Annotated in this window: 58 protein-coding genes, 9 tRNA genes and 1 other RNA gene (2 of these 68 only partly in view); 40 read left to right on the top strand and 28 right to left on the bottom strand. The window is 40.9% G+C overall.

What is annotated here, in order from left to right; all coding sequences use genetic code 11:
• Positions 1–286 carry the 3' end of a LysR family transcriptional regulator gene (locus O1D97_RS11115; protein WP_269125598.1) on the top strand. 686 nt of this gene lie to the left of the window's left edge, so only the last 286 of its 972 coding nucleotides appear in the window; its start codon lies off the left edge, out of view; it ends in the stop codon at positions 284–286.
• A gap of 183 nt (positions 287–469) precedes the next feature.
• Here the strand turns inward: O1D97_RS11115 and ssrA are convergent.
• Together ssrA and smpB are read right to left on the bottom strand one after the other, a co-directional pair.
• Positions 470–830, bottom strand: a transfer-messenger RNA (tmRNA) gene (ssrA, locus tag O1D97_RS11110).
• Between the two features lie 65 nt (positions 831–895).
• Positions 896–1,375: an SsrA-binding protein SmpB gene (gene smpB / locus O1D97_RS11105; RefSeq protein ID WP_269125596.1), complete on the bottom strand. Its 480-nt coding sequence runs from the start codon at positions 1,373–1,375 to the stop codon at positions 896–898.
• A gap of 170 nt (positions 1,376–1,545) precedes the next feature.
• On the opposite strand from smpB, the gene O1D97_RS11100 reads away from it, so the two are divergent.
• Genes O1D97_RS11100 through O1D97_RS11090 form a run of 3 tightly spaced genes read left to right on the top strand, consistent with a single transcriptional unit; the run spans position 1,546 to position 3,619 of the window.
• Positions 1,546–2,904: a sodium-dependent transporter gene (locus O1D97_RS11100; protein WP_269125594.1), complete on the top strand. Its 1,359-nt coding sequence runs from the start codon at positions 1,546–1,548 to the stop codon at positions 2,902–2,904.
• Position 2,905: 1 nt separating this feature from the next.
• Positions 2,906–3,322 (top strand): type II toxin-antitoxin system RatA family toxin, encoded by a 417-nt coding sequence (locus O1D97_RS11095; protein ID WP_330221474.1) that lies wholly within the window; start codon positions 2,906–2,908, stop codon positions 3,320–3,322.
• A gap of 3 nt (positions 3,323–3,325) precedes the next feature.
• On the top strand, positions 3,326–3,619 hold the full coding sequence (locus O1D97_RS11090) for an RnfH family protein (protein WP_269125592.1): 294 nt from the start codon (positions 3,326–3,328) through the stop codon (positions 3,617–3,619).
• Positions 3,620–3,627: 8 nt separating this feature from the next.
• Here the strand turns inward: O1D97_RS11090 and O1D97_RS11085 are convergent, their stop codons facing one another.
• Positions 3,628–3,948 carry an outer membrane protein assembly factor BamE gene (locus O1D97_RS11085; protein ID WP_269125590.1) on the bottom strand — a complete coding sequence of 107 codons (321 nt, stop codon included), beginning with the start codon at positions 3,946–3,948 and terminating at the stop codon, positions 3,628–3,630.
• 69 nt (positions 3,949–4,017) lie between these two features.
• Here O1D97_RS11085 and fur point away from each other — a divergent pair, with 69 nt between their 5' ends.
• Positions 4,018–4,428 (top strand): ferric iron uptake transcriptional regulator, encoded by a 411-nt coding sequence (gene fur, locus O1D97_RS11080; RefSeq protein WP_269125589.1) that lies wholly within the window; start codon positions 4,018–4,020, stop codon positions 4,426–4,428.
• Positions 4,429–4,545: 117 nt separating this feature from the next.
• Here the strand turns inward: fur and recN are convergent, their stop codons facing one another.
• Together recN and O1D97_RS11070 are read right to left on the bottom strand one after the other, a co-directional pair.
• Entirely contained in the window at positions 4,546–6,216 is a 1,671-nt protein-coding gene (gene recN, locus O1D97_RS11075) for a DNA repair protein RecN (RefSeq protein WP_269125587.1), read from the bottom strand.
• 278 nt (positions 6,217–6,494) lie between these two features.
• Positions 6,495–7,442, bottom strand: a complete 948-nt coding sequence (locus O1D97_RS11070; RefSeq protein WP_269125585.1) for a LysR family transcriptional regulator — start codon at positions 7,440–7,442, stop codon at positions 6,495–6,497.
• A gap of 459 nt (positions 7,443–7,901) precedes the next feature.
• Between O1D97_RS11070 and dgcN the strand changes: the two genes are divergently transcribed.
• The 5 genes from dgcN to dnaJ all read left to right on the top strand — a co-directional run bounded on the left by dgcN (position 7,902) and on the right by dnaJ (position 14,224).
• A complete protein-coding gene (gene dgcN, locus O1D97_RS11065) occupies positions 7,902–8,915 on the top strand; it encodes an N-acetyltransferase DgcN (RefSeq protein WP_269125583.1) in 1,014 nt (337 codons plus the stop codon).
• Complete coding sequence (gene dgcA, locus O1D97_RS11060; protein WP_269125581.1) at positions 8,915–9,901, top strand: N-acetyl-D-Glu racemase DgcA; 987 nt, start codon at positions 8,915–8,917, stop codon at positions 9,899–9,901. The genes dgcN and dgcA overlap by 1 nt, the downstream gene beginning before the upstream one ends.
• Positions 9,902–10,334: 433 nt before the next feature.
• A complete protein-coding gene (gene grpE, locus O1D97_RS11055) occupies positions 10,335–10,925 on the top strand; it encodes a nucleotide exchange factor GrpE (protein WP_269125579.1) in 591 nt (196 codons plus the stop codon).
• A gap of 101 nt (positions 10,926–11,026) precedes the next feature.
• Positions 11,027–12,934, top strand: a complete 1,908-nt coding sequence (gene dnaK / locus O1D97_RS11050) for a molecular chaperone DnaK (RefSeq protein WP_269125577.1) — start codon at positions 11,027–11,029, stop codon at positions 12,932–12,934.
• Positions 12,935–13,096: 162 nt separating this feature from the next.
• Entirely contained in the window at positions 13,097–14,224 is a 1,128-nt protein-coding gene (gene dnaJ / locus O1D97_RS11045) for a molecular chaperone DnaJ (RefSeq protein WP_269125574.1), read from the top strand.
• 31 nt (positions 14,225–14,255) lie between these two features.
• Here the strand turns inward: dnaJ and O1D97_RS11040 are convergent, their stop codons facing one another.
• A complete protein-coding gene (locus O1D97_RS11040) occupies positions 14,256–14,867 on the bottom strand; it encodes a uridine kinase family protein (RefSeq protein WP_269125572.1) in 612 nt (203 codons plus the stop codon).
• Between the two features lie 127 nt (positions 14,868–14,994).
• Between O1D97_RS11040 and O1D97_RS11035 the strand changes: the two genes are divergently transcribed.
• The 4 genes from O1D97_RS11035 to O1D97_RS11020 all read left to right on the top strand — a co-directional run bounded on the left by O1D97_RS11035 (position 14,995) and on the right by O1D97_RS11020 (position 18,939).
• A complete protein-coding gene (locus O1D97_RS11035; RefSeq protein ID WP_269125571.1) occupies positions 14,995–15,585 on the top strand; it encodes a uridine kinase in 591 nt (196 codons plus the stop codon).
• Between the two features lie 65 nt (positions 15,586–15,650).
• Positions 15,651–15,983, top strand: a complete 333-nt coding sequence (locus O1D97_RS11030) for a DUF3392 domain-containing protein (protein ID WP_269125570.1) — start codon at positions 15,651–15,653, stop codon at positions 15,981–15,983.
• A gap of 262 nt (positions 15,984–16,245) precedes the next feature.
• A complete protein-coding gene (locus tag O1D97_RS11025; RefSeq protein ID WP_269125568.1) occupies positions 16,246–17,625 on the top strand; it encodes a glyceraldehyde-3-phosphate dehydrogenase in 1,380 nt (459 codons plus the stop codon).
• A 399-nt stretch (positions 17,626–18,024) separates the two neighbouring features.
• On the top strand, positions 18,025–18,939 hold the full coding sequence (locus tag O1D97_RS11020; protein ID WP_269125566.1) for a LysR substrate-binding domain-containing protein: 915 nt from the start codon (positions 18,025–18,027) through the stop codon (positions 18,937–18,939).
• A 10-nt stretch (positions 18,940–18,949) separates the two neighbouring features.
• Here the strand turns inward: O1D97_RS11020 and O1D97_RS11015 are convergent, their stop codons facing one another.
• From O1D97_RS11015 to O1D97_RS11005, 3 genes are all read right to left on the bottom strand, one after another.
• Positions 18,950–19,726: a TSUP family transporter gene (locus O1D97_RS11015; RefSeq protein WP_269125564.1), complete on the bottom strand. Its 777-nt coding sequence runs from the start codon at positions 19,724–19,726 to the stop codon at positions 18,950–18,952.
• A gap of 149 nt (positions 19,727–19,875) precedes the next feature.
• Positions 19,876–21,360 carry a glycerol-3-phosphate dehydrogenase gene (gene glpD, locus O1D97_RS11010; RefSeq protein ID WP_269125562.1) on the bottom strand — a complete coding sequence of 495 codons (1,485 nt, stop codon included), beginning with the start codon at positions 21,358–21,360 and terminating at the stop codon, positions 19,876–19,878.
• A gap of 157 nt (positions 21,361–21,517) precedes the next feature.
• A complete protein-coding gene (locus tag O1D97_RS11005) occupies positions 21,518–22,282 on the bottom strand; it encodes a DeoR/GlpR family transcriptional regulator (RefSeq protein ID WP_269125561.1) in 765 nt (254 codons plus the stop codon).
• Positions 22,283–22,429: 147 nt separating this feature from the next.
• On the opposite strand from O1D97_RS11005, the gene glpK reads away from it, so the two are divergent.
• A complete protein-coding gene (gene glpK / locus O1D97_RS11000; RefSeq protein WP_269125559.1) occupies positions 22,430–23,917 on the top strand; it encodes a glycerol kinase GlpK in 1,488 nt (495 codons plus the stop codon).
• Between the two features lie 124 nt (positions 23,918–24,041).
• Complete coding sequence (locus tag O1D97_RS10995; RefSeq protein ID WP_269125558.1) at positions 24,042–24,326, top strand: hypothetical protein; 285 nt, start codon at positions 24,042–24,044, stop codon at positions 24,324–24,326.
• A 47-nt stretch (positions 24,327–24,373) separates the two neighbouring features.
• Here the strand turns inward: O1D97_RS10995 and O1D97_RS10990 are convergent, their stop codons facing one another.
• The 3 genes from O1D97_RS10990 to O1D97_RS10980 form a co-directional block, all read right to left on the bottom strand.
• Positions 24,374–24,889: a DUF501 domain-containing protein gene (locus O1D97_RS10990; protein ID WP_269125556.1), complete on the bottom strand. Its 516-nt coding sequence runs from the start codon at positions 24,887–24,889 to the stop codon at positions 24,374–24,376.
• A gap of 5 nt (positions 24,890–24,894) precedes the next feature.
• Positions 24,895–25,305, bottom strand: a complete 411-nt coding sequence (locus O1D97_RS10985; protein ID WP_269125554.1) for an energy transducer TonB — start codon at positions 25,303–25,305, stop codon at positions 24,895–24,897.
• A 249-nt stretch (positions 25,306–25,554) separates the two neighbouring features.
• Positions 25,555–26,973, bottom strand: coding sequence for an aminotransferase-like domain-containing protein (locus O1D97_RS10980; RefSeq protein ID WP_269125553.1), 1,419 nt, complete (start codon positions 26,971–26,973; stop codon positions 25,555–25,557).
• A 277-nt stretch (positions 26,974–27,250) separates the two neighbouring features.
• Here O1D97_RS10980 and O1D97_RS10975 point away from each other — a divergent pair, with 277 nt between their 5' ends.
• The 3 genes from O1D97_RS10975 to ppnN all read left to right on the top strand — a co-directional run bounded on the left by O1D97_RS10975 (position 27,251) and on the right by ppnN (position 31,243).
• Positions 27,251–29,224: a methyl-accepting chemotaxis protein gene (locus O1D97_RS10975; RefSeq protein ID WP_269125552.1), complete on the top strand. Its 1,974-nt coding sequence runs from the start codon at positions 27,251–27,253 to the stop codon at positions 29,222–29,224.
• 67 nt (positions 29,225–29,291) lie between these two features.
• Positions 29,292–29,771 carry a peroxiredoxin gene (locus O1D97_RS10970; protein WP_269125550.1) on the top strand — a complete coding sequence of 160 codons (480 nt, stop codon included), beginning with the start codon at positions 29,292–29,294 and terminating at the stop codon, positions 29,769–29,771.
• A gap of 92 nt (positions 29,772–29,863) precedes the next feature.
• Positions 29,864–31,243: a nucleotide 5'-monophosphate nucleosidase PpnN gene (ppnN, locus tag O1D97_RS10965; RefSeq protein ID WP_269125548.1), complete on the top strand. Its 1,380-nt coding sequence runs from the start codon at positions 29,864–29,866 to the stop codon at positions 31,241–31,243.
• Between the two features lie 63 nt (positions 31,244–31,306).
• Here ppnN and nudC read toward each other — a convergent pair whose 3' ends face one another.
• From nudC to O1D97_RS10950, 3 genes are all read right to left on the bottom strand, one after another.
• The gene (gene nudC / locus O1D97_RS10960) at positions 31,307–32,113 is read right to left on the bottom strand and encodes an NAD(+) diphosphatase (protein WP_269125546.1); all 807 of its coding nucleotides are present in this window, start codon (positions 32,111–32,113) and stop codon (positions 31,307–31,309) included.
• Between the two features lie 101 nt (positions 32,114–32,214).
• Positions 32,215–33,240 (bottom strand): L-threonine 3-dehydrogenase, encoded by a 1,026-nt coding sequence (tdh, locus tag O1D97_RS10955; protein WP_269125544.1) that lies wholly within the window; start codon positions 33,238–33,240, stop codon positions 32,215–32,217.
• Positions 33,241–34,446: a glycine C-acetyltransferase gene (locus tag O1D97_RS10950; protein ID WP_269125542.1), complete on the bottom strand. Its 1,206-nt coding sequence runs from the start codon at positions 34,444–34,446 to the stop codon at positions 33,241–33,243.
• A 200-nt stretch (positions 34,447–34,646) separates the two neighbouring features.
• On the opposite strand from O1D97_RS10950, the gene O1D97_RS10945 reads away from it, so the two are divergent.
• The 9 genes from O1D97_RS10945 (at position 34,647) to O1D97_RS10905 (ending at position 36,564) form a co-directional block, all read left to right on the top strand.
• Positions 34,647–35,729: a polysaccharide deacetylase family protein gene (locus tag O1D97_RS10945; protein WP_269125540.1), complete on the top strand. Its 1,083-nt coding sequence runs from the start codon at positions 34,647–34,649 to the stop codon at positions 35,727–35,729.
• A gap of 62 nt (positions 35,730–35,791) precedes the next feature.
• Positions 35,792–35,882, top strand: a tRNA-Ser gene (locus O1D97_RS10940).
• A gap of 38 nt (positions 35,883–35,920) precedes the next feature.
• A tRNA-Asn gene (locus O1D97_RS10935) sits at positions 35,921–35,996 on the top strand.
• A gap of 1 nt (position 35,997) precedes the next feature.
• Positions 35,998–36,074: transfer RNA gene (locus O1D97_RS10930), tRNA-Pro, on the top strand.
• A 25-nt stretch (positions 36,075–36,099) separates the two neighbouring features.
• Positions 36,100–36,175: transfer RNA gene (locus O1D97_RS10925), tRNA-His, on the top strand.
• A 21-nt stretch (positions 36,176–36,196) separates the two neighbouring features.
• A tRNA-Lys gene (locus O1D97_RS10920) sits at positions 36,197–36,272 on the top strand.
• 40 nt (positions 36,273–36,312) lie between these two features.
• A tRNA-Asn gene (locus O1D97_RS10915) sits at positions 36,313–36,388 on the top strand.
• 1 nt (position 36,389) lies between these two features.
• Positions 36,390–36,466 (top strand) — tRNA-Pro (locus O1D97_RS10910).
• A gap of 22 nt (positions 36,467–36,488) precedes the next feature.
• Positions 36,489–36,564 (top strand) — tRNA-Lys (locus tag O1D97_RS10905).
• Positions 36,565–37,064: 500 nt separating this feature from the next.
• Here the strand turns inward: O1D97_RS10905 and O1D97_RS10900 are convergent.
• The 6 genes from O1D97_RS10900 to O1D97_RS10875 form a co-directional block, all read right to left on the bottom strand.
• A tRNA-Tyr gene (locus O1D97_RS10900) sits at positions 37,065–37,148 on the bottom strand.
• A gap of 60 nt (positions 37,149–37,208) precedes the next feature.
• A complete protein-coding gene (locus O1D97_RS10895; protein ID WP_269125538.1) occupies positions 37,209–38,150 on the bottom strand; it encodes a ProQ/FINO family protein in 942 nt (313 codons plus the stop codon).
• Between the two features lie 144 nt (positions 38,151–38,294).
• Entirely contained in the window at positions 38,295–38,759 is a 465-nt protein-coding gene (locus O1D97_RS10890; RefSeq protein WP_269125536.1) for a hypothetical protein, read from the bottom strand.
• The gene (locus tag O1D97_RS10885) at positions 38,756–38,986 is read right to left on the bottom strand and encodes a cell division protein ZapB (RefSeq protein ID WP_191601364.1); all 231 of its coding nucleotides are present in this window, start codon (positions 38,984–38,986) and stop codon (positions 38,756–38,758) included. The genes O1D97_RS10890 and O1D97_RS10885 overlap by 4 nt, the downstream gene beginning before the upstream one ends.
• 43 nt (positions 38,987–39,029) lie before the next feature.
• Complete coding sequence (locus O1D97_RS10880) at positions 39,030–40,193, bottom strand: flagellar assembly protein FlgT (RefSeq protein ID WP_269125533.1); 1,164 nt, start codon at positions 40,191–40,193, stop codon at positions 39,030–39,032.
• 50 nt (positions 40,194–40,243) lie between these two features.
• Positions 40,244–40,912: an LPP20 family lipoprotein gene (locus O1D97_RS10875; protein WP_269125532.1), complete on the bottom strand. Its 669-nt coding sequence runs from the start codon at positions 40,910–40,912 to the stop codon at positions 40,244–40,246.
• A gap of 422 nt (positions 40,913–41,334) precedes the next feature.
• Between O1D97_RS10875 and dinB the strand changes: the two genes are divergently transcribed.
• The 8 genes from dinB (at position 41,335) to O1D97_RS10840 (ending at position 46,401) form a co-directional block, all read left to right on the top strand.
• On the top strand, positions 41,335–42,393 hold the full coding sequence (gene dinB / locus O1D97_RS10870) for a DNA polymerase IV (RefSeq protein WP_269125530.1): 1,059 nt from the start codon (positions 41,335–41,337) through the stop codon (positions 42,391–42,393).
• An 81-nt stretch (positions 42,394–42,474) separates the two neighbouring features.
• The gene (locus O1D97_RS10865) at positions 42,475–43,149 is read left to right on the top strand and encodes an alpha/beta hydrolase (RefSeq protein WP_269125528.1); all 675 of its coding nucleotides are present in this window, start codon (positions 42,475–42,477) and stop codon (positions 43,147–43,149) included.
• A 151-nt stretch (positions 43,150–43,300) separates the two neighbouring features.
• Positions 43,301–43,414, top strand: a complete 114-nt coding sequence (gene ccoM / locus O1D97_RS19630; protein WP_330221473.1) for a cytochrome c oxidase subunit CcoM — start codon at positions 43,301–43,303, stop codon at positions 43,412–43,414.
• Between the two features lie 141 nt (positions 43,415–43,555).
• Positions 43,556–44,014, top strand: coding sequence for a DUF2489 domain-containing protein (locus O1D97_RS10860; protein ID WP_269125526.1), 459 nt, complete (start codon positions 43,556–43,558; stop codon positions 44,012–44,014).
• 4 nt (positions 44,015–44,018) lie between these two features.
• The gene (locus O1D97_RS10855) at positions 44,019–44,384 is read left to right on the top strand and encodes a hypothetical protein (protein ID WP_269125525.1); all 366 of its coding nucleotides are present in this window, start codon (positions 44,019–44,021) and stop codon (positions 44,382–44,384) included.
• Between the two features lie 33 nt (positions 44,385–44,417).
• Entirely contained in the window at positions 44,418–45,239 is an 822-nt protein-coding gene (locus O1D97_RS10850) for a mechanosensitive ion channel family protein (protein ID WP_428981115.1), read from the top strand.
• A 105-nt stretch (positions 45,240–45,344) separates the two neighbouring features.
• Positions 45,345–45,500 carry a hypothetical protein gene (locus tag O1D97_RS10845; RefSeq protein WP_428981114.1) on the top strand — a complete coding sequence of 52 codons (156 nt, stop codon included), beginning with the start codon at positions 45,345–45,347 and terminating at the stop codon, positions 45,498–45,500.
• A gap of 241 nt (positions 45,501–45,741) precedes the next feature.
• A complete protein-coding gene (locus O1D97_RS10840; protein WP_269125523.1) occupies positions 45,742–46,401 on the top strand; it encodes a nitroreductase family protein in 660 nt (219 codons plus the stop codon).
• A gap of 191 nt (positions 46,402–46,592) precedes the next feature.
• Here the strand turns inward: O1D97_RS10840 and O1D97_RS10835 are convergent, their stop codons facing one another.
• A complete protein-coding gene (locus tag O1D97_RS10835) occupies positions 46,593–48,368 on the bottom strand; it encodes a SulP family inorganic anion transporter (RefSeq protein ID WP_269125521.1) in 1,776 nt (591 codons plus the stop codon).
• A 156-nt stretch (positions 48,369–48,524) separates the two neighbouring features.
• On the opposite strand from O1D97_RS10835, the gene O1D97_RS10830 reads away from it, so the two are divergent.
• Entirely contained in the window at positions 48,525–49,358 is an 834-nt protein-coding gene (locus O1D97_RS10830) for a LysR family transcriptional regulator (protein WP_269125520.1), read from the top strand.
• A gap of 311 nt (positions 49,359–49,669) precedes the next feature.
• Here the strand turns inward: O1D97_RS10830 and O1D97_RS10825 are convergent, their stop codons facing one another.
• The 3 genes from O1D97_RS10825 to O1D97_RS10815 form a co-directional block, all read right to left on the bottom strand.
• On the bottom strand, positions 49,670–50,491 hold the full coding sequence (locus O1D97_RS10825) for an endo alpha-1,4 polygalactosaminidase (RefSeq protein WP_269125519.1): 822 nt from the start codon (positions 50,489–50,491) through the stop codon (positions 49,670–49,672).
• 141 nt (positions 50,492–50,632) lie between these two features.
• Positions 50,633–51,340 carry a GDSL-type esterase/lipase family protein gene (locus O1D97_RS10820; RefSeq protein ID WP_269125517.1) on the bottom strand — a complete coding sequence of 236 codons (708 nt, stop codon included), beginning with the start codon at positions 51,338–51,340 and terminating at the stop codon, positions 50,633–50,635.
• 24 nt (positions 51,341–51,364) lie between these two features.
• Positions 51,365–51,928 (bottom strand): hypothetical protein, encoded by a 564-nt coding sequence (locus O1D97_RS10815; protein WP_269125515.1) that lies wholly within the window; start codon positions 51,926–51,928, stop codon positions 51,365–51,367.
• Positions 51,929–52,249: 321 nt separating this feature from the next.
• On the opposite strand from O1D97_RS10815, the gene greB reads away from it, so the two are divergent.
• From greB to O1D97_RS10800, 3 genes are all read left to right on the top strand, one after another.
• On the top strand, positions 52,250–52,759 hold the full coding sequence (greB, locus tag O1D97_RS10810) for a transcription elongation factor GreB (protein ID WP_269125514.1): 510 nt from the start codon (positions 52,250–52,252) through the stop codon (positions 52,757–52,759).
• A gap of 67 nt (positions 52,760–52,826) precedes the next feature.
• Positions 52,827–53,702: a DUF72 domain-containing protein gene (locus O1D97_RS10805; protein WP_269125512.1), complete on the top strand. Its 876-nt coding sequence runs from the start codon at positions 52,827–52,829 to the stop codon at positions 53,700–53,702.
• A 59-nt stretch (positions 53,703–53,761) separates the two neighbouring features.
• Positions 53,762–54,070, top strand: a complete 309-nt coding sequence (locus tag O1D97_RS10800; protein WP_269125511.1) for a YqfO family protein — start codon at positions 53,762–53,764, stop codon at positions 54,068–54,070.
• Here the strand turns inward: O1D97_RS10800 and O1D97_RS10795 are convergent.
• From O1D97_RS10795 to O1D97_RS10785, 3 genes are all read right to left on the bottom strand, one after another.
• Positions 54,060–54,614: an NUDIX hydrolase gene (locus tag O1D97_RS10795; RefSeq protein ID WP_269125510.1), complete on the bottom strand. Its 555-nt coding sequence runs from the start codon at positions 54,612–54,614 to the stop codon at positions 54,060–54,062. The genes O1D97_RS10800 and O1D97_RS10795 overlap by 11 nt on opposite strands.
• A gap of 4 nt (positions 54,615–54,618) precedes the next feature.
• Complete coding sequence (locus tag O1D97_RS10790) at positions 54,619–55,875, bottom strand: HlyC/CorC family transporter (RefSeq protein ID WP_269125508.1); 1,257 nt, start codon at positions 55,873–55,875, stop codon at positions 54,619–54,621.
• Positions 55,876–55,959: 84 nt separating this feature from the next.
• Positions 55,960–56,017, bottom strand: the end of a protein-coding gene (locus O1D97_RS10785; RefSeq protein ID WP_269125506.1) for a cytochrome C assembly family protein. Its footprint extends 710 nt past the window's final position; only the last 58 of its 768 coding nucleotides appear in the window; its start codon lies beyond the right edge, outside the window; it ends in the stop codon at positions 55,960–55,962.

The raw sequence follows: 56,017 nt of genomic DNA, 5'->3' as shown, positions 1-56,017 counted from the left end.
GGAGTTGCTTAATTCACAGGGGCTTTCTCTAAGTAAAAAAAACTTTCCAGTCATTTCAAACAGTCATATTGTTCAGTGGGAGTTAGTGAAAAGAGGAGTGGCAATTAGTGCCACGATAGAAGCAATTGGAGATAACGAGCCGCTCGTTGAACGGATTTCCATATCTGACCTCCCGCTGGTGACTATAGATCTATGGCTAGTTACCCACAATGAATTGCGAACCAATCGTCGAATCAGACGAGTCTTTGATTTTTTAGTCTCGGAATTTTCTGATTATCAGCAATAAATAGAAACAAATACAACACCTATACTTTATGGTTACTTGGTATCTCTTATGCGGTTCAAATACATACGATCCAATACAAGACGTTATTCAAGCTAATAAATAAGGCTTTAAGCCTGAAAACCAGTATTAACAAGGCTTTAGGCAATAAAAAAGGCCACCCCTAAGGGTGGCCTTTCTTGTGTTTGGTGGAGGCGGGGGGATCGAACCCCCGTCCGTCAGTCCTCTGCCATCGGCTCTACATGCATAGTCACTTCTATTATTTGACCACGAACCGCCCGAAGGACAGGGTGTTAATGGCGAGCCTACTTAGTCTTAGAACCTTATCCCTAGGCGGGGCATCAGTTAGCATCTCGTAATTTATGATACTGTCGATTCTCTGGCTACAAGCAACCTGAGGACAGCACTTTAGCAGGGGTTTAGGCTGCTAAAGAGTAGTTTTCGTCGTTTGCGACTATTAAAATGGTATGGGGGATTTACGAGATCACATACCGCTCTCGACATGCACCTTTGGGTTTGTAACCGACGTCGAAACCATGTCGCCCCCAAAAAGTAGGCTGATTCTAGCGCAAAGCATCCGTTTACGCTAGCAGCAAGATTGAAATAGCGCGTTTATGCACTATGTTTCATTAATCTTTCTTTATCTCGTGCCCAATCCCGGTCACGCTCTGTATTACGTTTGTCATGATCTTGCTTACCCGTTACTAGAGCGACTTCACATTTAATGTGGTTGCCCTTCCAATAAAGAGCCATCGCCGCACAGGTTTTACCCTTTTGCTCAGTGACTTGGATAATTTTATCCAGCTCTTTGCGGTTCAACAAGAGCTTACGTTTACGTAGAGGGTCACATACCACATGTGTGGATGCGCTTAAAAGTGGGGTAATGCGAGCACCGATCAGCCACGCTTCATTCTGATGAATGATAACAAAGGCATCAACGAGCTGAGCTTTACCTTCACGTAGGCTTTTTACTTCCCAACCTTCTAGGCATAAACCGGCTTCAAATTTTGTATCAACAAAATAATCGTGGCGTGCACGTTTATTTAAGGCAATGGTGCCTGTACTGGTGGATTTCTTCTTTGCTTTACTCATGGGTCAAAATTATACGATTACATGTTGGAAAAGCCTATGCTTTTCTTGAGCTCAGGCGCTTAATGTTAGAGAATTCACATTTTTTAAGAAAGTCTAATAGCAAACAGTTTAAAGTGGCGGGTTAATTCGTTCAAGCTAGACTGTAATGAAATTAAGCAAGAGCGTAATTTATGCCCGAGAATCGTTGTGTGCAAGGAATTTGGTCTAGTCCCTGGTTATTTATTTTAGCGGCTAGTGGTTCTGCCGTAGGCCTTGGTAATATTTGGAAGTTCCCTTACATGGTCGGTGAAAACGGAGGCGGTGCTTTTCTGTTTGTATATTTACTGTGTTTGCTTTTTGTTGGTTTACCAGTCTTAATCGCCGAAGTGGCCCTTGGTCGTTCGGTTCGAGCGAACCCAATTGATACTATTAATGATTTGCATGAACGTCGTATTATAAAAAAGGCGTGGGTATTTGTTCCTTATTTAGCGGGCCTTGCTGGTTTTTTGATTCTGAGTTTTTACAGTGTGATCGCGGGTTGGGCATTGGCTTTTTTTGAGAGATCATTAAAAGGCGTGTTTGTAGGAACCGATGAATATAAAACGCAATCGATTTTTAAAGGCTTGATTGAATCTCCTGCAGAAATGCTATTGTGGCATTCTGTGTTTGTGGTGTTGGTTATTTTAGCGGTTGGGCAGTCGGTTACCAAGGGTTTAGCGGTGTTGGTTAAAGTTCTTCTACCAGTATTAATCCTAATGTTAATAGGTCTGTCTATCTACTCATCACTAGTGGGCGATGTAGAGCAGACTCTGATATTTTTGTTTTCTTGGAATTGGAATCAAATTACACCAAATGTCGTGCTATCGGCGGTAGGACATGCCTTTTTTAGCTTGAGTATAGGTATGGGAGGCATGTTTGCATATGCTGCCTATATGAGTAAGCACATGTCTATTGCAAGAGCCTGTACTATCGTTGTTGGGATTGATTCTTTGGTAGCGATATTAGCGGGTCTAGTAGTTTTACCTCTCGTATTTTCGTTAAATATTGCCATCGACTCTGGCCCTAGCTTAACCTTTGTGTCTTTACCTGTTGCGTTCGGAAGTTTGCCTGGAGGACAACTTGTTGGTGCCGTGTTTTTCTTACTATTGATTCTGGCCGCGCTAACGTCGGCTATTTCCATGTTGGAGTTGTTTGTTTCTTGGTTACATGAACGTTTCTATGTAGGGCGTTTTAAAGCCGCGTTGCTACTTGGAATTGGTGTTTGGTTTTTAGGGCTGGTGAGTTTATTGTCTTTAAATGACTGGGGTGATTGGACCATTTTTGGTTACGTCTTCTTTGATGCTTTAGATAAATTTACCTCTTTGATTTTATTACCTATCGTTGCCATTTTATTAAGTGTATTGGTGGCGTTAAATCTGCCTCGAAGTATGTTGGAAAATGAGCTAATTACTCGTAATCCTAAGCATTTCAAGTGGTGGTATAATGTTTTGAAGTTTTTCAGTATTCCAATTATGTTGGTAATTACGATCATTGGTTGGATAGGAGTATAGAGTGAGTCAGATAGAAAGGTCTGCCTATGTAAATTACAGTTGTAAACAAATGTTTGATCTTGTGAATGATGTGAATGCTTACCCATTATTTTTGCCTGGTTGCATTAGTTCTCAAGTGAAATCACAGACAGAAGAAGCGATTGTTGCTGCTTTAGAAGTGGGTAAAGGGCCTGTCAGGCAATCTTTTACGACCAAAAATACCCTACAGTCAGTAGACAGAATTGAAATGAATCTGGTTGAAGGCCCATTTAAAAAATTGCACGGTGTTTGGGTATTTACACCTTTATCAGAAACCAGTTGTAAGATCGCGCTCTCTTTGGATTTTGAGTTAAATGGTATGTTGAAATTTGCTTTTGGGGGGTATTTAGTCAAGTGGCTAACTCCATGGTCGATGCGTTTAGTAATAGAGCGAAGGTAGTTTATGGTGGATAAAATACGAGTAGAAGTGGCGTACGCACTTCCTGAAAAACAAAAAATCATCGCTCTTGATGTGGAAGAAGGCAGTACTGTTCGCGATGCTGTTATGATGTCTAATATGAATGCTTTTTTCCCTGAAGTGGAGTTGAGTACGGCAAAGCTTGGTATTTTTGGGAAGTCGATCCGTAATCCAGAGTCACAAGTACTAAAAGCAGGCGAGAGAGTAGAAATTTATCGTGAGTTAAAGATTGACCCGAAACAAGCGCGGGCCAATCGAGCGGCAAAAGCGGCAAAGTAAAAACGAACTCAGAGTTGAGGATCGATCTTTACTAAAATGCCATTTTTAAATGTGAGAGTAAGTTTGTCTATTTCGCTTTTTTTAGTCTTGTCTGTTGCGTAGACTGAGGTGAATAGGTATCGCCATTCATTTGGAGTGAATTGATCTGCGATCATAGGAGTACCAATTAGAAACCTGACTTGTGGTTCAGTCATGCCGAGTTCTAATTGGGAGACTTGTTCTTGTTTTAAAATGTTTCCTTGAGGTACTGGAGTTTTATAAGCATCGGGAAACAAGCTACATGCGCTCATTGAAAGAGCAAGAGTAAAAGTGATTAGTGTTTTTTTCATTGGTTTAATCCTAATTTAGATCAACTAATGATAAAGTATTTAAAAATAAGTTCGAGTAGAGAATAGCCAATGACAAACGAAAATCAAGAACTCAAGAAAGCCGGCCTTAAAGTGACTTTACCGAGAGTGAAGATTCTACAGATATTGGAAGGCTCGGAAGGTTCGCATTTAAGTGCGGATGACGTGTATAGAAAGTTACTAGACCAAGGCGAAGACGTAGGTTTAGCGACGGTTTACCGTGTATTGACTCAATTTGAAAGCGCAGGTTTGGTTATGCGTCATCACTTTGAAGCAGGTACAGCGGTCTTTGAAATTGCTCAAGAAGACCACCATGATCATATGATTTGTTTGGAAACGGGTAAAGTAATTGAGTTTTTTGACCCAATTATTGAGCAACGTCAAAAAGAAATTGCGGCAGAACATGGTTATGAAATTGAAGATCACAACTTAATTTTATACGTTAAGCCAAAATCCAAGTAAAAATTGTTTGAAAAACCGCTTAATCAAAAAACTAACAAATGTTAGGTTTTTGATTAAGCGGTTTTTTTATGTAATCTACTTTGCGCTCTATATTGTGCACGGCTAATACCGAGTGGATTATTGAAGGTGTACGTTTCCTAACATCTCACGAGCATGGGCAAGAGTATGTTGTGTAAGCTCTAACCCACCTAATAAACGGGCAATTTCTATTGTGCGATCTTTCTTGTGCAGGGTGGTTACTTGGGAAGAGGTATGAGCATCGGAAATTTGTTTTTGTACCAGAAGATGTTGGTGTCCTTGCGCTGCGACTTGAGCTAAATGGGTGACGCAAAATACCTGACCTCGGGCACCGACGGAGCGAAGCATTCGACCGACGACTTCGGCAATTCCCCCGCTGATACCCACGTCTACTTCATCAAAAATCAGAGTCGGAATAGTGGACGTGCTAGCGGTCACCACTTGGATACCTAAACTGATTCTCGAAAGCTCTCCCCCTGATGCGACTTTTCGCAAAGGTTGAGCGGGTTGTCCTGGATTAGAGGCAATCATGTACTCTATTTCTTCAAAACCATGACTAGAGACTTCATCGAGGGGGTGGCAGTGGATTTGAAATTGAGCATGAGGCATACCTAATCCATGAATCTGCTCTTCTACTTTTGTCGACAATATTTCTTTGGCTTGGATTCTTTTTTCTGTCAGTTCTGTTGCGAGTTCTGTAAGTGACTGATAAATTTTTTCTTCTTTCTCTTTAAGAGCATCGAGGTTCTCGTTGCTACCAATAATGTCATTTAAGTCGGATGTTAATGTTTCTTGTAGTAAGAGCAGCGCTTCCGGTGTGGTTTTATGTTTTCTAGCGGTGTCGTATATGTCGCTAAGACGATTTTCGACTTCAATTAAGCGCACTGGGTCTTGCTCTAGGGTGTCTTGATATTGAGAAAGACTGTTGCACGCCTCTTCGATTTGAATAATAGCGTCATTCATCAAATCACAGGCACTTTGTAAATGAGGTGTGCGAGTTTGGATGCTAGAAGCCGTTAATAAGGCATGATTTAGCAACGACCGTATATTACTATTGTCGTCTTCTGAAAGTAGTAAACTGGTTTGATACGATTTTTGCTGTGCATCGGCTATGGTTGCAAGGAAGTTTTGTTCTTCTTCTAGTGTTTTTAGTTCACCCTCTTTTAGCCCTAAATCTTCCAATTCTTTAACTTGATAGGATAAAAGTTGAATGCGTGATTCTTGATCTGCAGAACGATTAAGTCGAGTGTGTAATTCTTCTTTGATCTTTTTCCAATCATGATATTGGTTTTTTACTTTTTGTGTCAGTGTAGTTAAGCCTGCGAAAGCATCAAGCTGGTTACGTTGAGCGCTTTTCTTTAATAAAGATTGATGTTCATGTTGACCATGGATGTCAATTAAAAAAGAGCCAATTGCCTTAAGGTCAGCTAATGCACAAGGACGGTTGTTAATATACGCCTTTGATTTGCCTTCTTTAGTTATGATACGACGTAAAATACAATGTTGATCGGATTCTAGGTCTCGTTCATGAAGCCACTTTATCGCGCTAGCGTTATCTGATAAATCGAATGTGGCACTTATTTCCGCTTTGCTTGCACCATGCCTGACGACACCGCTGTCGGTTCTTGCGCCTAAGCATAGGGACAGCGCATCTACCATAATCGATTTGCCTGCTCCAGTCTCACCGGAGATAACCGTCATCCCTTTACGAAGCTCGAGCTCTAGGGATTCAACAATGGCAAAATTGGTAATAGCAACGGTAGTCAGCATGGTTTTTTGCTCCATGAAAATGTGAAAGTAATTAAGTTTTAATGAAATATAAATTACATGGTTATTTATACAGTAGTTGGTTGTTTTTTGACAAGTATAAAAATGGAAAATTATCTGGATTATCGAAAATAAACAGCAAAAGATCGGTGATAAAAAGCCAATTACCGCCTTCTTTGAGGAAGCGAGCGCAGAAAAGAGCGGCGATAAACTCGTTTGGAAAAAGGCCGCTGTATATTTTGGTTGGCACTGAGAGGTGTAATGGATTGCGTTGTTTTGGCTTACATTGAAAGTTGAGACACGTCTTCACGGACCTGTTTTTTTAAGAGCTTGATAAAATTTGTCTCTATTTCTTTAAGGCTAATGGTTTCGGGAGTAACAAGGTAAATTTCAGTGACAGGGAAATCATTGTAGGGGGGTAAAGGCCATAACAACCCTTGATCAACATAAGGCTTTGCGCTGTCAATAGTTAAAGCCCCGAAACCAATACCGGTAAGAATTAATCGACGAATTTCTTCTACATTAGACGATACCGCGACCAACTTCCCCCAGAACTGATGTTCATCTCGAAATTGCGCAATTGCATCTAAGCCTTCTCCTGGTTGATCACTTTCAAATGAAATATAAGCGCCTCCTTTTAAGTCTTCGATAGTAAGATTTGTTTTACCGAAGCATGGATGGTTTCGACCGCAGTAAAAGCCCATTTTTTCGTAGCCAATAAAATCAATGCGCAGTCCTGTTTTCGCAATTTTTTTATTACTTAACCCAATATGCAAAGAGCCTTCGGTCACATGACTCACGATGTCGGCGCTTGGGTGAGTATTAATATTGAAGATGACGTTTGGATAGAGAGCATGGTAGTGGGCCAAGGTTTTATCAAAAGCTGGACACTGTAAGTGACTGGCTATCTCAATGGTAATTTCCCCTTGAACGGTGTCTTGCTGCTCCACAATCTGATCGGCCATGTTACTAATAACTCGACTTGCTGCCGATGCATACTCATATACTCTCATGCCTTGAAGGGTTAATGTGAATACGCCTTTCTTTCTTAAAATCAGTGGTTTATCGAAGTGTTCTTCGAGTCGTTTTAATGCGTTACTGACGCTGGGTTGGCTTAAGGACAGCTTTCTAGCCGCCGCGCTGATACCGCCTTCATTCACTATGATTAAAAAAGTGTAGAGGAGGTTCCAGTCTAGGTTACGCAGCAATCTATCTCTCGGTGACAGCATTTTTAAATTCCATAAATGTAAATAAGCATAGCGTTAGGCTATGTATATCATATTTATTCATCATTTTTATAGTGGTGTGAATTTGGTGATACTTAGAATCACTCCTCGCATTCTTTCTTTTGAAAGAGCCATGTGGGTCATTCTTGTTGCAGAAGTAAGGAACTCAGTATGAAAAATGTTTTTTTGACCAGTGCCGTTCTCTCTTGTCTTTCTTTAACGGCGATGTCCGCTGTCGCCAGCAATACGTTACGAATTTTGGAACCGAAGGAGCTTACCCTCCTTTTAACTATTATGTTGGTGTCAACTAGAGCAGTATTTTAAAAGGCATCTAACCTATTCTCAGAGTAAAGCCACTTGAAGAGAGTGTGCTGAGCTCATTCAAATTTATTAACCTAACGATTATTTACAGGGCGAGGCTTCGCTTCTGGGGAATCGTTTGACCTAAAAAGGAAGGCAATCATGAACACCTTGACATTAAAAGCGCCATACTTGGTTTTCTTAGGCGATGCTAACGACCTATTAATGGCTAAAGTGGCGAAAGGCATTGCCCATTGGCGCCCTGAAAAATGCGTAGCGCAGCTTAGGTTGCCAGGAGCAAAGGCCGATTTAGGTTTACCAGATTTTACCATTCAGCAAGCGGTTGATGCAGGGGCAAAAACCTTTGTTATTGGATTAGCGCCAATTGGAGGGACCTTGCTAACGGAATGGATAGGTCTACTTACACAAGCGATGGAAGCGGGATTAGATATTGCCAGTGGTTTGCACATGCGTCTGTGTGATATTCCTGAGCTGGTGGCCGTGGCTGAGCGAACAGGACAAACCTTATTTGATGTGAGAGTACCAAAAGGTGACATGGTATGCGGTACGGGTTTACCACGAAAAGGTAAACGCTTACTTAGTGTTGGAACAGACTGCTGTGTCGGTAAAATGTTCGCAACTTTAGCTATTCATAAAGAAATGGCGCAACGGGGCTTGAATGTATCTTTTCGAGCGACAGGGCAAACGGGTATTTTGATAGAAGGTAATGGCGTTCCCATTGATGCGGTGGTGTCCGACTTTATTGCAGGCATGGTTGAAGTCCTTGCTCCAGAGAATAGTAATGATCATTGGGATATTATTGAAGGTCAAGGTTCATTGTTCCATCCTGCCTATGCCGGAGTGAGTTTGGGGCTACTTCATGGGGCGCAAGCGGATGTGTTAATTGTTTGCCATGAAGCGGGTCGAGAACAAATGGATTCTATGGAAGGTTATTCAGTGCCTGATCTGGCAAGGGTTATCGAGACTAACTTATCTATGGGGGCTTTGACCAATCCAACCATTTCCCTAGGAGGTATTGCGTTAAATACAATGAATTTGTCAGAAACTGACGCACTGCAAGAAATAGCAAGATTAGAAGCTCAATTTGGGGTTCCAGTTGTAGATCCTGTGCGTACGGGTGTGTCTTCAATCGTAGATAAGTTGGAGACCTTATAATGAGGAAAATGTGTATAGGTGTGGAAAAATGGCCTTTGCATGAGCCTTTTATTATCTCTCGTATGGCACCTCAGCTAAATGGAGAAGTGATCGTTGTCGAGATTGAGCAAAACGGTGTGATAGGTCGTGGAGAATGTGAACGTATGGATGTCTTTGAACCAGACTATGACGATGTATTAAGTATGGTTGAAGGTGTTAAAGGTCATGTTGAGTCAGGCATTAGCCGTTTAGAACTTAGGTCATATTTACCTTCCGGGGCGGCTAGAAATGCGGTTGACTGTGCTTTGTTTGAATTAGAAGCAAAGCTTGCACTCCTGCCGATTTGGCAAGTAGCAGGTTTCAATGAGCCACCTAAGCCCGTGATAACCGTATTTACCTTATCATTAGATACAGCCGAAAATATGGCGAAAGCGGCAGCACGGCAAAAACACCGCCCGATTCTGAAATTAAAGTTAGGACGCAAAGACGATTTAGACAAAGTAAAAGCTATCCGAGCAGCAGCGCCAGATACTCGATTGGTAATTGATGCAAATACTGGTTGGAGCTTTGCTCAACTGCAGTCTTATTTACCTGAGCTGGCCAAACTTGGTGTTGAAATGATAGAGCAACCTTTGGCTCCTGATGAAGAGCATCTTTTAGAGGGGTTGTATCCAGAAATTCCGATAGTAGCGGATGAATCTTGTCTTGACTGTGCCTCACTAGAGAGTCTAAAAGGTCGTTATCAAGGGGTAAATATCAAGTTAGATAAGACGGGAGGAATGACGGAGGCGTTAGCTTTGTTGAATGCGGCCATCGATCAAGATTTCGATATCATGGTGGGCTGCATGCTTGGGACTTCTTTAGCTATGGCTCCTGCCTTGCTACTGGCTCAGAAAGCGCGTTGGGTTGATATTGATGGACCATTACTGTTATCAAAAGACAGATCGCCTGCTTTACGCTACGAGGGCAGTCTAGTGTACCCCGACGACCATGTTTGGGGAACATAGAATAGGGATATAACTTGGATACAGGCCAATGCAGTGACATCAATCATTTTGAGTTGGTGCCACTGTATGAATGTCGTTGTATTAGTGTTAAGACATGAATTAGCGTCATGGACTGTATTGGTTTTACGGTATCTGTATTCTTATATATTGATTCGTCCTCTTTTAATATAATGACTGTAAATGAGTTAAATAACTGAAGAGGTCGATTAATGTAGTATCTAACTTCTGCTTTGGACGGATTTTTCTTATATATCAGATGGTTTCTATAAATAATACCCACCTAAAATCAGAGATATTGACGTACTTTCTTTTCTATCTAATTGACGCACTGCAATTCCCTTAAATTTAATATGGATTTGCTATTGAAAGGCGTTTGCTAACCCCCATATATGCCACACAGACATTGAACACGTTCTGTTATTTGGAGGAAATAATGAGTGATCAGCAAAAAAATCCATCTTTTGATGCGGAGCAAATTTTGAACAACGAAGCAGAAAACATTCAACCTGAGAATGAAAACGTCGAATCCATCCTAGAACCTGAAGCTGAAGTATTCAGTTCAGAGTTTGACGAGCAATTGTCGTTAGCTTTAGAAGAAGCTGCGAAATACAAGGAAGCGGCGCTACGAGCTCAAGCAGATTCACAAAATATTCGCCGTCGTGCAGACCTTGATGTTGAAAAAGCTCATAAATTTGGTTTAGAGAAGTTTGCTAAAGAAATCGTTTTAGTGGCAGACAACCTAGAGCGAGCATTAGCGTCAACAGAAAAGACAGAAGGCGAAGATTTGATGCGTGAAGGCGTTGAATTAACGTTAAAAGGATTGCTTGAAGCTTTGGCTCGTTTTGAGGTGCATATTGTTGATCCTCATGGCGAACCATTTAACCCAGAGTTACACCAAGCCATGACGATGGTGCCAAACCCTGACTTAGAACCGAATACGGTAATGGATGTTATTCAGAAAGGTTACACATTACACGGGCGTCTTTTACGACCGGCAATGGTAGTCGTTTCGAGTGCAGCTTAAAAATCTGTCATTTTTTTGACACTGATCGGTTGAAAAGCTCAAAAGAGCACCCAAATACAGAATAACATCGTAATAACTGATTTTTACTGGAGAAAAAAACCATGGGTAAAATCATAGGTATAGATTTAGGTACAACAAACTCTTGTGTTTCCGTATTAGACGGTGACAAAGCTCGTGTAATTGAAAATGCTGAAGGTGATCGTACTACCCCTTCCATCGTAGCGTATGCTGACGATGGCGAAATATTGGTAGGTCAGTCAGCAAAACGTCAAGCTGTTACCAACCCAGCGAACACTTTATTTGCGGTTAAGCGTTTGATCGGTCGTCGTTTTAAAGATGATGTTGTTCAAAAAGACATCTCAATGGTACCGTACAAAATTATTGAAGCTGAAAACGGCGATGCGTGGGTTGAAGTTAAAGGCGATAAGAAAGCGCCACCACAAATCTCGGCTGAAGTTTTGAAAAAAATGAAAAAAACAGCAGAAGATTATCTAGGTGAGAAAGTTACTGAAGCCGTAATCACGGTTCCTGCTTACTTCAATGACTCCCAGCGTCAAGCAACAAAAGATGCCGGTAAAATTGCAGGTCTTGAAGTAAAACGTATTATCAACGAACCAACTGCCGCGGCTCTAGCTTATGGTTTAGACAAAAATGCTGGCGATTCTGTAATCGCGGTTTATGACCTTGGTGGTGGTACATTCGATATCTCTATCATCGAAATTGCAGACGTTGATGGTGAGAAACAATTCGAAGTATTGGCTACTAACGGTGATACATTCTTAGGTGGTGAAGATTTCGATATGCGTATTATCGAGTTCTTAGCGGCTGAATTTAAGAAACAATCTGGCATCGATTTACATAACGATCCTTTAGCACTACAGCGTTTGAAAGAAGCGGGTGAAAAAGCGAAAGTTGAATTGTCTTCTGCAACTCAAACAGAAGTTAATTTGCCTTACATCACGGCTGATGCATCAGGCCCTAAACACTTAAACGTTAAGTTGACTCGTTCTAAACTTGAGTCATTGGTTGAAGAGTTGGTAACTAAGTCACTTGAGCCTTGCCGTCAAGCATTGAAAGATGCCGATTTGAAGGCTTCTGATATTGATGAAGTTATCTTGGTTGGTGGTCAGACTCGTATGCCTTTAGTACAAGCTAAAGTGACAGAGTTCTTCGGAAAAGAACCTCGTAAAGACGTAAACCCTGACGAAGCGGTTGCAATTGGTGCTTCTATTCAAGGTGCGGTACTTGCGGGTGACGTAAAAGATGTTCTTCTTCTAGACGTTACTCCTTTGTCTCTAGGTATTGAGACAATGGGTGGTGTTATGACGGCATTGATTGAGAAAAATACAACGATTCCTACTAAGAAATCTCAAACCTTCTCTACTGCGGAAGATAACCAAAATGCAGTAACAATTCACGCATTGCAAGGTGAGCGTAAACAAGCGTCTCAGAACAAATCTTTAGGTCGTTTTGATTTGGCTGACATTCCACCGGCTCCACGTGGTGTACCACAAATCGAAGTAAGCTTTGATATTGATGCTAACGGTATCTTGAGTGTATCAGCTAAAGATAAAGCAACAGGTAAAGAGCAGTCTATCGTCATTAAAGCCTCTTCTGGTTTGAGCGATGAAGAAGTTGAACAAATGGTACGTGATGCAGAAGCGAATGCGGAAGAAGATCGTAAGTTTGAAGAGCTTGTTCAAGTACGTAATACCGCGGATGGCATGATTCACGCGACTCGTAAAACGTTGACTGATGCTGGCGATAAAGCGACAGCAGAAGAAAAAGAAGCTATCGAGAAAGCGATCACTGAATTAGAAGAAGCGTTAACATCTAATGATAAAGAAGCGATTGAAGAGAAAACCACTGCGTTGACTCAAGCTTCAGGCACATTGGCTCAAAAAATGTACGCTGAAGCAGAAGCCGCTGAGCAACCTGCTGCTGAAGAAGCAAAGCAAGATGATGCGGTTGATGCTGAATTCGAAGAAGTAAAAGACGAGAAAAAATAAGCCGAAACGAATCTAGCCATGTATTGTTTAGATTATCGGTAATAGCAGAACACGGTCCATGACCGTGTTTTGTTGTCTAACAAACGGAATTATATTTACGTTTGTACTAATAGATAAAATAAATCTGTCTACTTTCGATTTTACTGCCCAGGATCACCTGTTATGAGCAAAAGAGACTATTATGAAGTGCTTGGGGTAGCACGTGGCGCAGATAAAAAGGAGATCAAAAAAGCGTATCGATCTCTCGCCAATAAATACCATCCAGATAAAAATCCAGATAATGTTGAAGCATTAGAAAAGTTTAAAGAAATCGGTGAAGCCTATGAAGTGCTTTCGTCCGAAGAAAAAAGATCTGCCTACGATCAGTACGGACACGATGCAGTAAATGGCCAAGGTGGCGGTTATGGCGGCGCTCAAGGTGGTTTTAGCGACATCTTCGGTGACGTGTTTGGCGATATCTTTGGCGGTGGTGGTCAGGGTGGTGGCGGTAGCCGTGCTCGACGAGGGTCCGATCTACGCTATACGTTAGAGCTGGACCTAGAGCAAGCCGTTTGGGGATGTGATGAAAAAATTCGTATTCCAACTCTTGTTGATTGTAAGCCTTGTGATGGTAGTGGTGCTAAACCTGGTACTAAACCTGTTACTTGTCCAACCTGTCAAGGTCAGGGCCAAGTTCGTATGTCTCAAGGGTTCTTTTCTGTTCAACAAACGTGCCCTCAATGTCATGGTCAAGGTCAGATTATTTCCGATCCTTGTAAATCATGTCATGGACAAGGCCGTACACAAGAATACAAAACATTATCCGTTAAAATTCCTGCAGGGGTAGATACGGGGGACCGTATTCGCTTGTCAGGTGAAGGTGAAGCGGGTGCTCATGGCGCTCCTGCCGGTGATTTGTTTGTACAAGTGTCGGTTAAACCGCATGCGATTTTTGAGCGTGATGGTGCTAATTTACACTGTGATGTGCCAATCAGTTTCACAAAAGCCGCACTTGGTGGTGAAATAGATGTGCCAACGTTAGATGGTCGTGTACGCTTGAAAGTAACGGCCGAATGCCAGACAGGCAAGTTGTTCCGTCTACGTGGTAAGGGTGTGAAGCCTGTACGTGGTGGTCCAGTCGGAGACTTAATCTGTCGTGTTATCGTTGAAACACCGGTTAAATTAACCGAAAGACAGAAAGAATTACTACAAGAGTTAGATGATAGCATGGGAGAAGGTTCAAGCCATTCTCCTAAGCAATCAAGTTGGTTTGATGGTGTGAAAAAGTTTTTTGATGAAATCAAAAAATAGTTCACAGTTGAACACATTTGATAGAAGGGGCTTATTTAGCCCCTTTTTCTTTTAAGAGAAAGTCGATGTGATGTCTTAACAAGCCTGCGGCATTCGTAAAGCTATTGTTATTTGGAATAATAAAATCGGCTTTGTTTTTGATCTCAAGTGTTTTCAACGCTGCCTGCCTCACGTGACGCATATAACGACTTGTTACCTCATTGACATTACGTCCTCGTTCAGCGATATCTCTCTTTAAGCGGCGAACCACGGCAATGTCGAGGTCGGTATCAACAAACAATAGGTAATCTACAGCATCACGAACGCCTTGGTCTTGAAACATCATGTGACCTTCAACTAAGACTACGTGAGTAGGCTCTAAATTGCGGTATCCAACACGTTTGTGTTTTGAATGATCATAAATCGGAATTTCATTTGGCTGTTGGCGGTTTTTGCAATTGTGTATTGCAAGGGTAAGGCTTTCAACATCAAGCGCATTGAGGTCATCAAAGTTGTAAACATCTGGGTCGATGCTACCGCATCCTTTGTAGAAATTATCTTGACATATTACGGTGATTTTATCGTCATGACCTTCTGCTAAGAGAGAGCAAAGTCGACTTTTTCCGCTGCCTGATACACCTGTTATGCCAATAACGAGCGCCATGTAGTACCTCTAAAATAAAGTTAAGTTAGGCTTTTACTGTAGTGAAACAGTTAACTAATATATTATATCAGAATGATTAAATATTGCTTTCCTAGTCTGATCACTAGGTATACGAGAGAATGAAAAAATGAAGGCTTTTCTAAGCAAATGTCAGTATCTAAAAATTATTTTTATTACACTTACTTTGAATTTTTTACAGTCAGAAGTCGCTCTAGCCGAGGTTGAGGACCTTCCTGAACTTAAAGTATATTCCCAGCATGCTGAGCTTTTTGGTCTTAAAATCAACGATTTATCTCAAGCTGATTTTGAAAAGCAACTAGATGCTATGGGGCTACGTTCTTATCCTAGTTTTCGTAAAGGCATTGCTAGCTACAGTTTGGGTGAAGAGGGTATCCTTGGGGTTAGGGCGTTAACGGTTATTTACAATAAATCTAAGTTTGTGGAAAAAATCTCCTTGGCGGGAGTCGTTAAAGACAATGAAAAGCGTAAGGCGCTAGGGAATTTATTAATTAATAAATATGGCATTCCAACTGTAGGGTTTGTGAATCAAGGTTTTGGTCGCGCCCAATGGTTATTTGCTGATGGAACTTTAATTGAATTGCATAATACGACTTTTGATGTGTCTGTGGCTTATGTTGATCGTTCACCAAAAATCCACTCTTTATCTGGTCAAATTGATGTAGAGTCGTTACAGAGGAAAAATCGAATCTCACGTTAGTTTTCTTGTATGAATATCCTAAATTAATACATTCAAACAGACAAGGCAGTAAAGGAACCATCTGAATGGAGTTTATTTTTAGATTAAATGCCCAATTGGCTCACCAGATATTACCCTACTTAAATGATATCTCTTTAGCGTTAGTTGCAACGGTTCTAGTGGTATATGGAGACAAATTAAATGCTGTTTTGAAAAAGGCGGTCTCCCATTGGATTTTTATCGTAAGGGTATGCGTCTTCATTTTAATGTGTACTTTTGGTTATGGGTTGCTGACGGTATGGATTCAACCTTTTGTACGCTCAGGCATATTATATTTGCCATTAGAATACCGACCTCTATTTATCCTCTTGTGTTTTGTTATTTTAGGTATTTTTGCTGAAAGAAAGCGCCATTTATAAAAAAATAAAATGTAATTTTTATTCATAGCAGTTAGCAAATTACAACATTTACAGATCACTTCTTTCTTATACACTCGGTATTGGAGGTAAATGTAGTAAACTTTCTTATTTGTTTGTTTTGTTCCATTCATTTCTTGGTTATTACTTACCAAATATCTGATTTTATTGGTTTTTTGTAGCCTTTTTACAATTTGTCATGCGCCTAAATGGTAGGTAGACTCCACTCCATTGATACAACATAGAGACTCTTCAGGGGCGCACAATGACGAATACTTGGTTACAAACGCTTTCTCATGTGGAATCTTTGATTCCTATTCTTGGTAAACTTGGTCGTGAACAAGAGATTAAGGTTGCGCTAGCAGGCCAACCACTCATGTCTGATTCTGTAACAGCGTTAATGACTATTTTCGATCAATATCCAGAGATTGACCTTACTAAAGTGCTTCAAGTATTGATGGATTTACAATCAAGTCTTGTCCAAAATACGACAGTAGATTTGGAAAGTTTATTAGTTGAAAACGATGTAGAAGCTCTGATCGCTCAAAGTGCTTCCTCTCTAAAACAAGTTCCTGTTGTATTATATGGTTTTGGCCGTATTGGCAGACTGCTGGCACGCCGAATGTGTGCCTTGGGTCATACCACTCCGGGAATGAAGCTAGCCGCTATTGTTGTTCGTAAGGCTGGAGATAAAGATTTAAAGAAAAGGGCCAGCTTATTAAAGTTTGACTCTGTTCATGGTACTTACGATGGTGTTGTTAAGTCGGATGAAGAAGAGTCAACTTTGACTATTAATGGTCAAGCGGTAAAAGTGATTTATGCGTCTCACCCGAGTGAGGTTGATTATGAATCCTACGGTATTAGAGACGCATTATTGGTTGATAATACGGGGATGTGGCGAGATCATGATGGCTTAAGTGCGCATCTACAGCGTCCAGGTATCGATCGTGTCGTTCTAACGGCACCAGGCAAACAAATGAAAAACATTGTTTTTGGTGTTAACCATAATGATGTGGAATTAGATGATCGTATTATTTCTGCCGCTTCTTGTACCACCAATGCCATTACACCAATCTTATCTGTATTAGAAGAACAGTATGGAATTGAGTCTGGTCATGTGGAAACGGTTCATGCTTATACAAATGATCAGAATCTAATTGATAATGTACATAAAGGCGATCGTCGTGGACGTGCCGCGGCCTTAAATATGGTTATGACAGAAACAGGTGCTGCAAAAGCGGTTTCTAAAGCCATTCCGTCTTTGGAAGGTAAATTAAGTGGTAGTGCTATCCGTGTTCCTGTTATTAACGTTTCTATCGCTGTTTTAAGTTTAAGATTGGAAAAAGAAGTGACAGTAGAGCAAATTAACGCTTTATTGGAATCGGCTTCACAAACGGCTGAATTATCAGGACAAATAGGGTTCAGTGCTGAGGCCGATGCGGTTTCTTCAGACTTTATTGGCAGCCCTCAAGCTGGTGTGTTAGATTCCCTTTCTACTAAGGTTCGTGGTAATCAAGCGACCTTGTATGTTTGGTATGATAATGAATTTGGCTATAGCTGTCAGGTTGTGCGTTTGATGGAACAGCTTGTTCAACAATCCCTAGCGGTAGAAAGTAAAGAGACAGAGTCTTCCGTTGCTGCCTAAATCTAGCTAATCCAAATAAATAATTAAAAAGCGACTTTAAAAGTCGCTTTTTTTGTGGCTGGCTTTAATGAAGCCGAACTAAAAGGTTAGGCATAAAAAAACCGGACATAAAGTCCGGTTAAAACAAAAGCAACTAGTAAACGATAAGAATACACCTTGTGGGCGTTGTATTCTCTCCATTAAATGCTGTGGGGGCGGTTAATGGGCGCTATAGAAATGAGATTCTTTCTATTCTTACTAGTGTATCTAGGCGGCTGTTCGCCTAAACTTTAGATTGCAATTCTAAGTTATTTAAATTGACTTTCAAGCGATATGATTTAACGCTTTGGATTAATTTTGCTAATGCAAATAACCTCTATGCTATAGTTGTTTTTGATTTTTTAATTTAAGAGGTGATTGATGCGCCAGCTCCCATTATCTACTTTGTTTACCTTTGTTGTGGCTTCTAGGCATTTGAGTTTTACTAAGGCGGCAGAAGAATTGCATTTGACTCAAGGCGCTATCAGTCAGCAAATTCGACAACTGGAAAGTCGTTTAGGTTTTGAACTTTTCATTCGACATCATCGTCGTCTTGAATTAACGCAAAAAGGCATGCGCTTAGCCGTTAATTTAAATAAAAACTTTAATGATATTGAGGTCATCCTCTCTGAATTACAGTCTGAAGAGAGTGACACTATTTTGACTTTATCGGTTATTCCTTCGCTGGCAACGAAATGGTTAATACCAAGATTGGGGCGTTTGCAGGATGCGTACCCAGAATTGCAGTTGCGAATACAAGCCAGTGATAAAGATGTGGATTTTCGAAGGGATAAGATCGATGTGGCCATTCTCAATAGCCATTTACATAACGGTAAACATTTTTCTACACCTCTGCTTGTTGATAAGTTATTCCCTGTATGTAGCCCTGCTTTCGCTAAAGAACATAACTTGTATTTTCCTGACCAACTCGGAAAAGTGGCCTTATTAAATGACGATTCTGAATGGAAGTTTTCGACACCCTATGCTGAATGGGAAGGGTGGCTTGATCTTGCTGGCGTCAAAGGTGTTAATCCTGCAAGAGGAGTCAGTTTTAATCGTGGTGATCTGGCTGTGCAAGCGGCCATTGCTAGCCAAGGGGTGGCTTTGGGGCGCACGCCTTTGGTGATGGATGATCTGCAAGAAGGAAGGTTGGTTAGACCGTTTAATGAAGAGCTTGATATGGGGAACTGTTATTTATTTGTTTGCCCAGAAGAATATAGGTTACGTCCCTATATTCAAAAGTTACTGCAATGGTTGCAACTTGAGTGTGCTGAAAATGCGCCAACGCCAACTTAAAAAGACCCCATTATTTCCAATGTTCAAGAATGAGTTTAATTGAAATAGCTAAACACATAATAATGACTAAAGGGCGGATAAGGGCGCTGCCTTTGGTGATAACAAGCCGTGAGCCTATTTGAGCACCAACCCATTGCCCTACGCCCATTGCGATCCCTAGTCCCCAGATAATATTTCCAGTAAAGGCAAAAATAAATAAAGAGGAAACGTTACTGGTTGCATTCAGTACCTTCGTATGAGCCGTTGCGGTTATTAAAGAGGCGCCCATAAAACACAGGTAAGCGGTGGAGAAAAAAGCCCCTGTCCCCGGACCAATAAGGCCATCGTAAAAGCCTATGCTCGTGCCGATAAGAAGCGCAAAAGCGGTTTGGTTTAGGGATACTTTACTTGCGATGTAAGGTTGTACTTTAGGTAAAAAGAAAAAGAACAGGGCGACAAAAATTAAAATGGCGGGAATGGCTTTTATTAGAGCTTCACCATCCAAATATGACACCAGCAAGGTGCCGGTAATGCTGCCAATGGCTGTCATCAAAATGGCTAACCACATGCCAGAAAGTGCCACCTGACCTTTTTTGATGAAGTGAGCGGAAGCGGAGAGTGTACCTGCGCAACCTTGTAACTTATTGGTTGCTAATGCTTCAGCGGGAGAAAGTCCTGCGGCTAACAATACGGGGACGGTAATTAACCCTCCACCGCCCGCAATGGCATCGATTGCGCCGGCTAAAACCGCTACAGCAGTGAGTAGCAGGTACAGTTCAAGAGAAAAGCCGAGAAGTGCAATGTCCATTTTGTGAGCGTATCCTAATAAGCGAAAGAGGCGACTGAGAATATAAAAAAAACCACTAGGATCATAGATCTCTAGTGGTTATGTTGAGTATATAAGTCTTCACTAAAGTTGTGTAGATGGCAGCACTTTTTTATAGCCTCGTTTTCCGTTTATTTCGACTCTAGATAAGCCGTTAGCCTAGCCACTTCTGTATCGGTAAATTCAATACCGAGCTTTGTTCTTCTCCAAAGAATGTCTTTTGCTGTATGGGCCCACTCATGATCAACAAGATAGTCAACTTCTGCTTGGTATAGGGACTGGCCAAAGTCTTCTCCTAGTTCCTCTATACTTACTTTATCGGCTAAGAAACGTTCGCTTAAGGTGCCGTAACTATTGGCATAGCGTTTTGCTAGTGCTAGCGTCAAGAATGGATAACGCTGTTTTAGTGTGGCGGCATAATCACTTAGGCTGCCGTTTAAATTGCCGCCAGGTAGTGCTTCTTTATCTGTCCATGGGCTACCTAAGTTCGGATAGTACTTTTGTAAGTCTTCCATTGCTGACAAGGCAAGTTTACGGTAAGTGGTTATTTTTCCTCCAAAAATACTCAACAGCGGTGCTTTGCCATTTTCGTCAGCCACATGTAAGGTGTAATCTCGAGTGACAGCAGAAGCGTCGCTGGATTCATCTTCAAGTAATGGCCTCACACCAGAATAGTTCCACACAACGTCTTCTTTTGTGAGTTGCTTTTTAAAGTGTTTATTGGCAACTGATAAGATGTAATCGGTTTCTTCTTGAGAAATAGCGACTTTTGACGGGTCGCCTTTGTATTCCTCGTCCGTTGTACCAATAAGGGTATAGTTTTCACGATATGGAATAGCAAAAACGATGCGTTTATCTTCATTTTGCATGATAAAGGCGTTTGAGTCAGAGTAAAGCTTAGGAACAACAATGTGACTACCCTTAATCATACGAATACCATAGGGCGCTTTCTGTTTTAGACCTGTCTGGATGAAAGAGGAAACCCAGGGACCTGCCGCATTAACCAGCCCGTTTGCTGTAACGTGAATAATTTCATCCGAGTTTTCTTTTTGAAGTTCGATTTGCCATTTGCCATTTACTCGTTTTGCACCAACACAACGAGTACGATCTAAAATTTTGGCTCCGTGTTTCTGTGCTGATAAGGCGTTGAGTACAACCAATCTAGCGTCGTCAACCCAGCAGTCTGAATATTCGAACCCTTGTGTTATTTCGCTTTTTAATGGGCTGGCGGCACCATATTTTACACCTTTCGAACCGGGCAGGGCTTCACGCTTACCTAGGTGATCGTACAAGAAGAGCCCTAGACGAATCAGGAAAGCGGGTCTTAGATGAGGTCTGTGAGGCATTTGAAAACGCATTGGTGTCACAATGTGTGGCGCTATTTTTAATAGTACTTCGCGTTCACTCAATGCTTCCCTTACTAGGCGAAATTCATAGTGCTCTAAATAGCGTAAACCGCCATGTATTAATTTACTACTGTTGGATGATGTTGCGCTTGCTAGGTCGTTCATTTCGCATAGACCGACGGTTAAGCCTCTTCCGGCCGCATCTGCGGCGATACCTGTGCCGTTAATCCCACCACCAACAACAAAAAGATCGAAATGCGTACTAGACATCGTGCAACACCTATTAATTATCGAATTTGAATATGAATGTTCTAAAACGAACATTTTGTAAGGTGAAAGAGTAAACCAAGCGACGTGTATAAGCAAGAATCGCGTGAAAAACGACCAAAATTTGCTTAATTTATTATGTTTACTTCAAGACCGAATATTAAGGGCAGATCTCTAGGTCAATATTATTTTCGATTAGAAGTTTTTGGATCGCTTGTGGTGGTGCTTGATCCGTGAATAATCTATCTACTTGAGTAATATTTCCTAATCGAACGACGGCATTGCGACCGAATTTAGCGTGATCAGCCGCTAAAAATATGGTGCGAGAGTTCTTTATGATACTTTGTGCAACGCGAACTTCTTGATAGTCATAATCTAATAAAGAACCATCGTTTGGGTCGATGCCGCTGATACCTATGATGCCGTAGTCCACTCTAAATTGGCTGATAAAGTCGATAGTGGCTTCTCCCATGATGCCGCCGTCACGGGAACGAATTTTCCCGCCAGCAACAATGACGGTAAAGTCTTCTTTACTGCTAAGAATAGTCGCAACATTAAGGTTATTCGTGATGATTTGTAGGCCTGAATGCTGCAATAATGCCTTAGCGACGGTTTCTGTCGTGGTACCTATGTTGATAAACAAAGAGGCATTATCTGGGATTTCCGCCGCAATACGTTTCGCTATTGCATGTTTTGCATCGTGGCTTAAAACTTGGCGTTGAGCATAGGAAACGTTGCTGGTACTTGAATCATAACTGGCTCCACCATGATGGCGGCGAATTTGATTGGTTTTAGCAAGAGCGTTGATGTCTCGGCGGATAGTCTGAGGAGTCACTTTAAAATGAGCCGCCAAATCATCTATGCTTATGTAGCCTTGCTCTTGAACTAAAGAGACTATTTTCTCTTGTCGAGTTTGTTGACCCATTGAGTAAAACACTCCTAAATTTTTTTAACTTGCTATCATTGGCTGCAGTGGTTTTAATATGCAGTATTCAAACTTGAACATTTCATGTTCGAAAATAATAAAAATGAAACTTACTTAGTATATACGCAGCAATTAAGAGGCGACGATATGGCAAATTATATTCTGGCAATAGACCAAGGAACAACTAGTAGCAGAGCAATTGTTTTTGATGCTAAAGGAAAGCGCATTGGTCAAGCTCAAGAGGAATTTACGCAAATATTCCCTAATGATGGTTGGGTAGAGCATAATCCAGAAGAAATTTGGTCGTCTACCCTTTCTGTATGTGTAAAAGTGCTCAAGGATACAGGCTTACATGCTCAAGAGATAGCCGCTATTGGCATCACTAATCAGCGTGAAACTACACTGCTTTGGGATAAGGAAACGGGTAAGCCTGTCTATAATGCCATTGTGTGGCAGGATCGACGCACCAGTAAGTTTTGTCAGTCTCTAGTCGATCAAGACTTAAGCGATAAGGTACAAGCTAAAACTGGTTTGTTGATAGATCCTTATTTTTCGGCTACGAAAATTCGTTGGATACTGGATAATGTACCTGAAGCCATTGTATTAAGAGATAAGGGAAACCTTATGTTTGGTACTGTGGATTCGTTTCTTTTATGGCGTCTAACGAATGGCCAGTCTCATAAAACGGACGCCACAAATGCGGCTAGAACAATGGCTTTTAATATTCATTCGCAAGAATGGGATGAGGAGTTGATTGCCTTGCTTGGAATTGAAGGGGTTAATTTCCCCGAAGTCATGGATTGTAGTGCAGATTTTGGTGTCAGTGATGTCAATATCCTTGGTGCCGCGATTCCTATTACGGGGATGGCGGGAGATCAGCAAGCCGCTTTAATCGGACAAGCGTGTTTTGAACCTGGGATGGTAAAAAGCACTTATGGAACGGGCTGCTTTATGATTATCAATACCGGCGATAAGGCACTTAAATCTGAACATAAAATGCTCACCACGGTTGGTTATCGTCTAAATGGTAAAGTGACTTATGCATTAGAAGGCAGTATTTTTATTGCCGGGGCGGCGATTCAATGGCTGCGTGATGGTTTGAAGTTATTCACGGATGCAAAAGAAACAAAGGCACTAGCAGAAAGTGCAAATAATGATGACTCTGTTTACTTAGTGCCTGCCTTTACTGGTTTAGGTGCTCCTTATTGGGACCCTGATGCTCGTGGTGCAATGGTGGGGTTAACTCGAGATACCAGTGTGGCGGACATAGTCAGTGCTGGGTTGCGCTCTGTCTGTTATCAAACAAAAGACTTAGTTGGTGCGATGGAGCAAGATGGGGCTCAATTTAGCTCGCTTCGAGTAGATGGTGGCATGGTAATTAATGATCTTGTTGTCCAGTTCCTGTCTGATATCTTAGGTATTCGTGTCGAGCGACCTAAAGTAACGGAAACAACGGCTTTGGGCGCCGCTTTTCTTGCTGGTTTACATGTGGGTGTTTATCAATCAATAGATGAGATTTCTGAATTATGGCGTGTTGATCAAGTGTTTGATGTGAAAATGGATGAAGATAGACGCAATGCTTTGTATTCTGGTTGGTTAGAGGCTATTGGTCGTGTAAAAACAAAACCGGAGTAATATAGTCGTTAGTCAGTTTAGAGAGGCTTATGTTTATTTTTCTTTTTCTTGTTTGAAAAAACTTGTTTATTTGATCGGTTATATATAACTTTAATGGATATTTTAAGAGATAGGATTCTTATTCATGACAAATAAATTTGATGCAGTTGAACAAGACGACTTTATGAAGTTTGGTGCTGAAAGACCAAGCTACTTAGATATTGAAGATGCCTTATTATTACTAGGCGGTCATGGCGTAGCAGGGAATACATTTAAAAAAGAGGCTTTGAAGCTGGCAGGTTGGACTGGTGGCGCTTTAACTACCTATGCATCCCGACCAGTAGTTGCTGCCGCTGCTTTTAACAAACTTCGAGAAGGGCTTTCCCAAACAAAATCAGCAGATGAATTAAAAGCTTGGTTAAAGAAATAGTTAACAACATGATGAAAAAAGGACCGTTAAAGGTCCTTTTTTATTTTTCATTCAGCGTCAGCAATAGCTCGGATTCCGTATTCTTCATCTAATATTCGACCTATGACATTGTCTCCAGCGAGGTGATGTGCGTATTGCATGTGTAAACATCGAACTTGATCCCAATTAGCTATGCCTCCAATACCTAATTTTTCAAATAAACTTGAAAAGCCTCTGTCTTCAATTATTTTTTTGTGCTCTGGGGTCATGGCATCCCAGCGTCTTTGGATATAATCCCGGTGAGATTGATGGTGCGCGTCTCTTAACTCAGGATTATCTTTGATGCGTTGTTCTAACTCTTTCACGACACCTAGGCTTTCTATACGTGCAAGCGCTTTATCAATGGCCTTACTGGAAAGCCAATAAAGAGTAGGGAAAGGTTGATTAAAAACCCAACTTTCCATTTGCAATACTTGTGGAATGTTATTTGGTGAAGAGTGTGCGATAGCCGAAATACCATTAGGGTCACGACCGAGTTGTGAGCGTATGATGTCAAGTTGATCTTGACTAAGAACTGAATTCATAAAGATTAAATCGTAAAAGCTGGGAAGGATGCGGCAAACTTATTGATCCATTCTGCCGCGGCTTCGTTGTAGTTGAGGCGTCTGCCTTGTGTTTTTGCTTGGCGTCGATAATGCTCTATTTGAGATAACTGTTCGATCATTCGAACACAGAAGCAATCTTCTTTTTCTGGAAACTCGATAGCAATCTTAAAACTGTCTTGTTGATTATCACACCAAACAACCCTTCCTGTAACGCAGAAATTAGGGTCGATTTCTTTCAAGGTGATCTGTACCGCTTGACCCATTGCGTAAGCGCGTTTTGATTGCCACGTGATGCCAACAAAACCCACTCTATCAAAAGAAGTCTCAGGAAACATTCGATCATTAACTTCTTTAATTTGAAGTGGTATGTCTTGGGGATGATCAACAAATTCCATCACAAATGCCAGTAATTAAGATGATAATAAAACTATCGGCCGTTAGGGCGATTAATTTAAAAAAGAGTGCGAATTGTACGCTTTTTGCACTGTCTGTACAGGTTAAAATAAGTTTAATTTATAGAATAAATATAAGCTCATCTTATAATGAGTCTGTATTTTGTTTTTACCTTATTAGGGATATTACAAAATGAGGAAACTTGCCACTAATAAGTGACTTTTATTTTGTGACGATTAGTAAAAAAACCTTTATTTTTCTTGTTGTTGAGTTTGGCAAAGCTCCCCAATTTTCTTTATTGCCGTATCGGTTCTGTTATTCCAAGAGATCGCATAGCTAATTCTCAGGTGATGTGTGAATTTTGGTGTAATGCTAAACACCAGACCTGGAATGGTGCCAATTCCCTCTGACAGAGCGCGTTTGTGAAGTTCTAATGCATTAATATCTTTAGGAAGTGTAATCCATAATAAAAACCCTCCGGAAGGAGAGGAGATCGTGGTGCCTTCTGGGAAGTACTTGGAAATTAGGGCTCTACAACGGTGCAGATTTTCTTCATAGGCTTGACGTGTCTTTCTTAGGTGCCTGTCATAAGCGCCATTTTCTAAGAAATTAGCGATAGCTCTTTGAGTTAACGTAGGAATAGCGAGAGACTGAACGGATGCATAGTGCTCAATTCTTTCTTGTTGTAGCCCTCCAATGATCCAACCAACTCGGAATCCCGGAGCAATGCTTTTTGAAAAAGAGCTACAGTAAATGACGTTTTTATACTCTGTGTAGGATAATAAGGAATTCTCTCGTTTGTTTTCATAGCTTAATTCACCATATACATCGTCTTCAATGATGGTGGTGTTATGCTGGTGGCATATCTGTAATAACTTCTCACGACTGGCTTTTGCTAGCGAAGAACCTGTTGGGTTTTGATTATTGGGTGTTACCAAGCAAGCCTTTACATCCCAGTTATTTAACGCCGTTTCTAAGTGCTGTAAGTCGATACCAGAGTTTGGATGACAAGGAACTTCGATGGCCTGTAAGTTCAAGACATCAATGGCTTGGAGTATGCCATGATAGGTTGGTGTCTCGACGGCGACAGTGTCCCCAGCTTTAGTAACGGCTTGTAGGGCATGCATGATGGCATTTTGACAACCTAGAGTGATGGTAATATCACTAGGTTGAATTTTACAGCCAGAGTCCAGCATTCTAATCGCAATCTGTCTACGTAAACTCAGTGCGCCAGGGGTAAACTCATAAGCGGCGCAAATCTCTGGCTCTAGCCGCATGAGTCTTCCTACCGACCTTTGTAACTGCCTGATAGGTAAGAATTGACCTTCTGGAATAGCCGCGCCAAACTGGATAATAGAATCATCCTGCGATGTATGCAGTAGTTTATTAATTAGGGTTGGGACGGTATCTATTTTTATCGGTGAAGGGAGTGTTTCCGCCGACTTAGGACTAGGTAAAATATTTTGAACATAGTAGCCTTTCTGTGGTTGCGCTTTAATAACGCCACGATCTTCTAAAAGGCTATAGGCTTGTAGAATGGTTGCCACACTGACATTCAGTTGGCTGCTGCATTTTCTTACGGAAGTGATTTTTGTGCCAGATAAAAAAACACCATCTAAAATTTGTTGTTCTATTTGGTTGGCAATTTTTTCGTATAAAGGTTGTTCCATAAGTTTGCGGCACATATTTTGTATGGTGTATGGGAATGGAAATTTAACAGATTGAAGTGCTTAAATAAATTAAATGACCAAATGAACAGGATATAGAGACATTAGTAGTACAAAAGTTCGCTTTTTTATGTTTTTGAAATTACTATTTCATTCTAGCTAAGATTGTATACATTTGTTTTGTTTAATATAAAGTACTTTTTTATATGCTATGTTTTAATCGTTGTCGAGTGATCGTTTAACGGATCGTATTAATTGATTTGCCTTGAAGGGGTGCCTAATGTCTTTATCTGTAATACAACGAATCTTGAGCGGTTTTGCTGTTCTAGTGCTGTTAATAGTCGTTGTTGCCAGCGCGGGTTTCTTTGGGCTTAAGCAAGTTGAGGAAAAGCTTGATGTTGTCACCGGTGAAGTGGCAGACATTGTCATGACAAGTAATCAGGTTAAAGATGAATTAATGTTGTCTAATTCGATAATGTTGAGGTTTTTGCTGAGCAGCGATACTGATGAAATTAAATTGTTAGAAAATGAGTTCTCTTCTCGTAAAGATATGTTTATTGAGCGCTCTCAAAAGTTAGCTGGATTGATTAAAAATCGATCTAAAATGTCGTCAGAGTTGACTTTGTTAGAAACCGAGGCAAATAAGTTTTACAGTATTGCCCAGGCGGCTTTTGTTAATCATAAATCAATGATTGAGAATAATGCTGTTGTGTTAGAGAAAAAGCTGGATTTAAAGGATTCGATTTTATTTGCCATTGAAGATCTTCAAATATTAACGGAGTCTTCTGATTCTGAAGTTATGTTTGCGGCGATTTATATGACTACGCAAATGCAAAGTATGCAGGCAACAGTCAATGATTACTTTGATCAAAAGGATTTAGAATACCTCGACGTATTGTATACATCATTGGTGCGCTTGTTTGGTGATGTGCATAATAAAATGAAGCACGTACAAGATGAAAATATTGAGATTCTAATCCAAGAAGTTGAAGACGCGGTTATTCCTGATGAAGGTGTGATTATGCGTTATAGAAACTTCTTGGCGATGCAGGAAAAATCGGTTGAGAATGCTAAGCAGCTTTCAAATATAATGAGTGTGATTTCTCAGAATACAGATAATTTATTGTCATTAGCGGACGATGTTAGAGATGAGTCTCGTGACGACGCTTCGGGCGCAGCCGATTTCTCTAGATTACTGTCGTTCGCCATTGTGCTTATTTCAATCGCGATTGCGGCTCTTGTGGCTTTGTGGGTCAGTCGCAGTATCAAGCGTCCTTTAAGTGAGGTTATGTCTGTATTGGGTAAAATTGCTCAAGGAGACTTTACTAAGCGAGTAAAGGTGTCTTCTAAAGACGAGTTAGGAGAACTGTCTAATTGGGTTAATGATCTGGTTGATAGACTGGAAGGGGTGATGAAAGACATTAGTAAGGCCTCATCTGAAGTGTCTAGTTCGGCTCAAAATAGTTCTCGATTAGCAAATGAATCTAAATCTTTAATGAATGCACAGAATGAGCAAACGACGAGTGTTGCGTCGGCCATGACAGAAATGGCGGCGACAGTACAGGAAGTGGCGAAAAGCTCTGAAACCGCGTTGCGTCAAGTTCAGTTGGTGGACCAAAAGGCACTTGATAATAGGCACCAAATGGATGCCAATGTAAAAGAGATTGAAGTGTTGGTTCGTGAAATTGAAAGCTCTGCAAAAATGGTGAATGTACTAGATGAGCATTCCCAGAGTATTGGTAAAATTCTTGAAGTAATACAAGGTATTGCTGAACAGACGAACCTTCTTGCATTGAATGCCGCTATTGAAGCCGCTCGAGCGGGTGAGCAAGGGCGAGGATTCTCGGTTGTGGCGGATGAAGTTAGAACACTGGCAAATCGGACGCATAGTTCGACGGAAGAAATTCAACGTGTCATTGTTGAGTTGCAGAATGGTGTCAAAGGGACTGTTTCTAGCATGTCTAGAAGCTGTTCTAGCGCCTATGAAAGTGTCACCAAAGCTCAAGAAGTCGGTGTCTCATTGCAAGAAATGCAAGGTTTCGTATCAGATATAAGAGATTTAACTACGCAAATTGCAACGGCAGCAGAACAGCAGTCGGCGGTAGCAACAGAAATTAGCCAAAGTGTTCATCATATTGCTGATATGTCAGAGCAGGCATCACTAGCCGCAGTTAAAACGGCCCAAGATAGTGATGGCTTAGAAAAACTGGCGAGTCATCAACAAGATTTATTAAAACAGTTTACTATCCGTTAAATGTAGACTGTTCACGCTTTTAGATGAATAATCTAACCGTCGTGATTATTTAACTGGGAGAAAATCAGTGTCAATTCAGATTGGGGATATGTTGCCAATAGGTCAGTTTCAAATAATGGGGGAAAACGGACCTGAATTTATTAATGTAACGGATTTCTTTGCGGGTAAAAAAGTGGTGTTGTTTGCTGTTCCTGGAGCATTTACGCCAACTTGCAGCGTGAGTCATTTACCAGGGTTTGTTGCTCATGCAGATGCATTTAAAGAAAAAGGTATCGATGAGCTCATGTGCTTATCAGTAAATGATGTCTTTGTTATGGATGCATGGGGTAAAGCGAATAATGCCGAACATATTACTATGGCTGCAGACGGCCTCGCTGAACTGACTAAATCAATGGGGTTAGAGCTCGATATCTCAACGGCTAAAATGGGTATTCGTAGCCGACGTTACGCCATGCTGGTAGATAATGGTATTGTCGGTCAGTTATGGCTGGATGAACCTGGTGAATTTAATGTGAGTTCTGCAGAATACGTATTGAATCAACTATAAAACCGCGAAAGCGGTTTTTTTATGACTTGATAAAAGTGCTTGCTGGTATCACTATAATCTTTCAATTAAACGCTTTGTAAAAGGAGGCGATCATGCAGTATCAAGATCGCGTTAATGCGCTTGTTGCACCAAAAGGTGCACTTGAAATGCTATCACAAGATGAGATCTCTCGTATATCTGAAGACTCAGGTCAGTTGCATGAGTTGTTTCGTCGCTGTTCTCTCGCCATTTTAAATTGTGGCAGCGATTCTGACGATGCTCAGGCCGTAATGGATGAGTTTAATGACTTTGAAATACGGATTATTCAGCAGGAAAGGGGCGTTAAGCTGCAATTAATTAATGCCCCTAGTAGTGCTTTTGTTGATGGTAAAATGATTCGTAGTGTCCGTGAAATGCTGTTTTCAGTGTTGCGCGATATTATTTTCACGCACCACGAATACAATTTAGCCAGAGGGTTAGCCGACGCGAGCTCAGATAAAATTACCAATGTGGTTTTTGAACTATTACGGAATGCAAATGTATTTAGGCGTTCTGATGATTTGGATTTAATTGTCTGTTGGGGTGGGCATTCTATTGCTCGACACGAATACGATTATACGAAAAAAGTAGGTCATGAATTAGGCTTACGAGATTTGAATATTTGTACAGGCTGTGGTCCTGGCGCAATGAAAGGACCGATGAAAGGCGCGGCCATTGCACATGCGAAACAACGAATTAAAGACGGTGTTTATCTAGGGCTAACAGAACCGGGAATTATTGCTGCTGAATCTCCTAATCCAATTGTAAATCAATTGGTTATTATGCCGGATATTGAAAAACGTTTAGAAGCGTTTGTAAGAGCAGGGCATGGCATTATTGTTTTTCCTGGTGGGGCTGGTACAGCAGAAGAAATATTGTACTTATTAGGTATTTTGTTACACCCTAAAAATGACAATATCCCCTTTCCTGTAGTCTTTACTGGGCCAAAAGAAAGTGCGTCCTACTTTGAACAAATACATGAGTTTATTGGTGAAGTATTAGGTAAAGAAGCGCAAGCGAAATATCAAATTATCATAGATGATGAGTCGACTGTTGCTAAGGTTATGAAGGACGGAATGGATGAGGTTAAAGCATACCGTAGACTTCATCATGATGCGTTTTATTATAACTGGAAACTGCATATTCCTGAGGAGTTTCAGCGACCGTTCGAGCCAAATCATGAGAGAGTGGCGGCTTTGAATCTTAATTTTGATCAGCCCGTGCATTTGTTAGCTGCAGATTTAAGAAGAGCGTTTTCTTCTATTGTGGCTGGTAATGTTAAAGCGAATGGGGTGTCTTATATTAAGGAACATGGACCTTTCGAAATTCATGGTGATAAAGCCTTATTAGCAAAACTGGATTTATTACTACAGGCTTTTGTATCACAGCAGCGAATGAAATTACCTGGAAGTGAATATATTCCTTGCTATAAGGTTGTAACTGGCGAGCGGTGACATAATGTATAAAAAAGGCCCATGTACTTAACCATATATGGGCTTTTTTATACTTTTGGAATGCTATTGTGATTGTTTAATTCTTTCAATCTGCTCTAAAATTATTTGTCCTGAGATGGTTGCTGGTGGCGGGATGGGTGGCAATTGATCAATATTATACCAGCCAGCTTCGGCAATTTCTCCTGGTGCCGCTATAATCTCCCCACTAACGTAGTCGGCTAAAAAACCAACCATAAGTTGATGTGGGAATGACCAAGGTTGACTTGACGTGTACTGAATATTTGTCACCTCAATACCTACTTCTTCATTTACTTCTCTTACTACGGCTTGTTCTAAGCTTTCTCCCGCCTCAACAAAACCGGCAATATTACTGAATCGATTTGGTGGTGAATGGATGCCTCTTGCAAGCAGTATTTGGTTTTCTTTACGTATGGCTACGATTACGCAGGGTGAAATGCGAGGGTAGTGCCTTAAGTTACATTTTGGGCAAATTTTGGTGTGTTCCGTATCGTGCCTCTTATTGAAAGAGGTTCCGCAGCGACCACAAAACTGATGATCAGCATCCCAGGTAGCAAGTTGTCTTGACCGGCTGAGTAGGTAATATCCAGCTTCGTCCTGAGAAAAGAGTAGCTCTCTAAAATCGGTTTCTTGGAAGCTAGGTGGAACGGATTTAAGTAGGCACGCAAAAACGTCTTTGCCATGCCATTCGCCGCAAAAAACCGGTTGGGATTCTGCTTCAGGCTGAAATTGATCAATGGTTACAAGGAAGTCATGTGATTCTATTGTGGTTAAAATGCTACCACGGTGCATTAACAGAAAGAGTGCCTCATTATGAGGTCTAGGATGAGTGCTTGTTCCAATGGTTAACATGCTTTAGCTCTAAATTAAGCGAAAGCTTAACGCTACCTTTTAGATAGAATTGACGCAAGTCATCGCGCCAATTCTCTTCAAAAATATACCTTTTTAGTTGCTTAGGTCCAGTCTAAGATGACTTTGCCTGATTGCCCTGATGCCATGGCATCAAAACCTAACTGAAAATCATCAACAGAGAAATGATGGGTAATGATACTGCTAATGTCTAACCCTGACTGCAGCATAGCGACCATTTTGTACCAAGTTTCAAACATCTCTCGACCGTAAATTCCTTTCAGCTGCAACCCTTTGAAAATGACTTGGTTCCAGTCAATGACGGTCCCTTCACTTGGAATACCCAGCATGGCCACCTTGCCTCCATGATTCATATTATTGAGCATAGCGTTAAATGCTTGTCCGTTGCCTGACATTTCAAGACCAACGTCAAAGCCTTCCTTCATCCCCATTTCAGCCATCACATCTTTAATGTCTTCTTTGGCAACATTGACCACTCTAGTCGCGCCCAATTTTTTTGCAAGATCCAGGCGGAAATCATTAACATCTGTGATGACAACATTGCGAGCACCAACATGACGACATATGGCCGCTGCCATTGCTCCAATAGGACCCGCTCCGGTAATTAGGACATCTTCACCAATCAAATCAAAAGACAGAGCAGTATGAACCGCGTTACCGAAGGGGTCAAAAATCGCCGCCAAATCGTCAGAGATATTATCGGGTATTTTGAACGCATTGGTGGCTGGAATAACTAGGTATTCAGCGAAAGCCCCTGTTCTATTAACGCCGACACCAATGGTTTTCCCGCAAAGGTGCCTACGTCCAGCTCGACAATTACGGCAGTGGCCACAGGTAATGTGTCCTTCACCAGAAACTCGATCACCTATTTTAAACTCAGTGACCTCTGGACCCAAAGCCGCAATTTCACCAATAAACTCGTGACCTACTACCATCGGAACTGGAATGGTTTTTTGCGCCCAATCATCCCAATGATAGATATGCATGTCCGTTCCACAAATAGCGGTCTTGCGGATTTTAATGAGAACATCATTATTACCATATTCTGGGATGTCTGCATCTGTCATCCATATACCTGGAGTATTGTGTGTTTTAGCTAGGGTTTTCATTTATGACGCTCCAATAATATTCAATTCTCTGCCTACAGAGGCAAAAGCTTCGATAGCATAATCCAATTGTTCTTGGGTAAGTGTAGCTGACATTTGTGTTCTGATTCTTGCTTTTCCAAGAGGGACGACAGGGTAATAAAAACCAGTAACATAAACGCCTTTTTCAAAGAGTTTTGCGGCCATAATTTGGGATACTTTGGCATCACCCAACATCACAGGGATGATGGCATGGTCTCCCGGTACAAGTGTAAATCCAAGTTGAGTCATTTTCTCACGAAAATATTCGCTGTTTTGTTTGAGCGCTTGGCGAGCTTCATGACCCGATTGTATTTTTTCTAATACATGCAGTGTCGTTGAGACAATGACAGGCGCTAATGAGTTAGAAAACAAGTAAGGGCGAGAGCGTTGACGTAACCATTCGATAATCGGTTTTGATGCACTTGTATAGCCACCAGAGGCACCTCCTAGTGCTTTACCTAAGGTGCCAGTGATAATATCAATGCGACCCATGACATCGCAATATTCGTGGCTGCCTCGACCGTTATCTCCTAGGAAGCCTACTGCGTGAGAATCATCTACCATGACAAGAGCATCGTATTTGTCTGCCAGGTCACATACCGCTTTAAGGTTCGCAATAATGCCATCCATAGAGAATACGCCATCGGTAACGATTAATGTCGTTTCGGCTCCTGATTCAATGGCTTTTTGCAGTTGCAACTCTAAATCTTGCATATCATTGTTCTGATAGCGGAAGCGTTTCGCTTTACATAGACGCACACCATCTATAATACTTGCATGATTTAAGGAATCACTGATGATGGCATCTTTATCTGTTAGTAGAGTTTCAAATAGCCCTGTATTGGCGTCGAAGCAAGAAGAATAAAGGATCGTATCCTCCATCCCCAAAAAATCACTTAATTGATTCTCTAATTCAGTATGAATAGATTGTGTGCCGCAAATAAAGCGTACAGAGGCCATACCGTAACCGTATTTATCTAGAGCGTTTTTTGCATGAGTCACAAGGTCTTCGTTATTCGCAAGCCCTAAGTAGTTATTAGCGCAAAGGTTGATAAGAGGTTGATCATCATTACCGATAACACTCGCGGCTTGAGGTGACTTTAGCATGCGCTCTTCTTTAAACAATCCCTGTTCTTTAAGTTCAGCGAGTTGGTGTTCAAGATTATTTAAGAAAGTTATTTTGCTCATACTATGTACCTGCTTTTGCTTGTTGATGTTCTATTGAGTTTAGAAGACTGTTGAAAAACTAAACAGATGCAGCGAGATGCTATTTTGACCATAACAGTTGTCATAAAATAGACATGAGATTTTGTTATATTATGTTTTACAAACGTTACTTGCGCCTGTTTTTGATACTATGTCTTGATCATTTATGAATAGGTGAAAAAATGTCCATCGTTAAACTATCAGCCGGGTTATGTATTGGGGGCTCCATATTGCTGTCTTCATATATTCAAGCCGAACAATTTCATCTCCCTATACTGCAGTATCATCATGTAGGGGAAGAAACCCCTTTTTCGACCTCTGTGACACCAGCACAGTTTCGAGAACATTTGGAGTTCTTAGAAAATGATGGTTATCAAGTTATTGATTTATCCTCTGGAATAAAGAAGTTAAGAAACGGGGAGGGTCTTCCTGATAAAGCGGTTGCGATAACGTTTGATGATGCTTATAAAAACATTTATGAAAAAGGCTTTCCTATCTTAAAAGAGAAAAGCTTTCCTTTTACGGTTTTTATTAATACCGACCCTGTTTTACATAAGAATCGTAACTTTCTAACCTGGGACGAGATGAGGGAAATGCAGCAGTATGGTGCCGTCATGGCGAATCATACGATGAGTCACCCTTATATGATGCGACATAATGAAGAGGAAAGTTTCTCAGCTTGGTTTGCGAGAATAAAACAAGAGGTGCTAGAAGTTGAGAGTTTACTGGTTGAGACGCTAGGAAGTTCGCCCAAAATGTTAGCTTATCCCTATGGGGAATCCAATGAGTTGATTCGTTCTTTCTTAGAGGAGTTGGACATCGTTGGTTTTGGGCAGCAATCCGGTGTTGTAAGCTCGGACTCTGATTTCTCAAATTTACCTCGTTTTCCCGCATCTGGTGCTTATGCAAAGTTATCGACATTAAAAACTAAACTATCTTCAGTTCCAATGCCGCTAACAAAGGTAGATACCGGGGGAGATTTTGCAGGGGAAGAGCCTGTGTCTATGACTCTTTCTTTTAAAGAAGGCCAATATCGTACCAAAGAGTTTACTTGTTATGTGTCTGGACAAGGTAAAGCCGATATTAATTGGCTAACTGAACAAAAAGTGTCCATTACGGCGAAGAAAGCCTTTTCTTACGGTAGAGGGCGGATTAATTGCACTATGCCGGTTAAAAAAAGTACAAATTATCACTGGTTTTCTAATGTTTGGGTTAAACCAAGGGCTGAAGAAGGCTATGTAGTAGAAAAAAGCGAAAAATATTAAAAAAAATGCAAAAAGTGGTTGCACTGAATTTTGAAATCAGTAATATACACCTCGCTCGCAACGGAGGGGTGGCAGAGCGGTTTAATGCACCAGTCTTGAAAACTGGCGTAGGTTAATAGCCTACCGAGAGTTCGAATCTCTCCTCCTCCGCCACTTTAACTAAAAGTGTGTTGCGGCAAAAAATTAGTAATTCCTCGATAGCTCAGTTGGTAGAGCAAATGACTGTTAATCATTGGGTCACTGGTTCGAGTCCAGTTCGAGGAGCCATCGGAGTATAGCGCAGTCTGGTAGCGCGCCTGCTTTGGGAGCAGGATGTCGGGAGTTCGAATCTCTCTACTCCGACCACTAATTTTATCACCACCTAGTAATGGTGGGCGTAGCTCAGTTGGTAGAGCTCCGGATTGTGATTCCGGCGGTCGTGGGTTCAAGCCCCATCGTCCACCCCATTACTGATGAATATTATAGTTGGGTCGTTAGCTCAGTTGGTAGAGCAGTTGACTTTTAATCAATTGGTCACTGGTTCGAATCCAGTACGACCCACCACTATACTTTTCATGACAATTTCTTGCTAGAAATTCTTGATTCCTCGATAGCTCAGTTGGTAGAGCAAATGACTGTTAATCATTGGGTCACTGGTTCGAGTCCAGTTCGAGGAGCCATCGGAGTATAGCGCAGTCTGGTAGCGCGCCTGCTTTGGGAGCAGGATGTCGGGAGTTCGAATCTCTCTACTCCGACCATTGTAATTTTTAGTATATGAGCGGGTCGTTAGCTCAGTTGGTAGAGCAGTTGACTTTTAATCAATTGGTCACTGGTTCGAATCCAGTACGACCCACCATTCTCATACTCTCCTTGTTTTCTTTTCTAGATTTAATTCTGCATTGAATTTCTTTTTTGTTGCTTCTTTGATTCTAATCGCTAATCGCTAATCGCTAATCGCTAATCGCTAATCGCTAATCGCTAATCGCTAATCGCTAATCGCTAATCGCTAATCGCTAATCGCTAATCGCTAATCGCTAATCGCTAATCGCTAATCGCTAATTCTTTGAGTCTAGAGTGCCTGAGGGTGGATTCTGTGTGATTGTTGTGGTTTCTTTTTTGGGGCTGTGTTGGTGTTGAGTTTTTAATTACTGGAGAGGTGGGTCTGTGCTGTTATCGGAGTTGATAGTGAGATGTTTATTCGAGGTGTTGTTGAGCGATTATCTGTTTGATAGCGTGGGGTGAGTGTTTCGATAGGTTGTTAGCAAAAGAAATAAAAGAAAACGTCACTTATTTGTATTGAAGTTAATCTGTTTATTTTTGAGACTAAAGTAAGAGATATATCAGAAGATGCTGAAGTGGTGGAGGGAGGTGGATTCGAACCACCGAAACTTTCGTGGCAGATTTACAGTCTGCTCCCTTTGGCCACTCGGGAACCCCTCCACAGCAGCGCGGCATATATTATCTATGCCATTGCGCTTTGTAAATAGTTTTTTTGAAAAATCAGTGTTTATTTTTCGAAAGTAACATTGCTAATTTTTTCTTCATTCTTTCTTCATTTGATAAGCCATCATCCTTTGGTGCTTCTTGTTTCGGCTCAGTTTGGCGAGGCTCTTTCTTTATTGCATCTGTTGCTTTTTCTTTAGATGGCTTATGGGCTGCTTTTTTAGGCAATATCGGCTTGCCATTTAAGTCGATGCGCAGTTTCTGCTTAGTAAGGCTTTTCTTATATCTGTCAGATCGCGTATACGCGGCTAAGGCGCGTTTTAATTTGCTTTCAGTCAATTCATCATCGATCTGCATTTCTTTGTCTATACCTATCTTCAGAGGAGATGGGTTGTTCCAATTAAAGGCTTTAGGGTATTTCTTTTCTAGTAACTGAATTAACTTAATGTTGTTCTGTTTATTCTTTTTACGTTTTTTCGCTAATTGCTGACTTTCAGACGTGTCGCTGCTTTCAGTTTCTAGGGTTGTAGAGGTCTCTTCAACTTCCGGAATATCATTTTCTTTTGATTTATTAATGATTGTGTTCTCTGTTACTTGTTCTTCGTTGTTTGATGAATCTTTTAAAGTCACTTGGTTCTCAGTAGCATATGCATTATTTTGGATGGATAGAGTTGGCTCTGTAGTGTCTAGTATTGAGCCCAATGATCCCGTTTCTGGAGGTAGATCAAAGCTAAGTTGGTTTTCAAAGTCTCCATTTATGTTGGTTGTTTGAATCGAAGCGGATGAGTCAGAATCAAGGGAATCTTCAATATAGAGCTGCAATTGATCATTAGGCGTTAAGTTACTCATTTGGCTTAATAAATCGTAGGGAGATGTTGTATTTTCGCTATCTGTAGCAGAAGCCGCATTTTTTAACCTGGCTATTTCTGCATGAGCGTCATCGAGCTCTTGGAGTAGAGATGCAACTTTATACTGAAGTTGCTGAATAAGTTGATCCATAAAAACAAAACCTAATCGCTTCATATGTTGTGTAAAGTGCTAGTGCTTTACACAGCAATAATATTGAGCTGTAAAGGGGATATAAAGCCCCCTTACTGTTAAATAAAATAATAAACAGAGAGAGGTGCTTAGTGAATTCCCATATTAAAATGCAAAACCAATACCAACGGCGGCATGATTGTCGTATGCGGTGTTACTACTGTTTAAAACTTTCAAGCTAACATCAACTCGAGACAGTTGGTTGACACCAATGCGAAGCCCTATTTCAGGGTAATAAGCATTATCATCGACAAAATAATTACCTAAGCCAATAAAGCTCCACACAGGAATATTTCCCATATTGAGAATAGGGTCTGCACTGTAAAAGCGAGCGCCAATATTGAGCGTACTTTCAAAACTGTCTTGTAGGAAAAAAGACGCTCCCCCATAAAAAGCTAAGCTTCTTGGGAAGGCGTATTCCATAGAGCCAGAAATGATAGATGCGGTATTGCTTGTCGCTGTGGACGGCTGACTAAAAATGTGGTCATAATTTAGTAAAGTTGACCAAGTGCCAGCTGCATTGGCACTTAATGTTGTTAGCATCAATGCAGCGGCGACAGCATATTTCATTGATGCTTATCCAACTGGTTTAAGCGAGAAAGCATACCGTTTAGTGAATTTTCCCAATTAGCTTGTTGTTCTTCTTGCTGAGAGAATTTAGCTTCTAGCTCAGTTTTTTCTTCGCTTAATTCGTAGTTTTTCATTTCTAGGTCAGAAATTTTTCCTCTTAGAGCATTAATTTCTTCAACAGCTTGATTAATACGTTGTTCTAAGTGGTGTAGCAATTCGTTGTTCATGTGATGTCCTTGTTAAAAAAAGTATTTTGTTGATTGTAGTGATTTACCAAGCGATAACAACATCTTGTTGTTGTACATTTAAAATTCTTGCATCAACAGCGAGTTCGCCAATAGCAAAGTTAGGCTGAACTTGGGTAATAGTAACATTGATATTGGCATTATTGAGCTGTGTTTGTGCATTTTGTAATTGATCGAAAATTTCATACCGGCGATATACATTAAACTTATCCCCTTTTTTTATTCCAGATAAAGATCCAGCATTAATATGTATTTTGTTGCCTTCTGTTCTAAAAATGTTGGCTACAAAAGGTTGGCAACGTAGTTTCTCGCTGGCGTCTAAGGAGATTTGCCATAAAACTTGTTGAACAATGTGGCCATAACTGGTTTTCCAGAATGCGGATGAACCAAACCCCATTTTTTTATTTCGATCAGGTGTCCAGTCTCCAGATTCTTGATAACTCTCTTCAAACAACAGTGCCCCGCTAAAACCATCGTATATATAGATATCAAGCATCATATTACGTTCATTGGTTTCTTTATTCGCCCATTTTAAAAGAGAGTTAAGAGGGGTATCTTCATCTGGATGTTTAGGATTAACTTCATCTATGTCTCGTATGACGCCACTGATAACATATTGAACACCTAGATCTTCCCCTATTCTAGCCACATCGGTTAAGGATCCATCCACATTTGTCGACGTCGGTGCATTGATTAGATCGGGGTAAATGCGAATATTGGTGGCGGCTAGGGCGTGTAGATAGCCTTGTCTGTTGATTTCGTTTGTTAAACTTTTAGGGAAGGCTCTGGGGATGTTATGTAATGCCCCTAAACTAGCCTGCTGTGGTGTTTGTAGAGCGAAGCCTGTAATACCCACTGATTTTTTGTAGAGGTTTGTGGCGCCATTTCTACATTGCATCTCATCCGTAATATCGGTAGAGATACGTACTTTTAGAATATTATCGCTAATGACTTCAGAGAGTATTTTTGTCGATTCAGCGTATCCAGAAGCTTGCAGGTGCATCGAAGAGCTTAGTTGTCCATTATCTAGCTTATCGTGCGACATCAATAACGCACTAGATTGTAATACGGCCTGTTTTATGGCCTGTTCCGTTGCTCGGTAACGTGCATCTTCAATGTCGCTATTGTAAATAATAGCTTGGCCGGATGCCTCAATACTGGCTGCACTTAATGCTAAAGGGAAACTCAATATTAAGGCGCTCAAAAGGCTGAGGCTAATCTGTTTTAATCGCATATTCATTATTCGACTGAATAAAAATTATTAGTTTGATTTTGTGCTTTTTGTGATCCTACATTTTGATATGACGGTCTAATTTGGCAGGCTGGGTTGGATTTTATACTTTCTGGTGAGCCAGCGCATCGACGAAAGTTTTCTTGTAGGGCCATTTCAACGACCGTTTCAAAGCTGCCATCGTCTAACTCCCTTTGGGAGATGACTTTTGCGCCTACAAGATAGGCATCTACAAAGGTTCGTAGTTCATCATTTTGAGTCATCATGTTACTCAGTGTAGAAGTGCCATTGATCTTTAAACCATAAACACGTTCTGATAGGTTGCGGTAAGCATCTAGCTTTGATCCTCGTAAGGATAATAGTTTAGCTTGTGACTTAGAGAATTTTTTGTTGCTTATTGGCGCTGAATATCCAGTAGCATTGATGATAATAGGCTCTCTGGGAATAACATCAACAATCTCAAATGGGCTGCTATTAGCGCTATTTTCAGCTAACGAGTTATTCACAGTATTGCCATTACAAGGCGCAATACTTGTACATTTATTAGCATTTTGAATCGCATTACATGCCGTTAAAAATAAACTGGCAAAACATAAAAAGTACATGGGTTTCAGAAAGCGCATTGCAATGTCTCCTAATCTTTTCTTAATCGTACCACGTGTAATCGATGGTGGCATTTTATTAACATGATCTTAATTAATGAACTCGGTAAATAATAATTTTCCGCGGAGCCTTTTGTTGTTTGCTTTGTTCTGTTGCATCATCCTTCTTGGAAATTTGTAGCGGATTACTTGGTCTAGCAATCTCTTCTGCACTTGATGTTTTGTGATAAGAGTAACTGCACCCAGAGAGAGAGCCTATTAATAAAATAAGGAATAGGGGGAGTATATAATTCATATTCATTCTGTCCTATTTTATTGACCTTTAGTAATTAGTTTACGGCTCTTTATAACATATCTTAAAGAATAATTTTGTCGTTGGTAAAATTGGCTGAAAATATTAACGATTCTTGCCGTCAATTATTTCTGGTGATCAAAAAGCTGTTTTTATATACAGTGTTTGTGGTATTTTTGTTTTTTTATCTTTTTTGTTGTGACCTATGTCCCAGAGAAAAATCATTCATATTGATGCGGATTGTTTTTTTGCGGCAGTAGAAATGAGAGACAATCCAAAGCTACGTGATATTCCTTTAGCGATTGGAGGTGCGGCAAATTCTCGAGGGGTTATTTCCACTGCCAATTATGTCGCCCGTGAATATGGTGTTCGTTCAGCGATGTCATCGGCGCAAGCTGTTCGACAATGTCCCCATCTCACCATTATTCCAGGGAATATGCAAAAGTACCGTGATGTCTCTCAGAAAATGCGGCAAATATTTTCTGAGTATACGTCTATTATTGAACCACTTTCCCTTGATGAAGCTTACTTAGACGTCACAGATATCTCTCTATGTAGAGGCAGTGCGACCTTAATGGCAGAAGAAATTCGTCAGAAGATTGAAGCGTCCACAGGAATTACCGTATCCGCTGGCATCGCAGCGAATAAATTTTTGGCTAAGGTAGCCAGTGACTGGAATAAACCGAACGGTTTATTTGTTGTTGTTCCTTCGAATCAAGCTGAATTTGTTAAAACCATACCCATAAAAAGGATTTGGGGAATTGGTAAGGTAGGTCAAGAAAAGTTGAATAAGTTAGGAGTGGTAACCTGTGGTGACTTACAGCAATTGGATTTTACTATATTATCGCAGCAGTTTGGACGCTTTGCTCATCGTTTATCGCAGTTGGCATTGGGTATTGATGAACGAGAGGTGCAAGTGAATCGCATTCGAAAAAGCTTTTCTATTGAACATACCTATGAGAAGGATTTAGCTTCTACCGAAGCGTGTTTAATGCAAGTTCCTAAATTGATGGAAGAATTAAGGCGCCGAATGGAGAATAAAAAATCTACGCTCAATCCTAGTAAATTTTATGTGAAGGTGAAGTTTGATAACTTTCAGCAAACAACGGTTGAGAAAGCCTATCAAAAAGGGCAAGAGTACACGTTTTTTATTATGTTAATGAAAGAAGCTATTTCTCGCCAGAATCGACCCGTGCGCTTACTTGGATTAGGTTATAGGTTAACATCCAACGATTCAATGCAGTTGTCGCTCCCATTAGAGTAAAAATCAGAGTGGAAAGGTGTGCGGCCTCTGTCTTTATAGCAATGTGTAAGTTAGTGAACATCTTCAAAGAGGAATAAGTAAATGCAGGAATTAGAGTGCGTTGTAGTGGAAACGTCTTCATCAATAGACAGTGCTGTTATCTGGTTACATGGTCTCGGTTCAGACGGGTATGACTTCCAGCCTATTGTAAAAAGCTTGTCTCTTCCTGAGTCATTGGGTGTGCGTTTTATTTTTCCTCATGCTCCGATTCGTCCTGTTACCATAAATGGTGGCATGGAAATGAGAGCCTGGTATGACATTTTAGAAATGACGATTGAGCGTAAAGTGGACAGTAAAAATATTGCTGAATCTTGTGCTCAAGTTGAAGCCATCATCAATGCTCAAATTGAAGCGGGTATTCCAAGTAAGCGCATTGTACTTGCTGGTTTCTCTCAAGGCGGTGTGATTGCTTATAAACTGGGTTTAACGACACAATCAAAGTTAGCGGGAATTATGGCGTTGTCTACTTATTTGGTGGAATCTGATGCCTTAACCGATGCGGCTGAAAATGTGAATGGTAGTACCTCTATTCTGATTCATCATGGCTCTGAAGATCCTGTGGTGCCATTTCAATTAGGAATGAATGCGAGAGAAGTTCTATTGAATAAATCCTATCTGGTAGAGTTTGAATCTTATGAAATGCCTCATTCTGTCTGTCCTGAACAAGTTGTCGATATTTCTAAATGGCTTCAAAAAGTGCTATTAAAATCTTTCTAAAGTGACCTTTTTATTTTCTAGAGGAGCGTTTACTGATGTATGTCAATAAAGACACCGCTAGGCTCCTTTTGCACTGAGAAATATTGACTTATATCAAGGTGAGAATTGAAGGAAAGGCTACATTTAAAACATAACAAATGAGGTGATGATTATGTTTTTAGATGATGTTGTGCTTGCTGGTGTTCTTACTGTTGGTCTGATGTTGGCTTTCTTTGGGGGCTTTGGTTATATCGCTTATAAAGCGATGAAAAAGAGACAAGAGTGACTAGATGGCTCATTTGTATCCTCCATGAGCTGAATATAGTGTCGTTTTTTGGAAAGCGATAGATTTGCTGTAATGGGTTGTCTGCATAGTGTTAGAATTTAGGTTAATGTATTTATTAGCTTAATCTGTAGGTTTCCCCATATGTCCTTGAGTGTTTTCTTTTTAGCCTTAACCACCGGAATTTTGGCCATTGCAGGTTTAGTCCTGCTTATTATCCGTTTATTGAAAAAAAATCATGAACGTAAGCAAACATTGGAAGAAGCAGAGCGAAGGCTTTTAGAAGGCCGAGCTCAACGTATTGAGAGTATTCGTGTTTTATTAAAAGTGGTTGGTACAGAAGAATTAGGCTGGATTGAAGCCTCTATACGCGTAAAAGTACTATTAGACCAACTGAGTTTTGACCTTTCTGCTCATGAAGATATTGGTGTGTTTTATAGGGTGTATGCCGAAACGGAACATATCCCAACGCACGAAAGTTGGAACGAATTGCCGATGAAGGCAAAGCGTAAGTTTCGTGCACAGATGGAGCAATGCGAAGAGCAACATTTAAATGCATTAAAGCGAGGTCAAAAAGCCTTAAGTAATTTTCCTCTAGTTTAATCCTATGAACCTTATTATTTCGGTAGCGGCTTGCTTTTTAATCTTAGTTGGCTTGCTGCTCTTCTATATAAAGTTCAGTCAGCAAATGCCTTACTACAGAGTCAATAAAAATTATTGCTTACGGTTGCTTGAACACGCCATATTAGGCGACTTACCCATTGCGGATTGGCACTTCTTTATAGGGGTGACCATTACGCATTCTGCTCAGTTAGATACGTTAAGACAACAATGTGAAGTGATAGACGAACAATATGTAACAGGAAGTCACTTGGTTAATTCTCAGTCTTGTGTATTATTCTCTCTAGAAGGGAAAAAAGAGCTGTCGTCTTTATTAGACGAATGGCGATTTAAAGTGGATTTTGATATATAACTTTTATGTTATTTGATAGCTAGGATTAAAAATATGAACGAAATGTTGGATCAGGGTGCTGGTATGGCTCCATGGATAATGGAAATGATGTTGAATTTAGCTATTGCGATAGTTATTTTTATAATCGGTAAAATGCTAGCATCGAAAGTCGCTAAGTTTTTAGAAAGCAGAATGCTTAAATCAAATGTAGACAAGGCGGTTGCAGGTTTTGCTTCTAGTATTCTTTATGCATTGATGTTTGCTGGTGTTATTTTAATGGCGCTTGGGCAGTTGGGTGTAGAAACCACTTCCTTCATTGCTATTCTTGGTGCGGCTGGTTTAGCTGTAGGTCTTGCTTTACAAGGGTCTCTGTCTAACTTTGCATCAGGTGTATTGATTATCTTATTCCGTCCTTTTAAAGCCGGAGATTTTATTGATGCAGCGGGACAAGCAGGAACAGTAGATCGTATTGAGCTGTTTTCTACTTATATGAAAACACCAGATAATCGCGTAATTATCATTCCTAACTCGGCCATTGCAAACGGTGCGATCGTTAACTTTTCGAAAGAAAAAACTCGCCGTATCGACCTAGTTATTGGTATTAGTTATGACGCGGATATCAAGCTAGCGAAAAACTTAATGCAAGAAATTGTGGATGCTGATGAGCGTATTCTTAAGGATCCTGCTTGCACCATCGCGGTTTCTGAATTAGCTGACAGTTCAGTAAACTTTGTTCTTCGTCCTTGGGTAAATGCGGCAGATTATTGGACTGTTAGAGCGGATGTATTAGAAAAAATCAAATACACATTTGACGAGCAAGGTGTTGGCATCCCATTCCCACAAATGGATGTGCATGTACACAAAGAAGCGGAGTAAGCTCTCTTCTTGCTTACTCATGTTATAGCCAAAGTTGGTTAGCATTAGTATTGCAACACACTTAAAAAACGCCCCGATAATGGATTGTTACCGGGGCGTTTTTTTATGGATGGGGAGCGCTTTTCTTGGTGGATGACCAATATGCTGCATAACTTTGACAATACGGAGTCGGAATTGAACTATTACACTGGTTCTGAAAGTGGTAAAAAAGTAATCGCTGAACAGTATGTTGGCTTACCGTATGAAGGCCTAGATCCATAGGATGATCGTGCATAAGAATGCAATTGATTCAGTTGAGTATGGGGGAATTAGTGTTTTTATTGTGGTAATTTTTATCAATACTCTGTGTTTGATTTGCCTATCGAACTCTTGGTTTTTGAAGCGTAAAATGCATTTGAAACGCAATTAAGTCGTCATCAATTTGAATGATGGCTGATTGCTCAAACCCATTAGAATGTTATTTGAAAGAATGCATTAATTGAATTATATATTGGAGAAAAAAGTGTCTCATCAAATCATCAAAGATCTTAATAGCCGTTATACCACTAAAATGTATGACCCAAGTAAGCGCATTTCTGCAGAAAATATGCAGGTTATTAAAGAAGCATTACGTATGTCGGCGTCTTCAATAAACTCTCAACCTTGGAAGTTTATTATTATTGAAAGTGATGAGGCAAAACAGCGTTTGCATACAACATTTGAAAATAAATTTCAGTTTAATCAACATCATGCGAAAGAAGCGTCTCACATAATTCTATTGGCATACAACCCGAGCTTTACTAAAGACCAATATAAAAAAGTGGTTGATATTGAAGTTTCTTCCGGTCATTTACCGGCTGAAATGTATGACAATATGCTAAACGGTGGTTTTACTTTTGCAGAAATGAATACGGATGAAACTGGGTTTAACGGTCACTGGACCAAAGCGCAATTATACATCGCTCTTGGCAATGCATTGCACACGCTTGCTCGTTTAGGTATTGATTCTACACCAATGGAAGGTGTGGATGCTGAGCTAATCGGTGAAACCTTTAAAGACGAGCTGGATGGCTATATATGCGATGTTGCTTTGGCAATGGGCTACCATAAAGAAGGTGAAGACTATAATTACGGTTTACCAAAATCACGCTTGCCAGAAGACGCTATCATTACGGTTATTTAATATACAATATAACGGTAACCCATATAGTATATGATCCGATTTATGATGAGCAAGCCAGTATCTTTTAGGTACTGGCCTTTATTTTTTTAGGGGCGGATATAAATAGAATGATGTCGTCAGTTGAAGGAACAATGACTCAATGTTAGTACCAGTGCGGCTTTCGCTCTAGACTTTTAAATGATGGTACTCGTTTATTTGACTATTGGACACTGTGCAAAGACACGATTCGTACAATTGTTGCATACATTAATGTTTAACATGCGAATTAACTTAGAGAGAGCGTCATCAATGGTTGGGTAAAAGTTATTATCCCCTAACTTTTCTAAATAGTTATTCGCAGAAAGTTCATCTTTAACTGTATTTTTAAGCGCGCAAAAATGCAGGAAATGCCCGTTTTTATGCATTCTCACCGATTCTTGTAACAGCATTTCAGCGCCTGCGACATCGATAAAGTTCACCCCGTTACACATTAGAATCATATGTGTTTTCGGTTTTAGATTGGTGCTCATTTCAATCAGTGTTTTTTGTATGTGATCGGCGGCGCCAAAAAATATGGAACCATCAATACGAACTATTTTTATTTGTGGGCACTCATCTAATTGAAAACGGGAGATACTTCGTAGGTCAGTTCCTTGATCAATGGTCTTCGGTGCGACCTCCATGATTCTAGGATTAGCCGTTCGTTTTAAATAGAAAATTAACGACAGTAATACCCCAAGATAGATAGAAAACTCCAACTCGACAATTAGGGTGGACAAGAAGGTGACAATTAAAATCGCCGCCTCTTGCTTATTGCTACGAAGTATCTGCGCAATATGATGAGAGTCGATTAAGTTCCATGAAATCAGCAAAATTCCACCAGCCATTGCCGGTAGAGGTAAATATGCTGTGATTTCCGGTGACAAAATTAAGATAAGCACGAGTATGAGTGCGGCAAAAACCGATGCCATTGGGGTTTTTGCCCCGCTGTCGTAATTCACTCCTGAACGAGTAAATGACCCTGAGCCTGGATAACAAGAGAAAAAGCCACCAATCACATTTGAAAGTCCTTGACCGATAAACTCTTGGTTTCCATCTATGCGTTGACCGGAGCGAATGGCGATTGCCCGAGCAATAGACACGGCTTCAACCAAACCAAGTATGGCGATGGCAATGGCGCCAGGAAGAATACTGCTGATGGTTTGTGCTGAAAAATCGGGTAAAGACAGTGCGGGTAAGCTTCCTGAAAGTGCACCAACGAGAGGCACATTGTGCTCCGCTCCATTTAATAAGAAACACGCCAAGCTCCCGACAATCATGCCAAATAACATAGGCGGGATTTTTGGGTGAATTTTTTTGATTAAGACGGTGGCTGCAATAGTAATGAGAGCAATGCTTAGGGAATAAACATTGGTGGTCGCAAGATTCTGTAAAATTACTTGCCAGCTCTCAAAGAATGAGGTGCCAGACGCGATCACAATGCCCAATGCATGCTTCATTTGGCTCGTTGCAATGAGAATAGCGGCTCCAGCGGTAAACCCAATCACAACGGTATGGGAAATAAAGTTGACTAGGGTCCCCATGCGAGCTAAGCCCATGCCTAATTGAATCATCCCTGTCAGCAGTGTCAAGGTCAGTACAACCGGAATAAAAGCCTCCGTCCCCTGAGGAACCACGCTACTAACCACGCTTAAAACGACAATAGAAATGGCGGCGGTTGGACCAGATATAAGATGCAGGGAAGAGCCAAATAAACCGGCGATCATTGGCGTCACAATGGCAGTATAGATTCCATATTCGGCGGGTAAACCGGCAATCAAGGCATAGGCTACACCTTGTGGTAAGACGATTATGGCCCCCGTCAGTCCAGCCAATAAATCCGCTAAAAGGGCCTGTCTAGTGAGTGTTTTTCCCCATACTAAAAAAGGTAACCACACGAAAAGGTTTTGGGTGCGATTTTTAGAGGATGAATTAAGGTTTGACTTCATAACACAGGCTACTCTTTTGCTTTCCTTCTTTACTTATGGGGTATAGCAGATCAGAAGGGTGGTTAATTTTGCACAATGGCATCATTTTAAGAGATACTTAACGTCATGAAAAACGAAATTATTTGGCTATTATGGCCAAAAAAATAGGATGTTGATATGGATATGGTGTTACTGAAAACCTTTGTGGAGGTGTCGAAAACTCGTAATTTTGGCCAAGCATCGCTCAATCTCAATGTTTCCTCTTCCACTGTTAGTGCTAGAATCAAGCAACTGGAGTCGGTCATGGGGGTGTCACTTTTTATTCGCCGACATCATGAGATCAGTTTGACTCCTTCGGGTGAGGGGCTCGAACGACATGCCAATTTCATTTTAAAAGCATGGGAAAGAGCTTATGAAGACACAGCATTAAGTCAACGACATCACCAGCGTTTAGTGGTCGCCGCCGTATCCAGCTTATGGGATATTTTTGTGCAAGACTGGCTCAATGACATTCACATGTCCCACAAAGAATTAAGCCTACGAGCGGAAGAAAGTACCCCCTTACGGGTTGTGGAAAAGCTCGACCAAAGCCTGATTGATGTCGGATTTATGTATGAACCTCCGTCAATGAAAGGCTTAATCGTGCAAGAGGTGGCCATGGTCCCCATGATTTTGGTATCGGATAAGCAAGATACTTCAACAGAGAGGGCGGTAGCTGAAGGCTATGTTCGAGTTGAATGGGGGACGGCTTTCGCCGTTATGCATGAGTCCTACTTTCCCCAACGTCCCTTAGCTCGGGTTAGAGTCAACAGTGGCCGTGTCGCATTAAACCTAATATTAAAAAATGGCGGCGCGGCCTACCTACCCGATGTGATGGTGAAACAAGAAATTGAAGCGGGTCGACTGTATCAAGTGGAAGGCGCCCCCGTGATTGAAATGCGCGCCTTCGCGGCCTATAAATCTCAAGGGGAGCACAGTGCCTTGATTAAATCTCTAGTGGCAAAAATTTGATTGTTTAAAGTTGATGAATAGTTTGAATCAGAATATCTATCGACAACGGACTAAAAAAGGAGGTTTAAAGTCTTCTGATACCGCCGCTATAGATCTCGATGCTATCAAAAAGTCGGCAAAGTAATTCTATAAAGTGAGTATTGGCTACGATTCAAGGTAGCTCAGAGGTTTTACCTTTCGTTATTAGTCTATTAGGTACTTATAATAAAAGGTAAAACAGTATTCACATTATCGGTTTGATCGACACTTTTATTTAGCTAAACCATACTCTAATAACTGTTTTCCTTGATGTTCTTTGAACTAAAAAAGGGCTATTTGCTAGACAACTCAGACTGGCAGCTTAAACGAAATGCATCGTTTAGCGCCAACGGCAGTATCAGAGAGCTGAGCTTTTGATCAAGAGACGCTTTACAAATCGCCCTCCGTTCGTCTGCATCGTCTACATAGATTTTTCGATATTCTGCGTTTAATACCGGTTTCCCATTTTCAATAAAGACATTCAAAGAGTGGCATTCTGAATACTCAAAACATTGCTCATTGACCGCAAAATCGAACACTTTAACTAAGGCTCTAGCTTGTCCTAGATTATTTTTTAGACCAATGGCTAAGCCTCTTTTATGGGCTTCTTTTGCGAGAAAGCGATTAAAGTCTAATTGGTGGTAGGCGCGTAAGGAAAAACTGGTGAACTGACGGTGCCCATCGACGTTGTCTGGTTCGACGCCATCGCAGCCTTTTGCTACCGCTAGATCTAAACGCGCTAACATGATGTTACGTACCGATTTTGAGCGGATATCCAACCATTTCTCATCGGCCCAACCACTAAGCGTTTTTCCTAAGTCTTTTTGTTTGAATTGTTTAGCATCTGGTCGCCAGTCTTCATAGGACCCAGCAGAGAAGTAACAGATCACTTTTTTGCCAGAGGTGTGCAGGCGTTGAATCAGTTCAACAGAGGAATCGAATAAATCGATGTCGTATAAGTCTACCGGGTAGTTTTCATTTACTTCGCCATCTAATTGCCAGTGCCAAGTTAGCGCCACAGGTGGGCGATACCAGTCATCAACCGCATGAGCTGTAGGGAGGTAGCAGGCTAAAAACAAAGTAAAGGTCGTAAAGGGAAAGAATGAAACTCGCATACTGGACTCCACATCCTAGACTTGTCGAAAATTTATGACTCGTTTGTATTCGGCTCCACTGTACGCTGTTAAGAGAGGAAAGGCTTCCAAGTATGAGTATTCGTTAAAATTAGTTTTGCGGTAAGCTTTATTGTGGGAATTCTATCTTGGTTTGTGTCTGTCGCTGTGGTGGCAATATCCGGTTTTCATTAAGGTCTTAACATGAGGCTCTAATGCTTTAGCTATTATGGGGTATTGATCGGTATTTGGGTGTAAGAAGTCCTCCATGATATCGCGGGTTAGTTTACCCTTTTGGTCAAGAAAAATAGGATTAATATCTAGGTAAAAGATCTTTGCATTATCCGCGTAGGATTGAATAATGTGGTTAATGTCATTATTTAATCGACGCATCCTTTGTGTTGGCTTCGCGCTACGAGGGAATATGGCCAATAATAAAATTGAGGTATACGGGAGCTTTTGTTGCAATAAAGACAGAATTTTTTGGATACCTAACGCCGTTTCTTCAGCGGTGTCTTGTCTATGTCCGGTGTTGTTTGTACCGATTGACAGTAGCAGTAATTTTGGTTGGATGTCATCTACCGCACCATGCTCAATACGCCATAAAACATGCTCTGTGCGATCACCATTAAACCCCAGATTCAGAGCATTGAGAGGGCGATAGAATGCCTCCCAGACGGTTGCCCCTTTTGTTTCCCACGCTTGGGTAATGGAATCCCCTAGAAAGACCAGATCGACGGACTTCATCGAATCTTTAAGCGTCAGTTTCTCTTCATGACGCGGCAACCACCAGTCCGCACCTTGTTTTGACGGCGTTAAGGCTGGTGGGAATGAGTCGGGGTTGATTAGCATGATTTCAATGATCCTGTAAGCGCGTTAATAAGGGGCATAACTGTACTGTGACATAGATATATGGATATTTTCGGCCGCTGTTTTACGAATCAATAGTCCTGCGTTAGGGTAGGTTATGGCCATAGAGCATATACCATTAAATATTCGCTCCTCGGCTGAGATATAGGCGTCATTACCAGAGTAAGAAACTTGATAAATATTCAGCGAGTGACAACCAGAGTTTCGAGTAATTCCGCCCAGAACAAAGGTGAATTGCTCAAAATCTATAGTGGGTATTTCAGGTTCTTTAGAAGTATTAATAACCATACTGAATTGACAGCTGTTATCTCGAGGTAAGTTTGGGTTTTCTTCCAGTTCTGTATGAACTTTAAGATTGTTGTAATAACAATTGAACGCTTTTGGCAAATCGTTATAGAAGGTTTCAAGTTCTGCCTGAGAATTGATTACATTCGACCATGAACTGGCACTATTATGGTGAAGTCCATTGGGTAAATTCACTATGGTATGTGAGAAAAACTCGGTTGCACTGACCTGTGCGGACAATAATGTGCCTATTATTAGTGTGTTTAATACGGTAAAACGTTTCATATTTACTCCTTGTATTCCTTATGTCGAACTTTTTAGTTCGAGCTAGTAAATTTTAGGATAAAAGAATCGTTTCGGATATAGCGTTAACCCTTATTACCTTCCAACAGGGTTAATTGGAACACAATAACGCCATCCAGTAATGAATGCTGAATAACTATCTATCTTAGATGTTTATAGGTGGGCTTTTACCCTGAGGTTCTGGTGTGTGTGTTAATTGGTTAGGATAAAGTCAGTATATTCTGTCAAAATAGACGTCGCTATTTATTTGCATTCATTAATTACTTGCATAATTTAACCACTGAGATGATAGGAAAAAAATTAATGAGCCGTTACCGTCCCCCTGCCGCCCCTAAATCTGCTTATATCACCAAAGAGGGAGCCGACAAATTACTGGCTGAATTGAAATATCTCTGGAAAGAAAAACGCCCTCAAGTGACTGACTCTGTTAGAGAAGCTGCCGCGCAAGGAGATAGGTCTGAGAACGCTGAATACATATATGGAAAAAAACAATTAAGAGAAATTGATCGCCGAGTACGCTACTTAGAAAAGCGATTGGAAGCCTGTACTGTAGTGGATCGTATTCCGAATGATCGCAGTAAAGTCTTTTTTGGTGCTTGGATCACTCTGGAAGACGAGTTAGAAAATGTAAAGCGCTACCGTATTGTTGGCCCTGATGAATTGGATCACCACCCAGATTACATCAGCATAGATTCTCCTGTCGCCAGAGCCCTGTTGAAAAAAGAAGAAGGAGAGGAGGTTTCGATTCGCGTTGAAGGCAAAGAAAAGCTCTACACGCTAGAAGATATTGAGTATATTGAAGGTATGCCTTGATGGCGATAATAAAAACATGGATAGATTATCGTTATTACTTTAAAGACAAGTACATGCAGTGGAGTTTATGGCGTTAATAGGTAATTTTTACGTTGGTATGGCTCAGTGGAATCATCCCGATTGGATGGGGTGGTTGTATAGCAATAGTTCAGGCCGTTCGACTCGTTTGGAGGAATATGCTCGTTTCTTTAATAGTGTTGAAGTAGGAAGTAGCTTTTATACAGACTTAACGGATCACACTATTCGCCAGTGGTATGAACAAGTCCCTGAGGATTTTCGCTTTTCTTTTAAAGTCCCACAAACCGTTACTCATCATCTGAGTGCACAAAACCTGCAAGCCTGCTGTGAAAAGTTAGACGCATTTTGTCATCAATTGAACGCATTTAAAGATAAAATTGGTGTGTCTATGATGCAATTTCCTGCGACGGTTGCCCCAGATCAGTTAGCGCTAATCGCCAGGTTGTGTGAATCTTGGACGTTAGATACACCGCTCTCGATCGAAGTTCGGCATCCATATTTCTTTAATAAGGGCGAGGAAGAGTCTGCCTTTTTACGGATGCTAGCTGAGAAAGAGAGGAATCGAGTAATTATGGATTCTAGACCTGTATTTTCAACGGAGGCTTATTGTGAGAGCTTGTTGGATGCGCAAGCGAAAAAACCGCGAGTGCCTTGTCATCCGGTGGTGACCGCTGAGCACCCTGTTGTGCGTTATATCGGTCATCCTAATTTGCCATTGAATGAGGTCTATTTAACCCAGTGGGCGCAAAAGCTATGCGCTTGGATTCAGCAGGGCCACACCCCTTACGTTTTTGTTCACTCGTCAGATAATATTAAAGCGCCCTTATTGGCTCAAACCTTGGAAGCTAAAATTCTGACGCTGTTAGGTGCAACGACGCCGTCTATTGTCTTGCCTGTGTTCCCTGAGCAAGAGATGCTATTTTAGTTTTTTCTTATGTAGGTGAATGGTAGAATTTTGCAAAATGATTGTTAGGAACGAGTGCCATGTATTCTTTAGTATTTAATGTCCCTGTAACGCATGTAGAAACGGTAAAAAATGCTATTTTCGCTGTGGGTGGGGGGGCCATGGATGGGTATGAAAACTGTTGTTGGCAAGTGCTTGGAGAAGGGCAGTTTATGCCTGGGGCCGCATCGAATCCATTTTTAGGAAAACGTGGCGAGCTTTATAAAGTGGAAGAGTATCGTGTGGAAATGGCGATTTCAAAAGAGCTTAAAGATGTGTGTGTGAAGGCGCTAAAAGAAAGTCATCCTTACGAAGTCGCGCCTTACTTTTTGGTGGAAATTATTCTTTAAGTTGCTGAGACTGAGTTGGAAAAATGGTGTCTTCATGGAAATCAAAGGCGCCTTTTTTAATGTCTTCTAGATAGAACTCTAGAGTTTTACTAACACTACTAAAGGCAATGTCATCCCATGGAATGTCGTCATATTCGAACAGTTCGACTTCTGAACTTTCTTCGGTAGGGTGAAAGTCGGCTTTTGGTAAAGTGGCAAGATAAAATAAGTGGACCTGATTAATGTGTGGGATACTGATCATACTAAACGCTGGACCACAAATGGCGTGTGAGCCACTTTCTTCGAGAGTTTCTCTGAGAGCGCCTTCTTTTGTGGTTTCTTGGTTCTCCATAAAGCCGGCAGGCAAGGTCCAGTAGCCGAACCTTGGTTCAATGTTTCTTTTACATAGCAGTACTTTATTTTCGAAAATCGGTAGTGTACCGGTAATGACGTTTGGGTTGTCATAGTCAATGTGTTCGCAATGAGGGCAAACCGCCCTCTCTCTGTTGTCACCAGGAGGGATTTGAAAGTTCACCTTTGTACCGCAGTTAGGACAAAAACGCATGCAATTACCTTCTGAGCCTCAATTTGGCGTATTTCACAACCTTGTCTTCGATTTCCAAGATTTCAATTAAATAATTCCCCACTTTTAACCCTATTGGATGTTCTGGAATTAATTCTAGGGTTTCAATAATCAAACCATTTAGTGTTTTTGGGCCATCGGTAGGAAGGTGCCAATTTAACGTTTTGTTGATTTCTCTGATGTGGATTGTGCCTTCTATTCTGAAAGAGCCATCATCCAGTGTTTTGATTTCATCTTCTTCGTTTTCTGTTGGCGGAGTGAATTCACCTACAATTTCTTCTAAGACATCTTCTAAGGTGGCTATGCCTTGAACATCGCCATATTCGTCGACGACTAGCCCCATTTGTTGATGGCCTTGCTGGAAATTTAACAAGACCGTATTTAATGATGTACTTTCAGGGATGAAATAAGGTTCAACCGTAGCTTTTAGCAAGGCGGCTTTTGTTGGTACTTCTTCTCTTAGAAAAACCGCCGCGTGACGAGCGTGTAGAATACCGATGACTTTATTTATTTCACCGCTATAAACGGGCATACGCGTGTGTCTTGATTGGCATATTTGATCGATAATTTCTTCTATGTCATCTTCAATATCAATACCAATGACTTCATTTCTTGGAATCATGATGTCTTCAACAGAGACTTTTTCCAGATCCAGAATAGACAATAACATTTCTTGGTGAGCTGCAGGAATAAGGCCACTGGCTTCATTCACTATGGTTCTGAGTTCTTCGGTACTGATGTTGTCCTGATTACCTTGATTGGCATGTACGCCAAAGATTCTTAACAAACCGTTAGACATCATGTTGACCACAACTACCAATGGGTAGAGGATTTTTAACAGGATATTTAACACCCAAGACGCTGGAAATGCGATTCTTTCTGGATGAATGGTTGCCAGTGTTTTAGGAGTGACTTCTGCAAAAATCAGAATAACTAGCGTCAGCGCTCCGGTGGCAATTACCACCCCTGTGTCACCCCAAATGCGGACAGCAATGATGGTTGCAATCGCTGATGCGAGAATATTAACAAAGTTATTACCAATGAGGATGACACCGATCAATCTGTCCGGTCGCTCAAGCAATTCACTTACTTTAATCGCTGAGCGGTGTTTGCTTTTCGCCAAATGCTTGAGTCGGTATTTATTAACCGACAGCATTCCTGTCTCGGAGCTAGAGAAAAACGCGGAAAGAATAATAAGAAAAAATAGTATTCCACCGAGAATACTTAAGGGGACATCGTTCAAAAAAATTAAGCCTTCTAAAGTTAAGAATGTTGATTATTAGTCGTTTCAAAGCATGCTGTCAAACGCTGATCGGAACTAATTTAATTATCGATACATAAATTGCAAAACGATTGAGCTTCCAAAATAGCCAAGCATCAACAAT

This window comes from Marinomonas phaeophyticola, from assembly GCF_026966905.1.
Taxonomy (GTDB): domain Bacteria; phylum Pseudomonadota; class Gammaproteobacteria; order Pseudomonadales; family Marinomonadaceae; genus Marinomonas; species Marinomonas phaeophyticola.
The sequence above is the reverse complement of the archived record's forward strand: the minus strand, read 5'-3'. Positions and strand labels throughout refer to the sequence as shown.

Bases quoted from the DNA above. Each gene is read 5' to 3' on its own strand.
- O1D97_RS11035 (WP_269125571.1), top strand. From the start codon at position 14,995: ATGAAGGCTTTTCTAAGCAAATGTCAGTATCTAAAAATTATTTTTATT.
- O1D97_RS10985 (WP_269125554.1), bottom strand. From the start codon at position 25,305: ATGGAATTTGTTGATCATCCCCAAGACATACCACTTCAAATTAAAGAA.
- O1D97_RS10805 (WP_269125512.1), top strand. From the start codon at position 52,827: ATGGCGTTAATAGGTAATTTTTACGTTGGTATGGCTCAGTGGAATCAT.
- O1D97_RS10945 (WP_269125540.1), top strand. From the start codon at position 34,647: ATGTCCATCGTTAAACTATCAGCCGGGTTATGTATTGGGGGCTCCATA.
- grpE (WP_269125579.1), top strand. From the start codon at position 10,335: ATGAGTGATCAGCAAAAAAATCCATCTTTTGATGCGGAGCAAATTTTG.
- dgcA (WP_269125581.1), top strand. From the start codon at position 8,915: ATGAGGAAAATGTGTATAGGTGTGGAAAAATGGCCTTTGCATGAGCCT.
- O1D97_RS10830 (WP_269125520.1), top strand. From the start codon at position 48,525: ATGGATATGGTGTTACTGAAAACCTTTGTGGAGGTGTCGAAAACTCGT.
- O1D97_RS10980 (WP_269125553.1), bottom strand. From the start codon at position 26,973: ATGGAACAACCTTTATACGAAAAAATTGCCAACCAAATAGAACAACAA.
- tdh (WP_269125544.1), bottom strand. From the start codon at position 33,240: ATGAAAACCCTAGCTAAAACACACAATACTCCAGGTATATGGATGACA.
- fur (WP_269125589.1), top strand. From the start codon at position 4,018: ATGACAAACGAAAATCAAGAACTCAAGAAAGCCGGCCTTAAAGTGACT.
- O1D97_RS10845 (WP_428981114.1), top strand. From the start codon at position 45,345: ATGGATGGGGAGCGCTTTTCTTGGTGGATGACCAATATGCTGCATAAC.
- O1D97_RS11085 (WP_269125590.1), bottom strand. From the start codon at position 3,948: ATGAAAAAAACACTAATCACTTTTACTCTTGCTCTTTCAATGAGCGCA.
- O1D97_RS10975 (WP_269125552.1), top strand. From the start codon at position 27,251: ATGTCTTTATCTGTAATACAACGAATCTTGAGCGGTTTTGCTGTTCTA.
- greB (WP_269125514.1), top strand. From the start codon at position 52,250: ATGAGCCGTTACCGTCCCCCTGCCGCCCCTAAATCTGCTTATATCACC.
- O1D97_RS11020 (WP_269125566.1), top strand. From the start codon at position 18,025: ATGCGCCAGCTCCCATTATCTACTTTGTTTACCTTTGTTGTGGCTTCT.
- dinB (WP_269125530.1), top strand. From the start codon at position 41,335: ATGTCCCAGAGAAAAATCATTCATATTGATGCGGATTGTTTTTTTGCG.
- glpD (WP_269125562.1), bottom strand. From the start codon at position 21,360: ATGTCTAGTACGCATTTCGATCTTTTTGTTGTTGGTGGTGGGATTAAC.
- recN (WP_269125587.1), bottom strand. From the start codon at position 6,216: ATGCTGACTACCGTTGCTATTACCAATTTTGCCATTGTTGAATCCCTA.
- O1D97_RS10820 (WP_269125517.1), bottom strand. From the start codon at position 51,340: ATGCTAATCAACCCCGACTCATTCCCACCAGCCTTAACGCCGTCAAAA.
- ccoM (WP_330221473.1), top strand. From the start codon at position 43,301: ATGTTTTTAGATGATGTTGTGCTTGCTGGTGTTCTTACTGTTGGTCTG.
- O1D97_RS11100 (WP_269125594.1), top strand. From the start codon at position 1,546: ATGCCCGAGAATCGTTGTGTGCAAGGAATTTGGTCTAGTCCCTGGTTA.
- ppnN (WP_269125548.1), top strand. From the start codon at position 29,864: ATGCAGTATCAAGATCGCGTTAATGCGCTTGTTGCACCAAAAGGTGCA.
- O1D97_RS11090 (WP_269125592.1), top strand. From the start codon at position 3,326: ATGGTGGATAAAATACGAGTAGAAGTGGCGTACGCACTTCCTGAAAAA.
- O1D97_RS10890 (WP_269125536.1), bottom strand. From the start codon at position 38,759: ATGAAATATGCTGTCGCCGCTGCATTGATGCTAACAACATTAAGTGCC.
- O1D97_RS10815 (WP_269125515.1), bottom strand. From the start codon at position 51,928: ATGAAACGTTTTACCGTATTAAACACACTAATAATAGGCACATTATTG.
- O1D97_RS10950 (WP_269125542.1), bottom strand. From the start codon at position 34,446: ATGAGCAAAATAACTTTCTTAAATAATCTTGAACACCAACTCGCTGAA.
- O1D97_RS10995 (WP_269125558.1), top strand. From the start codon at position 24,042: ATGACAAATAAATTTGATGCAGTTGAACAAGACGACTTTATGAAGTTT.
- O1D97_RS10795 (WP_269125510.1), bottom strand. From the start codon at position 54,614: ATGCGTTTTTGTCCTAACTGCGGTACAAAGGTGAACTTTCAAATCCCT.
- O1D97_RS11030 (WP_269125570.1), top strand. From the start codon at position 15,651: ATGGAGTTTATTTTTAGATTAAATGCCCAATTGGCTCACCAGATATTA.
- O1D97_RS10850 (WP_428981115.1), top strand. From the start codon at position 44,418: ATGAACGAAATGTTGGATCAGGGTGCTGGTATGGCTCCATGGATAATG.
- O1D97_RS10875 (WP_269125532.1), bottom strand. From the start codon at position 40,912: ATGCCACCATCGATTACACGTGGTACGATTAAGAAAAGATTAGGAGAC.
- dnaK (WP_269125577.1), top strand. From the start codon at position 11,027: ATGGGTAAAATCATAGGTATAGATTTAGGTACAACAAACTCTTGTGTT.
- O1D97_RS10835 (WP_269125521.1), bottom strand. From the start codon at position 48,368: ATGAAGTCAAACCTTAATTCATCCTCTAAAAATCGCACCCAAAACCTT.
- O1D97_RS10800 (WP_269125511.1), top strand. From the start codon at position 53,762: ATGTATTCTTTAGTATTTAATGTCCCTGTAACGCATGTAGAAACGGTA.
- O1D97_RS10855 (WP_269125525.1), top strand. From the start codon at position 44,019: ATGAACCTTATTATTTCGGTAGCGGCTTGCTTTTTAATCTTAGTTGGC.
- O1D97_RS10865 (WP_269125528.1), top strand. From the start codon at position 42,475: ATGCAGGAATTAGAGTGCGTTGTAGTGGAAACGTCTTCATCAATAGAC.
- O1D97_RS10990 (WP_269125556.1), bottom strand. From the start codon at position 24,889: ATGAATTCAGTTCTTAGTCAAGATCAACTTGACATCATACGCTCACAA.
- O1D97_RS10860 (WP_269125526.1), top strand. From the start codon at position 43,556: ATGTCCTTGAGTGTTTTCTTTTTAGCCTTAACCACCGGAATTTTGGCC.
- glpK (WP_269125559.1), top strand. From the start codon at position 22,430: ATGGCAAATTATATTCTGGCAATAGACCAAGGAACAACTAGTAGCAGA.
- dgcN (WP_269125583.1), top strand. From the start codon at position 7,902: ATGAACACCTTGACATTAAAAGCGCCATACTTGGTTTTCTTAGGCGAT.
- O1D97_RS10895 (WP_269125538.1), bottom strand. From the start codon at position 38,150: ATGGATCAACTTATTCAGCAACTTCAGTATAAAGTTGCATCTCTACTC.
- O1D97_RS11005 (WP_269125561.1), bottom strand. From the start codon at position 22,282: ATGGGTCAACAAACTCGACAAGAGAAAATAGTCTCTTTAGTTCAAGAG.
- O1D97_RS10825 (WP_269125519.1), bottom strand. From the start codon at position 50,491: ATGCGAGTTTCATTCTTTCCCTTTACGACCTTTACTTTGTTTTTAGCC.
- smpB (WP_269125596.1), bottom strand. From the start codon at position 1,375: ATGAGTAAAGCAAAGAAGAAATCCACCAGTACAGGCACCATTGCCTTA.
- O1D97_RS11015 (WP_269125564.1), bottom strand. From the start codon at position 19,726: ATGGACATTGCACTTCTCGGCTTTTCTCTTGAACTGTACCTGCTACTC.
- dnaJ (WP_269125574.1), top strand. From the start codon at position 13,097: ATGAGCAAAAGAGACTATTATGAAGTGCTTGGGGTAGCACGTGGCGCA.
- nudC (WP_269125546.1), bottom strand. From the start codon at position 32,113: ATGTTAACCATTGGAACAAGCACTCATCCTAGACCTCATAATGAGGCA.
- O1D97_RS10885 (WP_191601364.1), bottom strand. From the start codon at position 38,986: ATGAACAACGAATTGCTACACCACTTAGAACAACGTATTAATCAAGCT.
- O1D97_RS11025 (WP_269125568.1), top strand. From the start codon at position 16,246: ATGACGAATACTTGGTTACAAACGCTTTCTCATGTGGAATCTTTGATT.
- O1D97_RS11070 (WP_269125585.1), bottom strand. From the start codon at position 7,442: ATGCTGTCACCGAGAGATAGATTGCTGCGTAACCTAGACTGGAACCTC.
- O1D97_RS11040 (WP_269125572.1), bottom strand. From the start codon at position 14,867: ATGGCGCTCGTTATTGGCATAACAGGTGTATCAGGCAGCGGAAAAAGT.